General features: G+C 75.6%; 48 protein-coding genes (1 of these 48 cut by a window edge). 21 read left to right on the top strand and 27 right to left on the bottom strand.

Translation table 11 applies throughout. The features are described 5' to 3' along the window. On the top strand, positions 1 to 793 hold the 3' portion of the coding sequence (locus ACFQH9_RS20690) for an HAD family hydrolase (RefSeq protein ID WP_379567933.1). 32 nt of this gene lie to the left of the window's left edge; 793 of the gene's 825 nt are visible here — the last part of the coding sequence; its start codon lies beyond the left edge, outside the window; it ends in the stop codon at positions 791 to 793. Here the strand turns inward: ACFQH9_RS20690 and ACFQH9_RS20685 are convergent. The 9 genes from ACFQH9_RS20685 to ACFQH9_RS20645 form a co-directional block, all read right to left on the bottom strand. Further along, positions 784 to 1,935: an acyl-CoA dehydrogenase family protein gene (locus ACFQH9_RS20685; RefSeq protein WP_379567931.1), complete on the bottom strand. Its 1,152-nt coding sequence runs from the start codon at positions 1,933 to 1,935 to the stop codon at positions 784 to 786. The genes ACFQH9_RS20690 and ACFQH9_RS20685 overlap by 10 nt on opposite strands. A gap of 221 nt (positions 1,936 to 2,156) precedes the next feature. Next, entirely contained in the window at positions 2,157 to 3,035 is an 879-nt protein-coding gene (locus ACFQH9_RS20680; protein ID WP_379567929.1) for a sucrase ferredoxin, read from the bottom strand. A 56-nt stretch (positions 3,036 to 3,091) separates the two neighbouring features. Beyond that, on the bottom strand, positions 3,092 to 4,720 hold the full coding sequence (locus tag ACFQH9_RS20675) for an AMP-binding protein (RefSeq protein ID WP_379567927.1): 1,629 nt from the start codon (positions 4,718 to 4,720) through the stop codon (positions 3,092 to 3,094). Positions 4,721 to 4,808: 88 nt separating this feature from the next. Continuing rightward, positions 4,809 to 6,941, bottom strand: coding sequence for an ArnT family glycosyltransferase (locus ACFQH9_RS20670; protein ID WP_379567925.1), 2,133 nt, complete (start codon positions 6,939 to 6,941; stop codon positions 4,809 to 4,811). Positions 6,942 to 6,967: 26 nt separating this feature from the next. Further along, positions 6,968 to 8,263, bottom strand: coding sequence for a bifunctional glycosyltransferase family 2/GtrA family protein (locus tag ACFQH9_RS20665; RefSeq protein ID WP_379567923.1), 1,296 nt, complete (start codon positions 8,261 to 8,263; stop codon positions 6,968 to 6,970). A gap of 195 nt (positions 8,264 to 8,458) precedes the next feature. Continuing rightward, the gene (locus tag ACFQH9_RS20660) at positions 8,459 to 9,601 is read right to left on the bottom strand and encodes an AMP-binding protein (protein WP_379567921.1); all 1,143 of its coding nucleotides are present in this window, start codon (positions 9,599 to 9,601) and stop codon (positions 8,459 to 8,461) included. Between the two features lie 237 nt (positions 9,602 to 9,838). Beyond that, positions 9,839 to 11,896: an ArnT family glycosyltransferase gene (locus ACFQH9_RS20655; RefSeq protein WP_379567919.1), complete on the bottom strand. Its 2,058-nt coding sequence runs from the start codon at positions 11,894 to 11,896 to the stop codon at positions 9,839 to 9,841. A 273-nt stretch (positions 11,897 to 12,169) separates the two neighbouring features. After that, positions 12,170 to 13,666, bottom strand: a complete 1,497-nt coding sequence (locus tag ACFQH9_RS20650; protein WP_379567917.1) for a sensor histidine kinase — start codon at positions 13,664 to 13,666, stop codon at positions 12,170 to 12,172. A 10-nt stretch (positions 13,667 to 13,676) separates the two neighbouring features. After that, positions 13,677 to 14,414, bottom strand: a complete 738-nt coding sequence (locus ACFQH9_RS20645) for a response regulator transcription factor (RefSeq protein WP_379567915.1) — start codon at positions 14,412 to 14,414, stop codon at positions 13,677 to 13,679. A 401-nt stretch (positions 14,415 to 14,815) separates the two neighbouring features. Here ACFQH9_RS20645 and ACFQH9_RS20640 point away from each other — a divergent pair, with 401 nt between their 5' ends. Next, a complete protein-coding gene (locus ACFQH9_RS20640; protein WP_379567913.1) occupies positions 14,816 to 16,354 on the top strand; it encodes an acetyl-CoA acetyltransferase in 1,539 nt (512 codons plus the stop codon). Here ACFQH9_RS20640 and ACFQH9_RS20635 read toward each other — a convergent pair. Further along, complete coding sequence (locus ACFQH9_RS20635; protein WP_379567911.1) at positions 16,351 to 17,094, bottom strand: siderophore-interacting protein; 744 nt, start codon at positions 17,092 to 17,094, stop codon at positions 16,351 to 16,353. The two genes, ACFQH9_RS20640 and ACFQH9_RS20635, sit on opposite strands and share 4 nt — an antisense overlap. 88 nt (positions 17,095 to 17,182) lie before the next feature. Next, positions 17,183 to 17,809, bottom strand: a complete 627-nt coding sequence (locus ACFQH9_RS20630; protein WP_379567909.1) for a TetR/AcrR family transcriptional regulator — start codon at positions 17,807 to 17,809, stop codon at positions 17,183 to 17,185. Positions 17,810 to 17,883: 74 nt separating this feature from the next. Here ACFQH9_RS20630 and ACFQH9_RS20625 point away from each other — a divergent pair, with 74 nt between their 5' ends. The 7 genes from ACFQH9_RS20625 (at position 17,884) to ACFQH9_RS20595 (ending at position 26,954) form a co-directional block, all read left to right on the top strand. Beyond that, a complete protein-coding gene (locus tag ACFQH9_RS20625; protein WP_379567907.1) occupies positions 17,884 to 19,341 on the top strand; it encodes a flavin-containing monooxygenase in 1,458 nt (485 codons plus the stop codon). 10 nt (positions 19,342 to 19,351) lie between these two features. Further along, a complete protein-coding gene (locus ACFQH9_RS20620) occupies positions 19,352 to 20,299 on the top strand; it encodes an o-succinylbenzoate synthase (protein WP_379567905.1) in 948 nt (315 codons plus the stop codon). A gap of 73 nt (positions 20,300 to 20,372) precedes the next feature. Next, positions 20,373 to 21,314 carry an NAD(P)/FAD-dependent oxidoreductase gene (locus ACFQH9_RS20615; protein ID WP_379567903.1) on the top strand — a complete coding sequence of 314 codons (942 nt, stop codon included), beginning with the start codon at positions 20,373 to 20,375 and terminating at the stop codon, positions 21,312 to 21,314. Positions 21,315 to 21,444: 130 nt separating this feature from the next. Beyond that, entirely contained in the window at positions 21,445 to 22,842 is a 1,398-nt protein-coding gene (locus tag ACFQH9_RS20610) for an FAD-binding oxidoreductase (protein WP_379568040.1), read from the top strand. A 3-nt stretch (positions 22,843 to 22,845) separates the two neighbouring features. Beyond that, the gene (locus tag ACFQH9_RS20605; protein ID WP_379567901.1) at positions 22,846 to 24,294 is read left to right on the top strand and encodes an AMP-binding protein; all 1,449 of its coding nucleotides are present in this window, start codon (positions 22,846 to 22,848) and stop codon (positions 24,292 to 24,294) included. A 76-nt stretch (positions 24,295 to 24,370) separates the two neighbouring features. After that, positions 24,371 to 25,903 carry a CYTH and CHAD domain-containing protein gene (locus ACFQH9_RS20600; protein ID WP_379567899.1) on the top strand — a complete coding sequence of 511 codons (1,533 nt, stop codon included), beginning with the start codon at positions 24,371 to 24,373 and terminating at the stop codon, positions 25,901 to 25,903. Positions 25,904 to 25,934: 31 nt separating this feature from the next. Further along, complete coding sequence (locus ACFQH9_RS20595; RefSeq protein WP_379567897.1) at positions 25,935 to 26,954, top strand: PHP domain-containing protein; 1,020 nt, start codon at positions 25,935 to 25,937, stop codon at positions 26,952 to 26,954. A 2-nt stretch (positions 26,955 to 26,956) separates the two neighbouring features. On the opposite strand, the gene ACFQH9_RS20590 is transcribed toward ACFQH9_RS20595, so the two are convergent. Further along, positions 26,957 to 27,349 (bottom strand): cupin domain-containing protein, encoded by a 393-nt coding sequence (locus tag ACFQH9_RS20590; RefSeq protein ID WP_379567895.1) that lies wholly within the window; start codon positions 27,347 to 27,349, stop codon positions 26,957 to 26,959. 198 nt (positions 27,350 to 27,547) lie between these two features. On the opposite strand from ACFQH9_RS20590, the gene ACFQH9_RS20585 reads away from it, so the two are divergent. Continuing rightward, positions 27,548 to 28,435 carry a glycoside hydrolase family 16 protein gene (locus ACFQH9_RS20585; RefSeq protein WP_379567893.1) on the top strand — a complete coding sequence of 296 codons (888 nt, stop codon included), beginning with the start codon at positions 27,548 to 27,550 and terminating at the stop codon, positions 28,433 to 28,435. A 154-nt stretch (positions 28,436 to 28,589) separates the two neighbouring features. Here the strand turns inward: ACFQH9_RS20585 and ACFQH9_RS20580 are convergent, their stop codons facing one another. Then, positions 28,590 to 29,546 (bottom strand): carbohydrate kinase family protein, encoded by a 957-nt coding sequence (locus ACFQH9_RS20580; protein ID WP_379567891.1) that lies wholly within the window; start codon positions 29,544 to 29,546, stop codon positions 28,590 to 28,592. A 32-nt stretch (positions 29,547 to 29,578) separates the two neighbouring features. Then, entirely contained in the window at positions 29,579 to 30,022 is a 444-nt protein-coding gene (locus ACFQH9_RS20575; RefSeq protein ID WP_379567889.1) for an SRPBCC family protein, read from the bottom strand. 62 nt (positions 30,023 to 30,084) lie between these two features. On the opposite strand from ACFQH9_RS20575, the gene ACFQH9_RS20570 reads away from it, so the two are divergent. Together ACFQH9_RS20570 and ACFQH9_RS20565 are read left to right on the top strand one after the other, a co-directional pair. Next, positions 30,085 to 31,092 (top strand): CobW family GTP-binding protein, encoded by a 1,008-nt coding sequence (locus ACFQH9_RS20570; RefSeq protein WP_379567887.1) that lies wholly within the window; start codon positions 30,085 to 30,087, stop codon positions 31,090 to 31,092. A gap of 50 nt (positions 31,093 to 31,142) precedes the next feature. Next, a complete protein-coding gene (locus tag ACFQH9_RS20565) occupies positions 31,143 to 32,252 on the top strand; it encodes an alpha/beta hydrolase (protein ID WP_379567885.1) in 1,110 nt (369 codons plus the stop codon). A 1-nt stretch (position 32,253) separates the two neighbouring features. Here ACFQH9_RS20565 and ACFQH9_RS20560 read toward each other — a convergent pair whose 3' ends face one another. After that, positions 32,254 to 33,177, bottom strand: coding sequence for an ABC transporter substrate-binding protein (locus tag ACFQH9_RS20560; RefSeq protein WP_379567883.1), 924 nt, complete (start codon positions 33,175 to 33,177; stop codon positions 32,254 to 32,256). A 216-nt stretch (positions 33,178 to 33,393) separates the two neighbouring features. Between ACFQH9_RS20560 and ACFQH9_RS20555 the strand changes: the two genes are divergently transcribed. Beyond that, positions 33,394 to 33,987 carry a hypothetical protein gene (locus ACFQH9_RS20555; protein WP_379567881.1) on the top strand — a complete coding sequence of 198 codons (594 nt, stop codon included), beginning with the start codon at positions 33,394 to 33,396 and terminating at the stop codon, positions 33,985 to 33,987. 558 nt (positions 33,988 to 34,545) lie between these two features. Here ACFQH9_RS20555 and ACFQH9_RS20550 read toward each other — a convergent pair. From ACFQH9_RS20550 to benA, 6 genes are all read right to left on the bottom strand, one after another. Continuing rightward, positions 34,546 to 35,346, bottom strand: a complete 801-nt coding sequence (locus ACFQH9_RS20550; protein WP_379567879.1) for an enoyl-CoA hydratase/isomerase family protein — start codon at positions 35,344 to 35,346, stop codon at positions 34,546 to 34,548. An 82-nt stretch (positions 35,347 to 35,428) separates the two neighbouring features. Further along, entirely contained in the window at positions 35,429 to 36,448 is a 1,020-nt protein-coding gene (locus tag ACFQH9_RS20545) for a cation diffusion facilitator family transporter (RefSeq protein WP_379567877.1), read from the bottom strand. A gap of 49 nt (positions 36,449 to 36,497) precedes the next feature. Further along, positions 36,498 to 39,239, bottom strand: a complete 2,742-nt coding sequence (locus ACFQH9_RS20540) for an ATP-binding protein (protein WP_379567875.1) — start codon at positions 39,237 to 39,239, stop codon at positions 36,498 to 36,500. Between the two features lie 57 nt (positions 39,240 to 39,296). Beyond that, positions 39,297 to 42,065, bottom strand: coding sequence for a benzoate 1,2-dioxygenase electron transfer component BenC (benC, locus tag ACFQH9_RS20535; protein ID WP_379567873.1), 2,769 nt, complete (start codon positions 42,063 to 42,065; stop codon positions 39,297 to 39,299). Between the two features lie 11 nt (positions 42,066 to 42,076). Further along, a complete protein-coding gene (benB, locus tag ACFQH9_RS20530) occupies positions 42,077 to 42,598 on the bottom strand; it encodes a benzoate 1,2-dioxygenase small subunit (RefSeq protein ID WP_379567871.1) in 522 nt (173 codons plus the stop codon). Beyond that, entirely contained in the window at positions 42,595 to 43,965 is a 1,371-nt protein-coding gene (benA, locus tag ACFQH9_RS20525) for a benzoate 1,2-dioxygenase large subunit (protein ID WP_379567869.1), read from the bottom strand. The genes benB and benA overlap by 4 nt, the downstream gene beginning before the upstream one ends. Positions 43,966 to 44,214: 249 nt before the next feature. Between benA and ACFQH9_RS20520 the strand changes: the two genes are divergently transcribed. The 5 genes from ACFQH9_RS20520 to ACFQH9_RS20500 all read left to right on the top strand — a co-directional run bounded on the left by ACFQH9_RS20520 (position 44,215) and on the right by ACFQH9_RS20500 (position 48,980). After that, positions 44,215 to 45,219 (top strand): LysR substrate-binding domain-containing protein, encoded by a 1,005-nt coding sequence (locus ACFQH9_RS20520; protein ID WP_379567867.1) that lies wholly within the window; start codon positions 44,215 to 44,217, stop codon positions 45,217 to 45,219. After that, positions 45,216 to 46,322: a mandelate racemase/muconate lactonizing enzyme family protein gene (locus ACFQH9_RS20515; RefSeq protein ID WP_379567865.1), complete on the top strand. Its 1,107-nt coding sequence runs from the start codon at positions 45,216 to 45,218 to the stop codon at positions 46,320 to 46,322. Before ACFQH9_RS20520 ends, ACFQH9_RS20515 begins: the two co-directional genes overlap by 4 nt. 62 nt (positions 46,323 to 46,384) lie before the next feature. Further along, a complete protein-coding gene (gene catA / locus ACFQH9_RS20510) occupies positions 46,385 to 47,248 on the top strand; it encodes a catechol 1,2-dioxygenase (protein ID WP_379567863.1) in 864 nt (287 codons plus the stop codon). Beyond that, positions 47,245 to 47,565, top strand: a complete 321-nt coding sequence (gene catC / locus ACFQH9_RS20505; protein WP_379567861.1) for a muconolactone Delta-isomerase — start codon at positions 47,245 to 47,247, stop codon at positions 47,563 to 47,565. The genes catA and catC overlap by 4 nt, the downstream gene beginning before the upstream one ends. Positions 47,566 to 47,681: 116 nt before the next feature. Beyond that, the gene (locus tag ACFQH9_RS20500) at positions 47,682 to 48,980 is read left to right on the top strand and encodes a benzoate/H(+) symporter BenE family transporter (RefSeq protein WP_379567859.1); all 1,299 of its coding nucleotides are present in this window, start codon (positions 47,682 to 47,684) and stop codon (positions 48,978 to 48,980) included. A 159-nt stretch (positions 48,981 to 49,139) separates the two neighbouring features. Here the strand turns inward: ACFQH9_RS20500 and ACFQH9_RS20495 are convergent, their stop codons facing one another. The 3 genes from ACFQH9_RS20495 to ACFQH9_RS20485 are packed head-to-tail and all read right to left on the bottom strand — an operon-like array spanning position 49,140 to position 50,688. Continuing rightward, positions 49,140 to 50,036: an NAD(P)-dependent oxidoreductase gene (locus ACFQH9_RS20495; RefSeq protein WP_379567857.1), complete on the bottom strand. Its 897-nt coding sequence runs from the start codon at positions 50,034 to 50,036 to the stop codon at positions 49,140 to 49,142. Then, positions 50,033 to 50,551, bottom strand: a complete 519-nt coding sequence (locus ACFQH9_RS20490) for a hypothetical protein (RefSeq protein ID WP_379567855.1) — start codon at positions 50,549 to 50,551, stop codon at positions 50,033 to 50,035. Before ACFQH9_RS20490 ends, ACFQH9_RS20495 begins: the two co-directional genes overlap by 4 nt. Beyond that, a complete protein-coding gene (locus tag ACFQH9_RS20485) occupies positions 50,548 to 50,688 on the bottom strand; it encodes a hypothetical protein (RefSeq protein ID WP_379567853.1) in 141 nt (46 codons plus the stop codon). The genes ACFQH9_RS20490 and ACFQH9_RS20485 overlap by 4 nt, the downstream gene beginning before the upstream one ends. A 331-nt stretch (positions 50,689 to 51,019) precedes the next feature. On the opposite strand from ACFQH9_RS20485, the gene ACFQH9_RS20480 reads away from it, so the two are divergent. Then, complete coding sequence (locus ACFQH9_RS20480; protein ID WP_379567851.1) at positions 51,020 to 52,954, top strand: AfsR/SARP family transcriptional regulator; 1,935 nt, start codon at positions 51,020 to 51,022, stop codon at positions 52,952 to 52,954. A gap of 5 nt (positions 52,955 to 52,959) precedes the next feature. Here ACFQH9_RS20480 and ACFQH9_RS20475 read toward each other — a convergent pair whose 3' ends face one another. Further along, a complete protein-coding gene (locus ACFQH9_RS20475; RefSeq protein WP_379567849.1) occupies positions 52,960 to 54,108 on the bottom strand; it encodes a carboxylate-amine ligase in 1,149 nt (382 codons plus the stop codon). A gap of 156 nt (positions 54,109 to 54,264) precedes the next feature. Between ACFQH9_RS20475 and ACFQH9_RS20470 the strand changes: the two genes are divergently transcribed. After that, positions 54,265 to 54,981, top strand: coding sequence for an AfsR/SARP family transcriptional regulator (locus ACFQH9_RS20470; protein ID WP_379567847.1), 717 nt, complete (start codon positions 54,265 to 54,267; stop codon positions 54,979 to 54,981). 125 nt (positions 54,982 to 55,106) lie between these two features. Beyond that, positions 55,107 to 55,265 (top strand): hypothetical protein, encoded by a 159-nt coding sequence (locus ACFQH9_RS20465; protein WP_379567845.1) that lies wholly within the window; start codon positions 55,107 to 55,109, stop codon positions 55,263 to 55,265. A gap of 36 nt (positions 55,266 to 55,301) precedes the next feature. Here the strand turns inward: ACFQH9_RS20465 and ACFQH9_RS20460 are convergent, their stop codons facing one another. Together ACFQH9_RS20460 and ACFQH9_RS20455 are read right to left on the bottom strand one after the other, a co-directional pair. Further along, positions 55,302 to 56,474, bottom strand: a complete 1,173-nt coding sequence (locus ACFQH9_RS20460; RefSeq protein WP_379567843.1) for an RtcB family protein — start codon at positions 56,472 to 56,474, stop codon at positions 55,302 to 55,304. A gap of 78 nt (positions 56,475 to 56,552) precedes the next feature. After that, positions 56,553 to 56,913 (bottom strand): glycerate kinase (locus ACFQH9_RS20455; RefSeq protein ID WP_379567841.1); only part of this gene is annotated, 361 nt, incomplete at its 5' end.

The following is a 56,913-nucleotide window of genomic DNA, read 5'->3' as shown; positions in this document are numbered from 1 at the left end:
CGCCCTCGACATCGACGGCACCATCGTCCACGAGAGGAACCCGCCCAGCCCGCGGGTGCTCGCCGCCGTCCGGGAGATCGGGCGGCACGCCGTCGTCACGTTGTGCACCGGGCGGACCGTGCTCGGGGTCGGGCACGTGCTGGACCAGCTCGAGCTGGGCGCCCACCCGCACGCGGACCGCTACTCGGACGTCGAGCACACGACGGTCTGCTCGAACGGCGCCGTCGTGCTCGACACCGGCTCGCGGCAGGTGCGGTACGCGATCCGGTTCGAGCCGGGCCCGGTCGTCGCGGCGGTGCGCGAGGCGCTGCCGGGGGCGGTGTTCGGGTGCGAGGAGGTCGGCGTCGGGCAGCGGGTGGGGGCGCCCTTCCCCGGCGGCATCCTCGCCGGGCGGGTGCGGGTCGTGGACGAGGCGGAGCTGCTCCGCGAGCCGACGCCCAAGGTGGTCGCGTACTGGCCGCACGGCACGCCCGCCGAGGTCGCCGAGCGGATGGCCGGGGTCGCCGTCCCGGGTGCCGAGGTGACCCTGGACCACGAGCTGCCGTGGGTGTCGATGGTGCCGGAGGGGGTGTCGAAGGCGTCGGCGCTGGCCGGCGTCGCGCGGGCGCTCGGGATCGACCGGGCCGACGTCCTCGCGGTGGGCGACGGCGACAACGACCGCGCCATGCTCCGCTGGGCGGGCCTCGGCGTGGCGATGGGCCAGGCCCCCCCGGAGGTGAAGGCCGACGCCGACGAGGTCACCGGCACGGTGCTGGAGGACGGCCTCGCCGCCGTGCTCGAGCGCTACCTCTGACGGTCCGGGTCGCTCCCCCCGGTTCTCCGACGGTCCGGCAGGCGGCCCAGGGCGGCGAACTGGGCCTCGCGCACCGGGGGCGTCTGGGCCTGGACGAGGTGGAAGCTCGCCTCCCGCGCCCACCGCTGCTCCGGGCTGTCGAGCAGCATCGCGGCGCCCGCCCGGGCCGCGACCAGCGCGTTCGCGGCGCGGACGGTGAGCGCGCCCAGCTCGCCGCGCAGGGCCAGCCGTTCCGGGGTCCGGTCCCGCAGCGGGACCTCGATGAGCAGCGCGAGCGCCTCGGCGCGCAGCTCCTCGGCCCGCTCGGACAGCGTCGCGGCGAGCTCCGCGGCGCCGGGCCGGTCGAGCCCGGCCAGCGCGCGCAGGACCCGGCGGAGCAGCCCGGTGGTCGCGGCCGTGGGGTTGGCGGTGCGGGCGGCGTCGAGCTCGCGGTAGGCCGGGCCGTCGGCGAGGCCGAGGACCGCGTCGGGGCGGACGACGAGCCCGTCGATCTCCAGCGCGACGGTCCGGGTCCCGCCCATGACGGCGAGCGGCAGCGGCGACCCGGCCCGCAGCCCGGCGGCCTCGTGCGCCGGGACCAGCGTGAACAGGTACCGGTCGCCGGGCGCGGTGGCCGCGATCATGACGTGGTCGACCAGCCCCCATCCCGTGCACCAGTCGGCGTGGCCGTGCAGCCGCCAGCCGGTGCCGTCGGGTTCGGCGCGGACGGCGGGCGGGCCGGGGCGGCGCAGGTGCGCGATCGCGAGCCCCGCCTGCTCCTCGGCGGAGGACAGCGCGGCGCGGTACCGCGGCCCGGCCTCCCCGGGCGTGAAGTGCGCCGGGTCGAGGCCGGCCACCTCGCCCCGCGCGAGCATCTGCGGCGTGCGGTGCTGGTTGACCACGAACCAGGTCGCGGCGCACGCCCCCGCGAGGACCTCGGTGACCTCGACGTCGGTGCGCGCGTCGGCACCGAGCCCGCCCTCGTCCTCGGGGATCCGCACGCTCAGCAGGCCGGCCTCCGCGAGCGCCCGGGTGTGCTCCCGGCGCACCCCGCGGGCCGGGTCGTCCGCTGCCGCGGCGTGCGGCTCGAGCAGCTCGTCGGCGAGCCGGCGGGCCCGGTCGACGGGATCATCGGCCCAGGTGTCGGGGACGGGAGCGATCACGCCCGGAGACGGTAGGTGGTGGGGGAGTGCGGCGCACCGACAGCTCGGTCACGCGCTGCGGCCCGTGACGCACCCTGAAGATCGCCCGCACACTCATGGGGCCGGCACACCCGATCGGTCGCGGCACAGGCGGTCGACCGGGTGTGCCGCGCTGCGTCCGGGCGTGCCGCGGCACGGGAGGGGGTGTGTCGCGTCTCGTCGGGTGTGCCGGCCCACCCGCCTCACCGCGCCCGGGCGAGCTCCCGGACCTCGGTGGCGATCAGCGGGGCCATACGTTCCAGGGTGCCGCCGCAGGAGGTGGGGCGGGCGGGGCCCGGGGCGGGCTCGACCCGCACCTCCCACGCCGCGCCACCGGGCCCGGTGACGATCACCTCGGAGCCCTCGATCCGGGCGACCACGAGGGCGTCGACGTCCCGCAGGCCGGTCCGCGCGCGCACCGCCAGCTCGGCGACCTGCCCGGCCGGCTCCCACGCGGCGCGCCCCCGGCAGTGGGCGTGCTCCACCTCGCCCTGACCGGCGGCCTTGCGCGCGGCGATCGCGGAGGCGAGGTCGAGGCGGCCGTAGAGGTAGCCGGTCGGCAGCACGAGCGCGGTCGGGGCGAAGCGGTGCCCGCCGAGGTGCGAGCACTCCCACACCCCGTCCGCCTCGGTCTCGGCCAGCCCGCGGGCGAGCGCCAGCCCGTCGACGGCGCAGCACAGGTCACGGGTCCCGTGCGTGCACACCAGCAGCAGCGGCCGCGTGACGGGTTCGCCGGCGCGGGCGTCGTCGAGGGGGACCGAGGCGAGCTCCGACGGCCTGTCGACCACCAGCCGTCCGACGCGGACGGCGCCGGGCCCGGTGTCGGCGAGCAGCACGGTGCGCGGGGAGTCGGGCGGGGGTCGGCGCCCCGGGCGCCGGATCAGCAGCAGCTTCCGGCCGGCCGCGCGGGCCCGCTCGACGAGCCCGGCGACGGCGGGATCGGGGTGCCGGTCGACCGTCCGCGGCCATGCACCCAGCTGCTCGACGCAGACGAGCCGGTCGCCCACGGGGGCGGTCCCCGGGAGCGGCTCGGCGAGCGCCCGCGCGAGTGCGGAGCAGCGCGCGTTCGTCTTCCCGGCCATCCCGGGACCCTACCTTAGGCCACCCTAAATCGCACGGGTGACCTCGTCGGATGCGTTCAGTCCACGACCGGTAACTCTCTGGTGACCACCTTGCCGGTCTGGTTGCGCGGAAGCTCGTCCAGGAAGACCACGTCACGGGGCACGGCGAACCGGGCGGCCTTCCGCCTCACCAGGTCGCGCACGCCCTCCTCGTCCAGGGTCGCCCCGTCGCGCAGCACGACGTACGCCGCGAGCCGCTGGCCGAACTTCTCGTCCGGCACCCCGACGACGGCGACCTCCCGCACCCCGTCGGCGGCCGCGATGAGGTCCTCGACCGGGCCGGGATGGACGTTCTCGCCGCCCGAGACGATCATGTCGTCCGCCCGGCCGGTCAGGAAGAGCCGCCCGGCGTCGTCGAGGTGCCCGACGTCGCCGGTGCCGATCAGCCCGTCCTGCCGCTCGACGTCCTGGCCCTCGCGGGTGTAGCCCTCGAAGGGCAGGTCGTTGCCGACGAAGACCCGGCCGTCCGTGTTCGGCGGGACCGGGCGTCCCTCGTCGTCGAGGATGCGCAGGATCGTGCCGACGGGCGCGCGGCCGGCGGTGCCCGGCGCCTCACGGAGGTCGCGGGGCGAGGCGATGCTGACCCACGAGACCTCGGTGGAGCCGTAGAGGTTGTAGAGGCGGTCGCCGTAGCGGTCCATGAAGTCCTGGGCGAGCCCGGTCGGCAGCGCCGAACCCGACACCGCCACGATCCGCGGCCGGTGGTCGTCCCGCCACGACCGCCCCGTCTCGAACACCCGCTGCACCATCACCGGCACGGCGATCACGACCTGGATCTTCTCGGCCGCGACCGTGTCGAGGAGGTCCTCGGGGTCGAAGCGCCGGCGCAGCACCACGGTGTCCCCGTGCAGCAGCGAGAGCAGCAGCCCGGCGTTGCCCCAGGTGTGGAAGAGCGGCGCGGCGAGCAGCACCCGCTCGCCCGCGCGCAGCGGGATCGCCGAGAGGATCGACGCCGCCGGCGCGAGGTTCGAGATCGGGGGGCGCTGCGCACCCTTCGGGGTGCCGGTGGTGCCGGAGGTCAGCACGATCAGTCGGCCCTCCTCCGTCGGGCGGCCGGGGGGTGGGCCGGGTGTCCCGGTGAGTGCCTCGAGCTCGCCCTCGCCGATCACCGTCAGACCCTCGGGGAGCCGGTCGCGGAACTCCTCGTCCGTGACGACGATCCGCAGCCGCAGCTCCTCGGCGATCTCCGCGAGCTGCCCGGCGGGCAGGCCGGTGTTGAGCAGAACGACGTCCGCGCCCAGCTTCGCGCCCGCCACCATCGCCTCGATGGCGCCACGGTGGTTGCGGCACAGCACACCGACCCTGGTCCGCTCGGTGGCGCCGCGGTCCTCGAGCGCCCGGGCCAGGCCGTCCGTGCGCTGGTGGACCTCGGCGTAGGTGAGCGTGCCGGACTCGTCGACGATCGCGGGCCGGTCGGGGTGCCGGGCGGCGCCGACCGCGTAGCCGCCGGCCAGGGTGAACCGGTACCGGACCAGGCCCACCAGGGTCGCGGCCAGCCGGTCCGGCCGCATCGGCCGGACGACGCCGGAGCGGGTCAGCGCGACCAGCGCCCGGCCCGTGCCGAGGGCGGTGGTGGCCGCGTGGCGGAGGCCGGCGGCGGCCGGGCCGAGGGCGGACGCGGGGGAGGGGGTCCGGCGGTCGGTCACGGCCGCCATTCAACCGTGTCCGCAGCTCCGCTGCCCGTGCGCGGTGGGTGCCGCTCCGGGACCACCCACCGCGCGACGGAGCCGCAGGTCAGCTGGTCGGGACGGTGAGGTCGTAGACCGTGCGGCCGCCGACGGTCGTCGCGGTGTAGTGCTCCTCCACCCAGCTGGTGATCTCCGAGGTCGCGCCGCCGCGACCACCGGGGCCGCCGCCCATGCCGCCGGTGACGAGGTAGTGGATCTCGCCGTCCGCGACGTACTGCTGGAACTGCTGCAGCGTGGGGTAGGGGTCGGAGCCGACGAAGCCGCCCATGGCCATGACCGACGCGCCCGAGGCCAGCTCCATCGACGCCGCGCCCTGGGAGCCGGTGGTCGCCGCGGCCCAGCGGGTGCCGGCGTTCTGCAGCAGCGCGACGAGGTCGGCGTCGACCGACTCCTCACCCGGCCCGCCGCCGAAGCCGCCCGGGCCGCCCGGCGCCGAGTTCCCGGTCCCCGGAGCACCGGACGCGGTGCCTCCCGTGCCCGGGACACCGGGTGCGGTGCCCTGAGCACCGGGAACCGTGCCTCCCGCCGACCGTCCGTCCGTGCGGTCGCCGAACCGGGTGCCGGCCCCGCGCATCCCGCCGGAGCCACCCGCGGCGCCCTCCACCGCGGGACCCGCGGTCGGGATCGACCCGGTGTGCGCGGCGCCCGCGGTGACCGCCGCGGACGCGGTCGGGGCGGCGATGCCGGCGAGCACGGCCGCACCCGCCACCACGACGCCCCAGTGCCGGCGCCCGACCGGGATCAGCGACGCCGCCGCCGCGCCCAGCCCGACGACCAGGACCACCCACCGCAGCCACGGCAGGAAGGTCGGCGACCAGCCCAGCATCACGAACGCCCACACCGCGGTCACCGCCGCCGTCACGGCCAGGGTCGCCCGCCCGGTCCAGGTGGCGCGGGCCCGCCAGGCCTCGCGCCCGCCGAGCGCCACCAGCGCCGCGATGCCCGGGGCCAGCGCCACCGAGTAGTAGGGGTGGATGGTGCCGCTCATGAAGCTGAACACCAGCCCGGTCACGACGGTCCAGCCGCCCCACACGAGCAGCGACCCCCGCATCCGGTCCGTTCGCGGTGCACGCCGCGTGAACCACAGGGCCGCGACCAGCAGGATCAGCGCCGCGGGAAGCAGCCAGGAGATCTGGGTGCCGAACGCCGTGCCGAAGAGCCGGCCGAGACCTGCCTCGCCACCGAACATGCCACCGCCCGGCCCGCCCCCGCCGCCCGGGAACCCGCCCCCGGGGACGCCGCCTGCCGCCTCGGCGCCGCCGGGGAACCCGCCGGTGCCCAACCCGGACGGGCGATCGCCGCCCCCGCCGTTGCCCTCGCCGCCGAAGATCCGGCCGAGGCCGTTGTAGCCGAAGGCGAGCTCGAGCGGGGTGTTGTCCGTGGACCCGCCGATGTAGGGCCGGGCGTCCACCGGCCACAGCGCCACCGCGAGCAGCCACCAGCCGGCGCCGACGACGATGCCGACCCCGGCCACCAGGACGTCCCGGATCCGCCTGCCGACGGTCGTCGGGGCCGCCCACAGGTAGGCGACCGCGAAGCCCGGCACCACGAGGAAGGCCTGCAGCATCTTCGCCAGGAAGGCGAACCCGAGGACCAGCCCGGCGAGCAGCAGCCAGCGCCACGAGGCGTTCTCCAGCGCCCGGACCGTGCAGTACGCCGCGGCGACGAGCAACAGGACGAGGAACGCGTCGGGGTTGTTGAAGCGGAACATCATCACCGCGACCGGCGTGAGCGCCAGGACCAGCCCGGCGAGCAGCCCGGCACCGGGACCGGCGACCCGCTTCACCGCGGCGTACAGCAGCGCGACCGACGCGACCGCCATCAACGCCTGCGGCGCGAGCATGCTCCAGGAGCTGAACCCGAAGAGTCGCCCGGACAGTTCCATGATCCACAACGATGCCGGCGGCTTGTCCACCGTGATCGCGTTGCCGCTGTCCAGCGAGCCGAAGAACAGGGCGGTCCAGTTCTGCGTGCCGGCCTGGACGGCCGCGGCGTAGAACGAGTTCCCCCAGCCCGAGACGGCGATGTTCTGCAGGTACAGCACCGCGGTGCCGACGAGCAGGAGCGCGTACGCCGGGCGGTGCCACCGCCGTCGGGGAGCGACGGCGGTGTGCCGGGGGCCGGAGCCGCCCGCGGAGGGGCGGGCGGCTCCGGTGTCGGTGGGGAGCGTGGTGGTCACGGCTGCCTCTCGGTGCGGGGGGACGGTCAGGCGGCGATCTCGGAGGGCACCTCGGCCGGCGCGGTGGCCGCGGTGCGGGTGCGGCTGCGGAACACCCAGGCCCGGAAGAGGACGAACCGCAGGACGGTCGCGACCAGGTTGGCGACGACGATCGTCGCCACCTCCACGCTCTGGTGGGCGCCCGGCGCCAGCGCGGCGAGCAGGGCGAGCGCCCCCGTGGTCAGGCCCAGGCCGAGGCCGAACACGAGCAGCCCCTGGAACTGGTGCCTGGCCGCGTCCTGCCGCCCGCGGACGCCGAAGGTCAGCCGGCGGTTGGCGGCGGTGTTGGCGATCGTGGTGAGCAGCAGCGCGGCGACGTTCGCCCAGATCGGGCCCAGGACCGTGCGGAACAGCAGGAACAGCACCAGGTTCGCGAGCGTGCTGGCCACGCCGATCGCCGCGAACCGCACCAGCTGGGTCGGCAACCCCCGCGGCACGCCCTCCACGGACGTCTGCAGGGGCGCGCGACCCAGCTGGGCCCGCACCTCGGCGATCGGGAGGGCACCGGTGGCCAGCGCGCGGCCGACCCGCCAGACGCCCTTGAGGTCGGCCGTGGCCGTGGCGACGATGTCCACGGTGGAGTTCGGGTCGTCGACCCAGTCGACCGGCACCTCGTGGATCCGCAGCCCCGCCCGCTCGGCCAGGACCAGCAGTTCGGTGTCGAAGAACCAGCCGGTGTCCTGGACGAGCGGGAGCAGTCGCCGCGCGACGTCGCCGCGGATCGCCTTGAACCCGCACTGTGCGTCGGAGAACCCGGCCTGCAGGGTGCTGCGCAGGATCAGGTTGTAGCAGCGGGAGATGAACTCCCGCTTGGCCCCGCGGACGACCCGGGAGCCGCGGCCGAGCCGGGTGCCGATGGCGAGGTCGGAGTGCCCCGAGATCAGCGGGGCGACGAGCGGGAGGACGGCGTCGAGGTCGGTGGAGAGGTCGACGTCGCAGTAGGCGAGGACGTCCGCATCGGAGCCCGACCAGACGGTGTGCAGGGCCCGTCCGCGGCCCTTCTGCTCCAGCCGGACGAGCCGGACCTCGGGGAGCTCGGCCTGCAGGCGGGCGCCGATCAGCGGGGTCGCGTCGACGCTGGCGTTGTCGGCGACGGTGATGCGGAAGGAGTAGGGGAAGCTGCGCAGGAGGTGCTCGCGCAGCCGCCGGACCGACGGCTCGAGGTCCGTCTCCTCGTTGTGGACGGGGACGACGATGTCCAGCACGGTGCGGGCGCGCCCGCCGCCACGGGCGGCCGTCCCGGGCGCGTTCTCGGTCCTGCTGTCGGCGACTACGGGGCTCATGCCGACGAGGTTCGGGGCCGGGGCTGTCGCGGGTTTGTGGTCGACCTGTGGCTCCGCTGTGGACCGTGCCCGATCCGGTGTCGCGCCGGTCACACGGTCGCGGTCGGTTCGGGGAGCGGGCCTCATGGGCCCCGACGGTCCCGCCGCCGGCTGTCGCGATCGTGTGCCGGAGCTGTGGGCGAGCTGTGTCCTGGCCTACCGGACGGCCTCGCGCCGGACCCGGATCCCGGCCGCCTCGCGGTCCCAGGCGGCCGCGGAGCCCTCGGCCCGCAGCACTGCCTTCTGCACCTTCATCGTGGGCGTGCGCGGCAGCGCGTCGGCGACCCGCACGTAGCGCGGCACCATGTAGTGCGGCATCCGGTCGACGAGGAAGCCCAGCAGCTCGGCCGGGTCGATCTCGGCACCGGGGCGCGGGACCACGACGACCAGCACGTCGTCCTCGCCCAGCTCGCTCGGCACCGCGACCGCGGCGGCCTCGTCGACGGCCGGGTGCGCCTGGACCTCCACCTCGACCTCGTAGGAGGAGATGTTCTCGCCGCGACGCCGGATCGAGTCCTTGACCCGGTCGACGTAGAAGTACTCGCCGGAGGGCCCCTGGCGCAGCGCGTCACCGGTGTGGAACCAGGCGTTGCGCCAGGCCTCGGCCGTGGCCTCCGGGTTGCGGAAGTAGCCGGTGGTCATCACCCACGGGTCGGCGCAGCGCAGCACCAGCTCACCCACCGCACCGGGCGGGACCGGCATGTCGTGCTCGTCGACGAGCCGGGCCTCGACGCCCTCCCGCGGCACCCCGCAGCTGTACGGCGTCCCCGGGTCGAAGCCGGTGCGCAGCGGGACGGAGGTCTCGCTCATGTTGAACACGCTGTAGTAGCGCATCCCGGCCCGCCGGCAGACCGCCATGGCGTCGGGGGTCATCGGGGCGAGCAGCGCCATCCGCAGCGTCGTGTCCCGTTCGGCCGCCGACGGCGGCAGCGCGTTCAGCATGGTCCCGATCGACCCCATCATCACGAGGAAGGTGCCGCGCACCCGCAGCACGTCCTCCCAGAAGGTGGTGGTGCTGTACTTCGTGATCACGCCGAACGAGCCGCCGTGCACCAGTGCCCAGCAGACGGCGGACATGCCGGTGATGTGGAAGAGCGGGGTGAAGATCAGTGCGCGGTCGTCGCGGTGCGTCCCGGGGTAGGAGACGCGGCCCATGGTGGCCAGGTGCATCGCCGAGGACAGCACGGCCTTCGACGGGCCGGTGGTGCCCGAGGTGAACAGCAGCGCGGCGGTGTCCCACGGCTGCAGCGGGCGCTCGAGCGGCTCGAGGTCGTCCGGCCCGTCGAGCAGGTCCTCCACCGGCCGGACGTCGAGGTCCGCGGGCCCCGGCCGGCCGCCCTCGGTGAAGACCGGCGCCGGTGTCGAGCACGGCCACGACGCGGTCCGGAGTCTCGGCCGCCCAGCGGTCGATCAGGTCGCGGAACACGACCTCCTGCATGCGGCCTCCCGGTGACGGCGGTGTCCCCTCGCTGAACGCGCGTTCAGTCTGCGGGGGGAGGGTGGGTCCCGCAAGGAATCCCGCCCCCGGCTCCGGGATCAGGCCGGGGCACCGCCCGTGAGGTCGTAGAGCGTGACGCCGTCGACGGTCTGCGCGACGAAGTGCTGCTGCACCCACGCCGCGATCTCCGCGGCCGCGTTGCTGCCGCCCGTGTCCGAGCCGTGGGCGTCCGACCCCGCGCCGTCGACGAACCAGTGGACCTTCCCCTCGGCCACGTCCTGCTGGAACTGCGCGAGCGTCGGGGCGGGGTCGGTGCCGTTGAAGCCGCCCACCGCCATGACCGGCGCCTCGGCCGCGAGCTGGTAGCCCGCGGCGGCGTTGGAGCCGACGGCGGCCGCGACCCAGGTGTAGTCGGACGCGTTCTCCTGCAGCAGCGTGGTCACCGCGGCGGACGGGGTGGTGGTACCGAGGAGGGAGCCGAAGCCGCCCATGCCGCCACCCATGCCGCCGCGCATCCCGCCGAAGCCGGTGCCGCCGGTCCCGGTCGTGCCCGGGGAGATGCCGGGTGCCGTGGTGCCACCGGGAGCGCCGGGGACCCCGGCCTGCCCGCCCGGCGCCTGCCCGACGCGGGACCCGCCGCCCGTGCCTGCGCCGCCGAAGCCGCCCGGCCCGCCCGAGCCGCCCGGCCCCCGCCCGACGCCCGACGGCCCGGATCTCGGGATCGCGCCGCTGTGCGGCTGGCTGGCGGTTGCCACCGACCACGCGGCCGTCCCGCCCACCGAGGCCAGCACCGCCGCCGTCACGACACCGGCGGAGAGCAGCCGCGGGAACCGGTGCACCCCGAGCAGCGCCCCGGCCGCGACCACGCCGAGCGCGAGGACCGTCCACCGCAGCCAGGGCAGCCACGAGCCCAGCAGCACGAAGGCCCAGACCGCGCTCGCCGCGACGGCGAGGCCCAGGTGGGCCCGCGCCGTCGCGGTGGAGCGGAGGCGCCACAGCTCGGCCGCGCCCATCCCGGCGAGCGCGCCGATCGCCGGGGCCAGGGCGACGGTGTAGTAGGGGTGGATGATGCCGGCCATGAAGCTGAACACCAGCCCGGTGACCAGTAGCCAGCCGCCCCAGACGAGCGCCGCGGCCCGCACCCGGTCGGTGCGCGGGCGGCGGGCGGTCAGCCACAGCAGCCCCATCAGCAGGATCAGCGCCGCCGGGAGCAGCCAGGACGCCTCCGACCCCATCTCGGACCCGAAGAGCCGGCCGAGGCCCGTCCGGCCCCAGCCGCCGCCCGCGCCGCCGCCGACGCTGCCGGTCTCGTCCCCGGTGAGCCGGCCGACGCCGTTGTAGCCCAGCACCAGCTCCATCACCGAGTTGTGCTGCGAGCCGCCGATGTAGGGCCGGGACGCGGCCGGCCACAGCTCCACCACCAGCACCCACCAGCCCGCACCGACGGCGAGGGCGACGCCCGCCAGCAGCAGGTCCCGGATCCGTCGTCCGATCCCCGTCGGCGCCGCGACGAGCCACACCGCCGCGAGCGCCGGCACGATCAGGAAGGCCTGCAGCATCTTGGTGAGGAAGCCCAGGCCGAGGAACACACCGGCGAGCACGAGCCAGCGCCCGTGCCCGCGCTCCAGCCCGCGCAGTGTGGCCCACACCGCCGCGACCAGCAGCAACACCAGGAGCGCGTCGGGGTTGTCGAAGCGGAACATCAGCGTGGCGACGGGCGTCAGCGCGAGCACCGCGCCTGCGAGCAGCCCGGCGGCGTGCCCGGAGGTCCGGCGCACGATGGCGTACAGCAGCCCGACGGCCGCGATGCCCATCAGCGCCTGCGGGACGAGGATGCTCTCGCTGCTCAGCCCGAAGAGCCGCACCGACAGCCCGGTCACCCACAGCGCCGCGGGCGTCTTGTCCACGGTGATCGCGTTGGCGGCGTCGGACGAGCCGAAGAACCACGCCTCCCAGCTCTCCCCGCCGGCCTGCGCGGCGGCCGAGTAGAAGGCGTTGGCCCAGCCGGAGGCCGAGAGGTTCCACAGGTAGAGGAAGCCTGTCCCGACCAGCAGGACCGCGAGCGAGGCGCGCTCCACCAGCGCCCGCCGCCGGCGCGGGGGCGGGCCCTCGGCCACGGGGGGATCGGCGGGGCGTGCGGTCAGGGTGCTCGTCACGCTGCCCGAGGCTGGTCGGGTCCGCTGTGCCGCCCCGGTGCCGCACCTGTGCGCCGCCTGTGAGCGCCCCCGCCGAGGCGATCAGGGGCGACCAGCGCAGGAAGCGCCCGCGGGAGCGGTCCTTGATCACGGTGACCGTCACGTGGTCACGGTGGCGCCGCAGTCACGTGCCGTTCAGAAAGATCTTGGTCGATTGTCGCCGCGCGAGCGCCACGGTAGGGCTGTGGGCCCAGCGCTCCCGTGACTCCCGGAACGATCTTCGCTGGAGGCCCCTCAGACCCGCGCGGGCGCCTCGGCGGGAACGGCTGCGGGGGTGAGGGGGAGGGTCACCCGGAACTCCGTGCGCCCCGGCACGCTCTGCAGCTCCACCCGGCCGCCGTGCGCGGCGACGACCGCGTCGACGATGGCCAGGCCGAGCCCGGTGCTGGCGGTGTCGTTGACCGCGCGGGCGCGGCCGGCGGAGCCGCGGGCGAACCGCTCGAACACGTGCGGCTGCAGCTCCGCGGGGATGCCCGGGCCGGTGTCGACCACGCTGAGCAGCGCGGCGTCGTCGTCCACCCCGAGGCCGACGGTGACCAGGGTGCCCGTCGGGGTGTGGGTGCGGGCGTTGGCCAGCAGGTTGGTGAGGACCTGGGTGAGCCGCGAGGCGTCGCCGGGCACCGTGACCGGTTCCTCGGGCAGGTCGAGCTGCCAGCGGTGGCCGGGACCGGCGGCGTGGGCGTCCGAGACGGCGTCGAGCACCAGCCGGGTGAGGTCGACGGGGGCGCGCTCGAGCGGACGGCCGGCGTCGAGCCGGGCGAGCAGCAGCAGGTCCTCGACCAGCGTGGACATCCGCTCGGCCTGGGACGAGATGCGGGTCAGCGCGTGCGCCGTGCCCTCCGGCAGCGCGGCGCCGTCCCGTCGGGTCAGCTCGGCGTAGCCGCGGATCGCGGCGAGCGGGGTGCGCAGCTCGTGGCTGGCGTCGGCGACGAACCGGCGCAGCCGGGTCTCGCTGTCCTGGCGGGCCTCGAGGGCGCCCTCGACGTTGTCCAGCATCCGGTTCAGCGCGGCGCCGACCTGCCCGACCTCGGTCCGCTCGTCGGGCCCGGGCACGCGGGTGGCCAGCTCGACCTCGCCCCGGTCCAGCGGCATCGCGGACACCTTCGCCGCGATGCCCGCGACCTCCTCGAGGGGCCGCAGCTCGCGCCGCACCAGCACCGTCGCCGCGCCCCCGGCGCCGCCGAGCGCCGCCCCGATCACGATCAGCTCGATCACGACCAGCCCGTCGACGACGTCCGCGACCTCCTGCGCGGGCTGGCCCAGCACGAGGACGGCGCCGTCCGGCGCGGGCACGGCGACGGCGCGGTACTCGCCGAGCGAGAGCGACACCGTGCGCGGATGGCCGCCGGGCCGCAGCGACGACGCGAGCAGCGTGACGTCGGACGCCGGGACGGGGCTGGACGAGCCCCGCCGGTCCGTGACCGCCGCCCCCTGGACGACGCCGTCGCGGACGACCGCGCCGAGGGTCCCGGGCTTCTGCGCGGGTCCGAGGAAGGAGTCGCCCCGCGGCAGGTTCGGCGGCGCGGGCTCGGACCGGGAGAACTGGAAGCGGCCGGCGGCTCCGAGGACGTCCTCGTCGAGCCGGTGGTAGAGGAAGCTGCGCAGCGCGATCGCCGTCGCGACCCCGATGACCGCGCAGGCCAGGGCGATCAGCAGCAGCACGGTGACGACGAGCCGGGCGCGCAACGTCCGGCTGCGCGCCACGACCCGGTCGGTCATCCGTGCGGCCATGCGCCCGTCCTCAGCCGGCGGCGGGCTTGAGCACGTACCCGGCCCCGCGCACGGTGTGGATCATCGGTGCGCGCCCGGCGTCGATCTTCTTGCGCAGGTAGGAGACGTACAGCTCCACCACGTTGGACTGGCCGCCGAAGTCGTAGTGCCACACCCGGTCGAGGATCTGCGCCTTGGACAGCACCCGCTTCGGGTTGCGCATGAGGAACCGCAGCAGCTCGAACTCGGTGGCGGTGAGCTCGACGTCGGTGTCGCCGCGGCGCACCTCGTGGCTGTCCTCGTCGAGCACCAGGTCGCCGACGACGAGCTCGGAGCCCTGCCGCGCCGCCGTCATCCCGGCCCGGCGAAGCAGCCCGCGCAGCCGGGCGACCAGCTCCTCGAGGCTGAACGGCTTGGTGACGTAGTCGTCGCCGCCCGCGGTCAGCCCGGCGACCCGGTCCTCCACGGCGTCCTTCGCGGTCAGGAACAGGACCGGCACCTCCGGGCTGTCCGCGCGCAGCCGACGGAGCACCTCGAGCCCGTCGAGGTCCGGCAGCATGATGTCGAGGACCACGGCGTCGGGCTTGAAGTCGCGCGCGGTCCGGACCGCGGTGAGCCCGTCGCCCGCGGTGCGCACCTCCCAGCCCTCGTACCGCAGCGCCATCGAGAGCAGGTCCGAGAGGGTGGCCTCGTCGTCGACCACCAGGACGCGGACGGGGCTGCCGTCGGCGCGGCGGAGTGGCGCGGACTGCTCGGTCACCTCGGTCATGGTAGGAGAGCCTCGCTGCCGCGGCTGTGTCGCGGGTGGGCGCTCCCTGTGCAGCGGCTGTGCGGGCCCGCCGCACACGTCCCGCAGGCCCGCCGCACAGCGGACGGACAGGTTCCGTCAGCACGGTGGGCGCCGGTCGCGGACCTTCGCCCGGAGGCCGGCGGCACCCCGCCGAGCGGGTGCCCCGCAGGCCGGCAGCACCCCGCCGCAGGGCGGCGACGGCACGATGCAGGCCCCGCCCGGCGTCGACCCGACCACCCGGACGACGGCCATGGACGCGTGCGCCGACCTCGCGCCGAACCCGGCCGCCGCGGCGACGACCGGCTGACGACCCGGGCACGGTTCGATCACGGGGCGGTCCCCGCCCGACCGGCCGGGCCGCCCTGTACTAGTTTTCGCCGGTGCACGCGGAGAGATCGCCGGTCCTGGTCGGCGTCGGGCAGGTCCTGGCCAACCGGGACCGGACCGTGGCCGGGGCCCGCGAGCCGCTGCGCCTGGTCGCCGACGCCGTGCACGCCGCCGCCGCGGACGCGTGCGGCGCGGGCACCCGGCTGCTCCGGGAGGTCGACGCGATCACCGTCCCGCATGTCGCCAGCTGGGCCTACGCCGACCTGCCCGCCCGGCTCGCCGAACGGCTCGCGGCGGCCCCGGTGCGCACCTTCTCGGCGCCGGTGGGCGGGCAGTGGCCGGCCGCACTGGTCGACGCGGCCGCGGCGCGGATCGCGGCGGGGGAGTCCCGCATCGAGCTGGTCGCCGGGGGCGAGGCCTCGGCGTCGCTCGGCGTCCTGCAGCGGGCGGGCGTCGAGCCCGGCACCGACCTCGGCTGGACGACCGATCCCGGCGGGGTCGCCCCGATCGGGGCGGACGACCTGGGCAGCCCCGCCATGCAGGCCGCCGGCCTGGTGCTGCCCACCCGGGTCTACCCGATGGTGGACACCGCGTTCGGGCACTCGCTCGGCGAGACGCCGGCGGAGACGATGGCCTCCGGCGCGGCGGTGTTCGCGGCGCTCAGCGAGGTCGCCGCGAAGAACCCGGTCGCGTGGAACCCGACCGCCAGGGACGCCTCCGACATCCTGCGCGTCGGACCGGACAACCGGATGATCTGCGAGCCCTACCCGCTCGCGGTCAACGCGATGCCACTGGTCGACCAGGCCGCGGCGCTGCTGCTCACCTCCCGCGAGATCGCCCTGGAGCACGGCGTGCCGGAGGAGCGGCTGGTGCACGTCTGGGGTGGGGCCGGGGCCGCCGACGCCGCCGACGTCCTCGCCCGGCCCTCGCTGACCGGCTCGCCGGCGCTGTGCTCGGCGCTGCACCGCGCGCTCGCCGCGGCCGGGCTGGCCGCCGACGCGGTCGACGTCGTCGACGTCTACTCGTGCTTCCCCGTGGTGCCCCGGCTCGCGAGCCGCTACCTCGGGCTGCCGGCCACGGCCCTCGCCGGCGCGACCGGCGGGCACTCGGCCTTCGGCGGCCCGCTGTCCACCTACACGCTGCACTCGCTCGCGGCCTGCGCCGAGCGCATCCGCGCCGGTGCGCGCACCGCCCTGGTGCACGCGAACGGCGGGTACCTGACCCGCCAGCACGCCGTCGTCCTCGGGCGGGAGCCGCACGCCGACGGGTACATCGGCGACCCGGACCCGCACGCCACGGCCGAACCCGGCCCGCCGCCGTGCCCCCTCGCGGAGGTGCCCGACGAGCCGGTGCGGGTCGAGGCCGCCACCGTCGAGTACGACCGGGACGGCCACCCGGCGCAGGGGTTCCTGGTCGCCCGGACCGCCGACGGCCGCCGCCTCGCGGGCTGCACCGCCGAGGGCGACGCCGCCAGCGCGCGCACGCTCACCGTGTTCCCCGAGGGGTCGGTGCAGCCGGCGGGCCCGGCCGTCGTCGGGCGCGAGGTGCGGGTGCGCGCCGTCGGGGACCGGATCCAGGTGGACCCCGTCTAACGGGCGCGCCAGTATCCGGTGGCGTAGACCGCGCGGCGGTTCAGCTTCCGGTCCGTGAGCAGGTGCCCGCGGATCTCCTTGACCGCCGCGGACTCGCCGGCGAGCCAGGCCTGCCCCTCGCCCCCCGGGAAGTCCGCTGCCCGCACCGCCGCGACCAGCGGCTCCCCGGCGGGCGCCGCGCCGCGGTGCACCCAGGTGACCGCGGCGTGCCCCGGCAGCTCCTGCTCCTCGGCGGGGTCGGCGACCTCGAGGATCGCCAGCGCGGGCACCTCGGCCGGGAGGGCCTCCAGCACCGTCGCGACGGCGGGCAGCGCGGACTCGTCGCCGATCACCACGTGGAAGTCCGACGCGGGATCCGGGACCCAGCGCCCGCCCGGCTCCGAGACCCCCACCCAGGCCCCGGGCTCGGCGGCCTGCGCCCAGGCCGCGGCCGGGCCGTACCCGTCGTGGAGCACGAAGTCGACGTCGAGCTCGGGGGCGGCCGGGTCGAAGCGGCGGACGGTGTAGGTCCGGATCGTGGGCCGCGGCTCGCCCGCCGGCCAGACGGGACCGCCGGTGCTCGCCCGGGGCACGGCCGGCCGGTCCTGCCCCTCGACCGGGAAGAACATCTTGATCCGCCGGTCCGGCCCCTCGCCCGGGAACCCCGCCAGCTCCTCGCCGGTCAGGGTCACGCGGATCATCTTCGGGGTCACCCGGGTGCTGCGGCTGACCTGCAGCAGCCGGGGGGCGGTCGTGGTCACGGCGCACCATGGAACCACAACGCGCATCGGCGCCCGACCCGACCGCAGTATGGATCCACAACGCGCTCGAGGCCGCGCTCCGATCGCGTCATGGATCCCGACTGCGGTCGGTCCGGCCTGCCAGCCCGCTCCACGCCAGGTCCATCAGGTACTCCGTGGCCTGCTCGGCGGTGACCCGGGGATCGCGCTTGCGCCACACCGCGAGCCGCTCGCACGCCCCGACGATCACCTGCGCCCAGCCCTGCAGCCGCAGCGGATCGGCCGCGGGCGCGGCCACGCCGAGCAGCCCGGCGATGAAGTCCGTCTGCTGCGCGCGGATGGCCTCGACCGCCTCCGCGGCGATGCTCGCCTCCGAGTAGAGCAGCGTGAAGGCCGGGGCGCGCTCGTCGAGGAAGCGGAAGAACGCCAGCGTGCCGCGGCGCAGCATGTCCTCGGGGCCCTCGGCGGCGAACGCGGCCTCGGAGGTCACCTCGAGCAGCTCGGTGCGCGCCCGCGACACGCACGCCAGCAGCAGGCCCTCCTTGGAGCCGAAGTGCGTGTACAGCACCGGCTTCGTGACCCCCACCCGCTCGGCCACCGCGTCCATCGACGCGTTGGCGTAGCCGCGCTCGGCGAAGACCGCGACCGCGGCGTCGAGGATCTGCCGCTCGCGCTCGGCCCGGGACACCCGCCGCCGGGGGGACGAGGCAGGGGTGGAGGCCGCGCTCGTTCCCATGCGCCAGACCCTACCCGGCGTCAAGTTACCCGTGGTAAGTTACCAGCGGTAACACCCACCGGAGGGGAGCGGAGATGCTGGACACCCTGATCGTCGGCAGCGGGTTCGCCGGCCTGGGCGCCGCCGTGAAGCTGGACGAGGCGGGTCGCCGGGACTTCCTGATCCTGGAGAAGGGCGAGACCCTCGGCGGCACCTGGCGGGACAACGTCTACCCCGGTTGCGCCTGCGACGTGGAGTCGCACCTCTACTCCTTCTCGTTCTTCCCGAACCCCGAGTGGACGCGCACCTTCGCGCGCCAGCCCGAGATCCGCGCGTACCTGGAGGCCACGGCCGACCGGTACCGGCTGCGCGACCGCATCCGGTTCGGCGTGCACGTCACCGGCGCGGAGTGGGACGGCGGCGCGTGGGACGTGCGCACCAGCGACGGCGAGACGATCCGCGCCCGGTACGTGCTCTTCGGCACCGGCGCGCTGCACGATCCCGCGGTGCCCGAGATCGAGGGCCTGGACCGCTTCCGCGGCACCGCCTTCCACTCCGCGCAGTGGGACCACACCCACGACCTCACCGGCAGGCGGGTCGCCGTGATCGGCACCGGCGCCAGCGCGATCCAGTTCGTGCCGGCGATCGCGCCGCAGGTCGGGCACCTCACGCTCTTCCAGCGCACCGCGCCGTGGGTGCTGCCCAAGCCGGACCGGCCCATCCCGGAGCGCACCCGCCGCGCGTTCCGCCGCTTCCCCCTGCTGCAGCGGTTGCAGCGGCTCTCGCTGTACTGGCGGCACGAGGCGCTGGTCCTCGGCTTCCTGCACCCGACGGTGATGAAGGTGGTGCAGCGGCTCGGCCTCGCCTACCTCCGCAGGGTCTTCGCCGGCGACCCCGCGCTGCGGAAGAAGGTCACCCCGACCTTCACCATGGGCTGCAAGCGCATCCTGATGAGCAACGACTACTACCCGGCCCTGCGCCGGGACAACGTGGCCGTGGAGACGGACCGGATCGTCCGCGTCACCGAGACGGGCGTCGTCACCGTCGACGCCGGGGGCCGGGAGACCGAGCACGAGGTCGACACCATCGTCTTCGGCACCGGCTTCAAGGTCGCCGACGGCCTGGCCCGGATGAACGTCACCGGGCGGGACGGCGTCAAGCTGGCCGACGCCTGGGCCGAGGGCCCGGAGGCCCTGCTCGGCACCATGGTGGCGGGGTTCCCGAACCTGTTCACGATCGTCGGGCCGAACACCGGGCTGGGGCACAGCTCGATGGTCTTCATGGTCGAGTCCCAGCTGAACTACGTGCTCGACGCCATGCGGACCGTCGACCGGCACCGCGCGGTCGCGATCGACACCCGCGCCGAGTCCCAGGCCGAGTTCAACGCCGAGATCCAGCGCAGGCTGGGCAGGGCGGTGTGGGCGAGGGGTGGCTGCGCGAGCTGGTACCTCGACGAGCACGGCCGCAACCGCACGCTCTGGCCCGGGTACACCTTCGACTTCCGCCGCCGCACCCGCAGGCTCGACCCCGGGCACCACGAGCTCGTCGCGTAGCGTCCGCCGCATGGAGCCCGCCGCGGTCTACGCGATCCCGATGACCACCCGGTTCCGCGGGATCACGGTGCGGGAGGGGATGCTCCTGTCCGGACCGGCGGGCTGGGGCGAGTTCTGTCCCTTCCCGGAGTACGCGGACGCCGAGGCCGCGGCCTGGTTCGCCGCGGCCCGCGAGGCGGCGGAGGAGGGCTGGCCGGAACCGGTGCGCGACACCGTGCCGGTGAACTGCATCGTCCCCGCCGTGGGACCGGACGAGGCCGCGGAGATGGTGCGCGCCTCGGGCTGCGGGACGGCCAAGGTGAAGGTGGCCGACCACCCGGACTCGGCGCGCGAGGACCTCGAGCGGGTCGCGGCGGTGCGGGACGCGCTGGGGCCCGCCGGGCACGTCCGCGTCGACGCCAACGCCCGCTGGGATGTCGACACCGCCGTCCGCGAGGTCCGCGCGCTCGACGAGGCCGCGGGCGGCCTGCAGTACGTCGAGCAGCCGTGCCCGACGGTGGAGGAGCTGGCGGCGGTGCGCCGGCGCGTCGACGTCCGGATCGCCGCCGACGAGTCGATCCGCCGCGCCGAGGACCCGCTGCGGGTGGCCGTGGCCGGGGCCGCCGACGTCGCCATCCTCAAGTGCCTGCCGCTCGGCGGGGTGCGCCGGGCGCTGCGGGTCGCCGAGGCGTGCGGGCTGCCGTGCGTGGTCTCGTCGGCGCTGGAGTCGAGCGTCGGGCTCGCCGCCGAGATCGCGCTGGCCGCGGCCCTGCCCGAGCTGGAGTTCGCCTGCGGGCTCGGCACCGGCCGGCTGTTCACCGCGGACGTCGTGGCCGAGGCCGACCGGCTGGTCCCGCGGGACGGGGTGCTGCCGGTGCTGCGCACCGCGCCCGAGCCGGTGCGCCGCGCCGAGGTCGCCGCCGATCCCGGGCGGGAGGCGTGGTGGCGGGCCCGCGCCGAGCGGGTCGCGCTCCTGTGAGGACGGTCGTACCCGGACGTGTCCGCGGACGACGGCGGCGGCCGGTCGGGCACCGCTCTACGCTGGCCGCGTCATGAGCGTCGTCGTGGTCGGGGCCGGGCTCTCGGGGGTGGCGTGCGCCCGTGAGGTGGCGCGCGCCGGGCTGCCGGTGAAGGTCCTCGACCGCGCGCACACCGTGGGCGGCCGGATGGCCAGCTCCCCGCACGACGGGCGTCCGGTCGACATGGGTGCGGCCTACTTCACCGTGCGGGACCCGGAGTTCGCCGAGGTCGTCGCGGGCTGGCGCAGCGCCGGGCTCGCGCGGCCGTGGACGGCCGAGATGGCGGTGCTGGCGCACGGCGACCGCTCGCGGTCGGCGGGCCCCATGCGCTGGGCGGCGCCCCGGGGGCTGCGCAGCCTCGTGGCCGCGCTCGCCGAGGACCTCGACGTCGAGCTGGACCACGAGGTGAAGCGGGTCGAGGAGGGGCCGCGGGTCGACGGCGAGCCGGCCGACGTGGTCGTCCTCGCGATGCCGGACCCGCAGGCGCTGCGGGTGCTGGCGCCGGGCCTCGGCGCCGTCGCGCTCACCTCCGGCCGGCCCTGGCGCCCGGTGCTCACCGTCGCGGCCGGCTTCCCCACCCGGGAGTGGCCGGAGCTCTCGGCCGCGTTCGTCAACGACCACCCGGTGCTCACCCTGGTCGCCGACGACGGCGCCCGGCGCGGCGACGGCGTCCCGGTCCTGGTCGCGCACACCACCTCCGCGGTCGCGCGGGCCCACGACGCCGACCCGGCCGGCGCGATCCCGACGGTGGTCGAGGCGGTGTGCGCGCTGCTCGGGCTCTCCGAGGAGCCGGTGTGGACGGACGCGCACCGCTGGCGGTTCGCCGCCCCCGAGCTGGACCGTGCCGAGCCCTTCCACCTCGGGGAGGACGGCATCGGGCTGGCCGGCGACGGCTGGGGCAGCTCCCGGATCGAGACGGCCTGGCGCTCCGGCACGCTGCTCGGCCGCGAGATCGTGAAGCGGCTGCAGCGGTAGCGCTCTCGTTGGCGATCGCGGCGCGCCAGGACGTAGCGTCTCCCGCATGAGCGAGACCCGGACCGCGACCCCGCAGACCCCCACCCCCGAACGGCCCTTCGGCTGGGACCGGGGCAGCGGCGCGGCCCGGATGGCCGAGCCGGGCGCGGCCGGCCGCGCGGTGCTCGCGGAGCTGGCCGCCGCCCTGCCCGCGGACCGGGTGCTCACCGATCCGGACACCGTCCGCCCCTACGTGCACGACGAGGCGGAGTGGGCCGAGTACGGCGCGCCGCTCGCCGTCGTCCGGCCGCGGTCCACCGCCGAGGTCGCCGAGGTCGTGCGGGCGGCGGCCCGGCACCGCGTCCCGGTCGTGCCGCGCGGGGCCGGCACGGGCCTGTCCGGCGGGGCGAACGCCGTCGACGGCGGGCTGGTGCTGTCCCTGGAGCGGATGCGGGACATCGTGGAGATCGACGCGGGGGAGCGGCTCGCGGTCGTCCAGCCCGGGGTGGTGAACGACGACCTGCGCGCGGCCGCCGCGAAGGAGGGCCTCTGGTACCCGCCGGACCCGGCCAGCGCGCCCTGGTCGACGATCGGCGGGAACGTCGCCACCAACGCCGGCGGGCTGTGCTGCGTGAAGTACGGCGTGACCCGCGACTACGTGCTCGCGCTGGAGATCGTCACGGCCGGGGGCGAGATCGTGCGGGTGGGTCGGCGCACCGCGAAGGGCGTGGCCGGTTACGACCTCGCCGGGCTGCTGGTGGGCTCCGAGGGCACCCTCGGCGTGATCACCGAGATCACCGTGCGGCTGCGGCCCACGCGGACCGCGCCGCCGCGCACCGTCGTCGGCTTCTTCGACACGCTGGCCGCCTGCGGCGCCGCCGTGGCCGCGGTGACCGCCGCCGGGCTGCAGCCCGCGATCTTCGAGCTGGTCGACCGGCACTGCCTCAAGGCCGTCAACGACTGGAAGCACATGGGCCTGCCCGAGGACGCCGCGGCGCTCCTGCTGGCCCAGACCGACCTCCCCGAGCCGGCCGCCACCGCCGAGGCCGAGGGGATCCTCGCCGCGTTCGAGGCCAACGGCGCCCGGGACGCCCTCGTCTCGACCGACCCCGTCGAGGCCGACGCCCTCTTCGCCGCCCGCCGGCTCGCCTACCCGGCCTTCGAGCAGCGCGGTGACGCCCAGCTCACCGAGGACGTCTGCCTGCCGCGCAACCGGCTCGCGCCGATGCTGGAGCGGATCGAGGAGATCTCCGCCCGGAACGAGACGTTCATCGGCACGGTCGCGCACGCGGGCGACGGCAACCTGCACCCGCTGATCATGGTGCCGCCGAGCGACCCGGAGGCGAAGGCGCGGGCCCAGCAGGCGTTCGACGAGATCGTCGACGCCGCGATCGCGCTGGGCGGCACCGTGACCGGCGAGCACGGCGTGGGCCTGCTCAAGCGCGCCGGCATGCGCCGCGAGCTCGACCCCGGCTCGCTCGCGATGCAGGAGGCGATCAAGAAGGCGTTGGATCCGCACGGGATCCTCAACCCCGGCAAGGTGCTGTAGATCATGGACCGCTTGCTCCCCGCCCTCGTCGAGCCGACCGACGAGCCGGCGCTGCGCTTCCCCGACGGAGCCGTCACCTATCGCGAGCTCGCCGCGCTGACCTCCGACCTGGGCGCCCGGATCGCCGGCCGCTCCCGCGTCGCCGTCTGGGCCACCCCGACGCTCGCCGCCGCCACCGGGATCACCGCCGGGCTGCTCGCGGGGGTGCCGGTGGTGCCGGTGAACCCCAAGGCCGGCGAACGGGAGCTCGCGCACATCGTCGCGAACTCCGCGCCCGAGGTGGTGCTGACCGCGCCCGGCGTCGAGCTGCCCGCCGCGATCGCCGGGCTGCCCCGCATCGAGGTCGACGTCAGCGCCCGTCCCCACCCGGTGGACCTGCCGCCCGAGCCGCCCGCGGACGCCCCGGCGCTCGTCGTCTACACCTCCGGCACCACCGGACCGCCCAAGGGCGCCGTGCTCTCCCGGGGCGCGGTCGCCGCGGACCTCGACGCCCTGGCCGACGCCTGGGCCTGGACCGGGGCGGACCGGCTCGCCCACGCGCTGCCGATCTTCCACGTGCACGGGCTGGTGCTCGGCACGATCGGCCCGCTGCGGCGCGGGGGCTCGCTGCACCACCTCGGCGCGATCGACGGGCGGAAGCTCGCCGCCGCCGTCGACGAGGGCGCCACCATGGTCTTCGGCGTGCCCACCCACTACCACCGGCTCGCCGCGGACTTCGAGGCCGACCCCGAGACGGGCCGCACGGTCGGCCGGGCCCGGCTGCTGATCTCCGGCTCGGCCGCGCTCACCGCCGTCGACCACGCCCGGATCGAGAAGGCGACGGGGCTCGCGGTCCGCGAGCGCTACGGGCTCACCGAGACGCTGATCCTCACCGCCGCCCGCGCCGACGAGGAGCCCGAGGTCGGCACGGTCGGGCGGCCGCTGGCGAACACGGAGGTGCGGCTCGCGCCGCTGCCCGCGGCGGAGGGCGAGCAGCCCGACGGTGCCGACGGTGCCGACAGCGGTCTGGGCGCCGTCGAGGTCCGCGGCCCGCAGCTGTTCTCCGGCTACCTCGACCTGCCGGAGGCCACCGCCGCCTCCCGCACGGACGACGGCTGGTTCCGCACCGGCGACATCGGCCGCTGGACCGAGTCCGGGCTGCTGGCGCTGGTCGGCCGGCAGGCCACGGACTTGATCAAGTCCGGCGGCTACAAGATCGGCGCCGGCGAGATCGAGAACGCGCTGCTGGAACACCCGGCGGTGGCCGAGGTGGCCGTCGTCGGCGTGCCGGACCCGGACCTGGGGGAGCGGATCGTCGCGCACGTGGTGCCGGCGGGCGAGGCACCGGAGGCGCGGGAGCTCGTCGACCACGTCGCTGCCCTGCTGGCGCCGCACAAGCGGCCCCGCGAGGTCCGCTTCGTGGAGTCGCTGCCGCGCAACGCGATGGGGAAGGTGCAGAAGAAGCTGCTGTGACCAGGGGCCGAACGGCGCCCGACGGACGGTCCCCCGACACGTTTGAGTGATCAGCCCGTTCGGGCATTCTCGTTCCATGGCTACCGGCACCCCGACGACGAAGAACACCCGGACGTCCGGCCGCCCGACGGCGACCTACCGCGGCCCGGCCGCGGCCGGCGCGCCGAACCTGGCGGGCGTCGAGGGGGTGCGCTCGACCGTCGCCGGTGCCCCGGTCGTGCTGGAGTTCGAGCGGTACGACTCGCCGGACCTGCGCCTGGCCACCTCCGGGATCGTGCTGGCGATCCACCGCACGGACGACCCGGCGCACCCCGAGGCGTTCTGGCGCCTCGACCTGCCGGACGCGGTGGAGGGCGAGCAGCTCCGCATCCCGGCGACCCCGCCGGACGTGGAGGGCGTCGATCCCGACGTCCCCGCCGAGCTGCGGGAACTGGTGCAGGGCGTGCTGCGCGGCGCGGACCTCGCCCCCGTCGGCCGGATCCGCCGGGTCCGCACCGTCGAGTCGCTGCGCGACGGCCGGCGCCGGGAGATCGCCGAGATCCGCCGGGACGAGGTCCAGCTCGCGACGTTCGGGTCCGAGACGACCCTGGAGAACTGGACCGAGGAGGCGGTGACCGTGTCGGGCGGCCCCGCCGGGCTCCTCGACGCGCTGGCCGAGCGGCTCGCGGCCACCGGCGCCGCGCCGGCGGAGGCCACCGCCGAGGCCGAGCTCGACCGGCTCCTGCGCGAGGCCGCCCCGCCGCCCCCGGCCCGGTGGACGGGCAAGCAGGGCAGCGCGGGCGCCGCCGTGCTGGCCTACCTCGCCGAGCACGCGGACCGGCTCGCCGCCGAGGACCTGCGGGCCCGCCGGGACGAGGAGGACGCGGTCCACCAGCTGCGGGTCGCCGCCCGGCGGATGCGCAGCGCCCTGCAGGCCTTCTCCTCGCTGTTCGAGGGCCCGCGCGCGGAGGCGCTGATCGAGGAGCTGCGCTGGCTGGGCCGCGCCCTCGCCCCCGCGCGGGACCTCGAGGTCCAGGAGGAGCGGATCACCGCCGCGGTGCACGCGCTGCCGCCGGAGCTGGTCCTCGGGCCGGTGCAGGCGCAGATCACCCGGCACTTCGCGCGGTCGCAGGCGGAGGCCAAGGCCGCGGCGATCGCCGCCCTCGACGGCGAGCGCTACGCCGCGCTGCGCGGCGCGATCGAGCGCTTCCTGCAGGACCCGCCGCTCGCGAAGGCGGCCTCGTCGAAGAAGGGGCTCTCGGCGGCGCTGAAGAAGGCCGACAAGCGCTTCGACAAGCGGGTCGTCGCCGCGCTCGACGCCCTGGCCTCGGGCGAGGACGCGGGGGGCGACCCCGACACCGCGATCCACGACGCCCGCAAGGCCGGCAAGCGGCTGCGCTACGCCACCGAGCTGGCCGGCAGCCCGAAGCAGGCCAAGCGGCTCAAGGCGATCACCAAGGCGCTCGGCGAGCACCAGGACGTCGTCGTCGGGCGGCAGCTGCTGCGGGAGCTGGGCGCCCAGGCGCACGCGGAGGGCGAGAACGGCTTCACCTTCGGCCTGCTCTACGGCCGCGCACAGGTCGAGGCCGAGCGGATCGAGGAGCAGCTTCCCGAGCTGCGGCAGAGGTGAGCCCGCCGACCGGGCCGGCAGGATCGCGGCCGTGAGCGACGCCCGGGACCCGGTGGCCGACCTGCGCCGGATCGCGTTCCTGCTCGAACGCGCGCACGAGTCGACCTATCGGGTCCGCGCCTTCCGCACCGCCGCAGCGGCGCTGCGCGGCAAGGACCCCGAGCAGCTCGCCGCGCTGGAACGCTCCGGTGAGCTGCGCAAGCTGAAGGGCGTCGGCGACGTCACCGCGCGGTGCGTCGCCGAGTCCCTGCGCGGCGAGGTGCCCGTCTACCTGCGTCGGCTGGAGGCCACCGAGGGCGTCGAGCTGGACACGGCGGCCGCGGACCTGCGCGAGGCGCTGCGGGGCGACTGCCACAGCCACACCGACCAGTCGGACGGCGGCTCCCCGCTGTGGGAGATGGTCGAGACGGCGATCACCCTCGGGCACGACTACCTCGTCGTCACCGACCACTCGCCCCGGCTGACCGTGGCGAACGGGCTGTCCCCGGAGCGGCTGCGGCGCCAGCTGGAGCAGATCGCCGAGCTCAACGCGGGCCTCTCCGGGTTCCGCGTGCTCACCGGCATCGAGGTCGACATCCTCGAGGACGGCGCGCTCGACCAGGAGGAGGAGCTGCTCGGTCGGCTCGACGTCGTCGTCGCGAGCGTGCACTCGAAGCTCCGGATGCCGCGGGACGAGATGACCGAGCGGATGCTCACCGCGGTCGCGAACCCGCACGTCGACGTCCTGGGGCACTGCACGGGCCGGATGGTCACCGGGAACCGCAAGCGACCGGAGTCCGAGTTCGACGCCGACGCGGTGTTCGCCGCCTGCGCGGAGCACGGCGTCGCCGTGGAGATCAACTCGCGCCCCGAGCGGCTGGACCCGCCGAAGCGGCTGCTGCGGCTGGCGGTCGAGGCCGGGTGCGAGTTCACGATCGACACCGACGCGCACGCCCCCGGCCAGCTCGACTGGCTCGACTACGGCTGCACGCGCGCCGTGCAGTGCGGGGTGCCGACCGAGCGGATCCGCAACACCTGGGAGCTGCCGGAGCTGCTGGCCGCCCGGTCCTGAGGTCAGGCCAGCTCGAAGTCGGCGAAGTCGAAGCCCGGGGAGACCACGCACGAGACGAGCGCCGGCGCCTCGCCGAGCAGGCGCGCGGACTGCCACGCGTTCGCCGGCACCAGCTGCTGCGGCTCGCCCGCCTGGAGGGTCGACGACGTCCCGACGCCCGGTTCGGAGCCGATCCGGAGGTCGACGGCGGAGCCCGAGTGCCACAGCCAGAGCTCGCCCGAGCGCACCCGGTGCCACCGTGACTCCTCGTCGAGCAGGTAGAGGATCGCCGTGGCCGTCGGTCGCGGACCGTGCTCGGTCTCGACGGTCACCGGTGAGGTCCAGGTGCGGCGGAACCAGCCGCCCTCCGGATGCGGAGCCAGGTCGAGGGCGGTGGCGAGGGCGGGCGGCGGCACACCCCGAGTCTCGCGGCCGCCGGCGGTCCTGTCACGTCTCGTGATCATCGTTCGTCACCGGCCGTGACCGTGCCCGCGGCGTCGTCGCCGTGCGTGCACGAACGGGGGGTACTCGACCGGGTGGCAGGGCTCGCGTTGCTCACGATCTGCGGTGAAATGGGCGCAGTTCTGAGGCAGGAGTGACGAGAGGTGCGGACGATGCGGACGACCGGTCTGGCGCGAACCCTGGCCGTCGCGGTGAGCGGAGGGGTGCTGCTGGCGCTCACGGCCTGCCCCGCGAACGCGGCCCAGGGCGGTGCCCAGGCCCCGTCGGCCCCGTCCCCGCCCGCACCCTCGGCGTCGCACTGCCCGCGGACCGCGGCCGACACCCTGGGCTGGGGCACCCCGACCCGGCAGTCGGACTTCGAGGGCACCGCGCTGCCGCCGGACTGGCACCCGTATGGCCCCGAGCCCGGCCACGACAAGAAGGGGACCCGGACGCCCGACGCGATCACCGTGGCGGACGGCCAGGTGACCCTCGGCGGCGACGAGCGGGGCACCACCGGTGCGATGAGCTGGCACCCCGGCCAGCGCTACGGCCGCTGGGAGGCGTGCGTGAAGTCCGACCCGGGCTCCGGCGGCTACCACCCGGTGCTGCTGCTGTGGCCGGTGAAGGAGGACTGGCCGGTGGGCGGCGAGATCGACTGGATGGAGATCAGCGCCGACGACCGGCAGAGCACGGACTTCTTCCTGCACTACGGCCGCGACAACTCCCAGGAGAGCGGCTCGGTGCGGCACGACGCCACCGAGTGGACCGCCTACGCCCTGGAGTGGACGCCGCAGCGGATGACCGCCTACCTCGACGGGAAGGAGTGGTTCTCCACCACGCAGACCGGCCACTTCCCGCCCGGCGCCATGAACATGACGGTGCAGCTCGACTACTTCCCGCCCAGCTTCGGCCGCACCGCGATGCACCTGGACTGGGCGAAGCAGTGGGCGCTGCCGGAGAGCGAGCCGGCGGAGCTGTCGCTGGCGCCGGGCGCGCCCGCCACCGGCCAGCCCGACCTGCACCCCGACCGCACCCCGAAGGCCCGGCCGAGCGGCTGACCCCCGGACTCGTGGGTGGCGGGGCGAAAGGAACTGGGGCCGTCCCGCCACCTGCGGCCTCGTGGACGGCGGCGGTGCTGGGGAGCCCTCGCCGCCGTCCACGCTGGACAGCGCGGCCCTGCTCGCGGCAGCCCCGCTCGCGGCGCGGCCCGGGTCAGTGCAGGGCGGCCCGCAGCTCGTCGGCCGTCGGCGGCCGGGCGCCCCGCCGGGAACAGGTGAGCGCGGCCGCGGTCACGCACTCCTCGAGCACCTCGTCGAGCCGTAGCGCGGGGATCCCGCGCAGGGCCTCCCGCCGGGCCGGCCCGAGCAGGTCCCGCGCGTGCAGCGCGGCCAGCAGGGCCGCGGAGAAGCTGTCCCCGGCGCCCACCGTGTCGACGACGTCGACGGCCCGGCCCGGCATGGACGTCCGGATGCCCTCGGCCGTCGCCGCCAGCACGCCGTCGCCGCCGAGGGTCACGGCGACCAGCGCCGGCCCGCGCCCCGCCCAGTCGTCGAGCACCTCGCCGGGCGGGACGCCGGGCAGCAGCCAGCGCAGGTCCTCGTCGCTGACCTTGACGACGTCCGCGACCGCCAGCATCTCGTGCACCCCGCGCAGCACCTCGGCGGGATCGCCCATGAGCCGCGGCCGGCAGTTCGGGTCGTAGCTCACGGTCGCCGAGCCCGCGGCCTTGACCATCAGCTCGCGCAGCACCGCGGCGCCGGGCTCGACGGTCAGCGCCAGCGAGCCCGAGTGCAGCGCGACGATCCCGTCGAGCGCGCCGGTCAGCTCGTCCGGCGTCCACTGCCAGTCCGCCGTGCCGCTGATGCGGAAGTCGTAGTCCGCCACGCCGTCCGGCCCGACCTCGACCAGGGCCAGCGAGGACTGCTCGGGCGCGTCGACGACGTGGGACAGGTCGACGCCGTTGCCCTCCAGGTGCGCGCGCAGCCGGCGGCCCAGGAAGTCCCGGCCGAGCCGGGCCAGCATCCTGGCGGGCACGCCGAGCCGGGCCAGACCGACCGCGACGTTCGCGGGGCTGCCGCCGGGCGCGAACTCGAAGTACCCCTCGGCGGGGGCGGGGACGACGTCGACCAGCGCCTCGCCCGCCACCGCGATCACACCGTTGTCAGCCACGCGGACAGCGTGCCAGAGGAGGGCCCTTCCGCTCAGCTCCCGACGCGGTCGGCCAGCTTGGCCAGCACACCGTCGTAGATCCGGGTCAGACCCTTGGGGGCGAAGGTCCGCTCGAAGAACCCGCCGATGCCGCCGGCGCCGTTCCAGGTCGTGGTGATCGTGACGAGGCTGGCGCCCTCGCCCGCCGGCGCGACCCGCCAGGTCGTGACCAGGGAGGAGTTCGCGTCCTTCTCCACCACCGTGTCCGGCGTCGGCTGGGAGACGTCCGCCTTGACGTGCCGCACGCGCTTCTTCGTGGCGTGCAGCTTCCAGGTGGCGGAGGTCCCGTCGCCCCGGCCGCCGGTGAGCACGGCGTAGTCGGTGAACTGCTCGGTCAGGATCGCCGGCCGGGTCTCCGTGTAGTCGGCGACGGCCGCCCGGACGGTCTCGACGGGGGCGGGGACGGTTCGCTCCGCGGTCGCGGTCACCTGTGCCATGCGCCCATCCTGCCCCGGACCCGGGGGACGGCGCCGCAGGGGCGCCTGGTACCTCTTCCGGGATGCGGAGGATTCCGGTCGTGGTCGTCGCCGGCTTCCTCGGCGCGGGCAAGACCACCCTGCTCAACCACCTGCTCGCGCACTCGCTCGACGCCCGGATCGGCGTGGTGGTCAACGACTTCGGTGCCGTCGGGATCGACGCGATGCTCGTCGGCGGCGCGGACGCGATGGTCGCCCTCGGCAACGGCTGCCTGTGCTGCGCGGTGGGGGAGGAGGGCGTCGGGCCGCTGCTCGACCGGCTGACCCGGCGGCGGGACGAGATCGACGTGATCGTGATCGAGGCCAGCGGCATCGCCGAGCCCGGCACCCTGGTGCGGCTGATCCTCGAGGCGGCGAACCCGCACCTGGTGTTCGGCGGGCTGGTCGAGGTGGTCGACGCCGTCGAGTTCGAGGCGACGCGGCAGCGGCACCCCCAGGTCGACACGCACGTCGGGCTCGCGGACCTGCTGGTGCTCAACAAGGTCGACCGGGTCGACCCGGGCAAGGTGTGGCGGGTCCGGCGGCTGCTCCGCGAGGCCAACGGGCTGGCCCCGATCGTCCCGGCCGAGCACGGCGTCGTCGACCCGCGCCTGCTGTTCGACATCGAGGTGGTGCCCGGCCGGCAGCTGCTGCTCGGCGAGCAGGTGGGCGACCACGCCGACCACTCCGGTCACCTCCATGCGGCGTACGACAGCGTCTCCTTCACCTCCGACGCCCCGATGGACCCGCAACGGCTGCGGGACCTGCTCGACCGGCGGCCGGCCGGCGTCTACCGGATCAAGGGGTTCGTCGCGTTCGGCGTGCCCGGGCACCGGCAGAAGTACGTGCTGCACACGGTCGGCCGGTACGTCCGGTTCCGCCGCGCCCGGTGGGAGCCCGGCGAGCCGCGCCGCACGAGCCTCGTCCTGATCGGCGCCGGGATCGACACGGCCGCCGTCGAGGCCGAGCTGGCCGCCTGCGTGGCCGACGACTCCTCGCGCACGGATCCCGACGCCATGCTGCCGGTGCTGCGCTACACCTTCGGGGCGTGAGCGCCGCTCCGCTCCGGCAGCGGCAGGCTACTCGGGCGTAACCTGGAGGGGTGATCGCGCGCTCCCTGCGGGTCCTCGGTCTGCGACTCGCGTTCCGGGCACTGTTCGGACTCCCGCGACCGCTGAAGCGGCTGCTCGCCGGGCCCGAGGTGCGGCTCGAGGGGCAGGTCCTCGATCTCGACCTGCAGCTGCTCAACCGGACGGGGGAGCGGATCGCGCGGCTCACCGCGGCGCGCGGGCAGCTGGGCGCGCCGGCCCTCGCCGAGCAGCGCCGGCAGGCCGCCGAGGCCGCCGAGCTCGCCGCCGAGGGGCCGTTCGACGACGTCGTGACCCGGGACCTGGAGGTCGCCGGCGCCGAGGGGGCGATCCCGGCCCGGCTCTACACACCGCCGGGGCCGCACGGTCCCGCGGGGCGCTCCGGCCTGCTCGTCTACTTCCACGGCGGCGGGTTCGTGCTGGGCAGCATCGCCTCCGCCGACCCGCTCTGCCGGCTGCTCGCCGCGCAGGCCGGCGTCCGGGTGCTGTCCGTCGAGTACCGGCTCGCGCCCGAGCACCCCTATCCGGCCGCGCTCGACGACGCCCTCGCCGCCTACCGCCACGCCGTCGCCCACGCCGAGGACCTGGACGCGGAGAAGTCGCTGGTCGCGGTGGGCGGCGACAGCGCGGGCGCGAACCTGGCGCTGGTCGTGGCGCACGAGCAGGCGGTGCGGTCGGAGCCCGTGCCGGCGTTCGTCCTGGCCCTCTACCCGGCCACGGACGCCGACCGGACCGGCGGCTCGCGCGTCGCGTTCGGCTCCGGGTTCGGGATCAGCGCCGAGGTCCTCGCGGCGATGGAGCAGATGTACCTGCCCGACGGGGTGCCCCCGGACGACGCGCGCGGCGCCATCCTCCGCGCCGACGACCTCTCCGGCATGCCGCCGGTCTACCTCGCGACCGCGGGGTTCGACCCGCTGCGCGACGAGGGGGAGGAGCTGGTCGAACGGCTGCGCGAGGCCGGGGTCCCGGTCGTCGCGCGCCGGTTCCCCGGCATGGTCCACGGCTACGCCAGCCTGACCGCGATCAGCCGGGCCGCCCACGACGCCACCTTCGACGCCGCCAGCGCCCTGCGGGCCGGGCTCGCGCTGGCCGGCCGCGAGCCCGCCCCGCTGCGCGCGCCGTGAGCTACGCCTGGGCGTGCGTGCCCAGCTCGTCGAGCACCTTGTCGGCAGCGATCGGCCCGATGCCGGAGTACCAGAGGTCGTCGGACACCTCGTGCGCCCGGCCCTGTGCGACCGCCGGGATCGCCGGCCACAGCGGGCCGCCGAGCACGCTCGCCTCGTCGGCGCCGCCCGCCTCGCCGTACGAGGCGTAGAAGAGCCGGTCGCCGTCCGCCTGCCCGATCTGCTCGGGGGAGACCTCGGCGAAGGTCGTCGACACGCGCTGGCTCGCGGGCCGGGCCAGGCCGGCGTCGGCCAGGATCGTGCCGATGAAGGAACCCTCGCCGTAGAGCCGGACCGACCCGCCGGTGAAGCGGACCATGCTGATCGTGGTCCCGGGCGCGAACTTCGCGCCCGTCTCCTTCGCCTTGGTCCGGTACTCGGCCAGGATCCGCTCGGCCTCGGCCTCCCGACCGAGCGCCCGGGCCGCGACCTGCAGGTTCTCCCGCCACGCCACGCCCACGCGCTCCGCGAACACGGTCGGCGCGATCGCGCTGAGCTGCGGGTAGATCGGCTCGTGCCGGACCTTGTTGGACAGGATGAGGTCGGGGCGCAGCCCGGCGAGCGCCTCCAGGTTCAGGTCCGACTGGGTCCCGAGGTTCGTCACGCCGGCGGTCCGGTCCGTGAGGTAGGTCGGCAGCGGGCCGTTCGCGACGGGCGAGGTCGCGCCCACCGGCGTGACGCCGAGGGCGAGGACGCTGTCCAGCTCGCCGGTGTCGAGCACCACGACGCGCTGCGGGTTCGCGGGCACCTCGGTCGTGCCCATCGCGTGGGCGACGCCGCGCGTCGCAGGGGCCGCGGACGACCCCGCGGTCCCGTCGGAGGATCCGCACGCGGCGAGCGAGGTGGCCAGGACGAGCCCGGCCAGGACGGACAGGAGGCGACGCAACGACAACTCCTTCGTGTTGTTAAGGTTGCCTGACCTTACCGGACCATCGGGACATTCCTCGCTGTGATCGCCCACGCGCACGTTCCGGTGAGGGGTCCGTCACGTTGCAGCGTCGTAACACGGTTCTCGTCAGTTTCGATGATGTGGACGGCGGCGCCCTCCCCGGCGCGGTCACGCACACTCCTCCCCCGGTGCGACCAGCAAGAGCAAGAGGCAATGAGCACGTTCCCCGGCGACGCGAGCGTCGACTTCGTCAAGCAGACCCCGCCCGACCGTCTGCCCACCTTGATCCGCACCCGATCGGGTTATCGCGTGTTCGATCCCGCGCTGATCGCCGGCACCCACTACCAGATCGACGACTCCGGCACCCTCGTGTGGACCCGGCTGCCGGCGGGCTCCACGGCGCTCGCGGTCCTCGCCGTCGGCGCCGTGTCCGGGCTCCTGCTCGGCGACGGCTGGTTCCTCACGCTGCTGTGGTTCGCCGCCGGGCTCGTGGTCGCCACCGGGCTCGCCGGCCTCGGGCTCACGATCGTGCACGCGATCGACGACCCCGAGCGCCGGTACCGCAACCGCACCGGCGGTGCCCCGTACTCCGTGGACGTCACCGACCGCGGCTCCCGCGCCTGGGAGTTGTGCGTGCAGGCCGAGCGCCTGGCAGCCACGAAGTCCTGGGTCACGGGGCGGGTCGACCGCGAGCGCCAACTGCCCGAGCTGCTCTGGGCGGGCGTCCTCGGGTCCGGCTGGGCGGCCGAGCAGATCGGCCGCCTGGTCAACCCCTCCACCGGCCCGGACCTGCGCGCCCCGGCCTGATCACGACCACGGGGTGACGGAAGGCTCCTGCCGCGGCCCGTCGACGACGTCGACCCGTTCGGTGAAGAAGCAGACGAGGTCGCGCTGTCGTCGGGCACCCCGACGACACCGCAGGCGCCCGACCGACGCCGAGCGGAGAAGGCTCGCAGACCGGCGTCGGCAGCGGTGGCCAGCACGTCCGCCCAGCAAGGTGCCCCGGGCAGCGGCGTGGTGGGAAACCCTCGGAAGGGCGGCGGCTCGTCGAGGTCGGCGGCCGGCGGTGGTGGGGCCCGGGTCCTCGGGGCTCGCCTCCCGCTGCGCATCCTCTACCGATGCGGTGCGGGTGCCGGCAGCGCGCGCGGCCCCTCCGCCGGAGGTGCTCCCTCTACCGCCGGGGGTTCCGACCGGCGCGGCCGTGGCGCCGTCCGGACGGCCCACCGAGCTGCTCGGAGCGGTGCCGGCGGTCGGCCGTCCGCTCGCGGCTGATCGTGGCGGTGCCGTCCTCCGTGACGTAGGCGCCCACGCCGCGGCGGGCGTGGGCGCGGCCACGCCCCGTCGCACCTGCCGGACCTCCGCCGCTCAGTGCCGCTGGTACACCGGCGGGCGCTTCTCGAGGAAGGCGCGGGTGGCCTCGTCCCGGTCCTCGGTGAGGGCGGTGAGGATCTGCTGGCGGTTCTCGAACTCGACCGCGTTGACGAACGTGGGGTTCTCGACCGACGCCCACATCCCCTGCTTGGTCAGCTCGACCGAGAAGGGCGGGTTGAGCATGATCTCGGCGGCCTCGGCATAGGCGGCCTCCAGCAGCTCGGCGGGGTCGACCAGGTGTGTGACCAGGCCGATCCGGTAGGCCTCCTCGGCCGAGCAGCGGCGGCCGGTCAGCATCAGCTCGTGGGCCCGTCCGGTGCCCACGATCCGGGGGAGCAGCCAGGACAGCCCGATGTCGCACGCCGAGAAGCCCGCCCGGATGAACCCGACGGCGAACAGCGCGGAGGTCGACGCCATCCGGATGTCGCTGGCCAGCGCGAGGGCGAGCCCGCCGCCGGCGGCCGGGCCGTTGATCGCCGCGATGACCGGCTGGGGCAGCTGGTGCAGGGCCACGGCGAGGTGCGCGATCTGGCGCTGCCGGGTCAGCCCGTCGATCGGGTGCCGCTCCCGCGCCGGCGGGTGCTGGTCGTCGTAGTGGTTGAGGTCGAGACCGGCGCAGAAGCCCCGGCCCGCCCCGGTCAGGATCACCACCCGGCAGGTGCTGTCCGCGCCGATGTCGGCGAGCGCGGCGGTGAGCTTCGCGACCGTGTCGGCGTCGAGCGCGTTGAGCTGGTCGGGGCGGTTGAGCGTGAGCTGGACGACGCCCTCCCGCGGGCGGTCGATCTCCACCGGCATGCGGTCCTCCTCGCGGCCTGAACGAACGAACGTTAAACGATCGTGCGCCCCGGGGAGAAGGGCGTTCCCGCACACACCTCCCTCAGGGCGCCGGCTGCCCCTTGATCGCCCCGGCGGATCCCGCCGGCCCGTCCGGGCCCGCCGACCCGCCCGCGAGCAGCGGACCGGGGAGGTGCACGGGCCCGTGGGGGTCGGCGCAGTGGTCGGCCCCGTCGGCCGGGAGGGCGACGTCCTCGTGGTGGTCCACCTGCAGCGTCGTGTGCTCCAGGCCGTGCTCGCCGCGCAGCACTGCCTCGATGGCCCGCTGCACCTCGTGGCAGTCCGCCTCCGGGCGGACGAGGACGTGCGCCGACAGCGCCGGCTTCCCCGAGGTGATCTCCCAGACGTGCAGGTCGTGGACCTCGGCGACGCCCGCGACCCCGGCCAGGCGGGCGCCGAGCGCGTCGGGGTCGACGTCCCGCGGCGCGGCCTCGAGGAAGATCCGGCCGGACTCGCGCACCAGGCCCCACCCCGCCTTGACCATCAGCGCGGCCACCACGAGCGCCGCGATCGCGTCGGCCCGGTCGAACCCCGTGAGGACGACGACGAGCCCGGCCACCGCCGTCGCGACGAACGCGAACAGGTCGTTGAGGATGTGCTGGAACGCGCCCTCGACGTTGAGGCTCGACCGGTCGGCGCGGCTGATGCACCAGGTCGCCGCCAGGTTGACGACGATCCCGACGAGCGCCGTCACCAGCACGAGCAGGCCCGCGACCTCCGGCGGCGCGAGCAACCGCTCGACTCCCTCGTACACGAACCACACCGCGAGCAGCAGCAAGGTGATCCCGTTGGCCTGCGCCGAGAGGATCTCCGCACGGAGCAGCCCGTAGGTGTAGCCGCCACGGGCGGGACGGGCGGCGAGCCGGATCGCGACCAGCGCGAGCACGAGCGAGGCGGCGTCGGTCAGCATGTGCGCCGAGTCCGAGATCAGCGCCAGCGAGCCGGCGAGCAGGCCGACGACGAACTCGCCGACCATGAACGTCAGGATCAGACCCAGTGCCGCGCCCAGCCAGCGCCGGTCGGTACCGACGCCCACGCCGTGCCCGTGCCCGTGCGCTCCCACCCGCGCACCGTAGGACCGCGCCGCCCGGCCGGGCAACGAGCGGCGCCGATCAGCCCGTGGCCCGCGGGAAGTGCGCGGCGAGCTCGGACCGCGACCGCACCCCGAGCTTCGCGTAGGTCCGGGTCAGGTGGAACTGCACGGTCTTGACCGACAGCAGCATCTCGGCGGCGACCTCCTTGTTGGTCATGCCGCCCGCGACCAGCCCCGCGACCGTCCGCTCCTGCTCGGTGAGGGCGTCGAGGTCCTTGTCGTGCAGCCGGGACCCGGGCCGGCCGGTCTTGAGCTCCCGGTCGCACCGCTCCACGTAGACCCGCGCGCCCAGCGCCGCGAACCGCTGCCGGGCGGCGGCGAGGAGGGCGCTCGCGTCCCGCCGCCGGCCGGCCCGCCGCAGGGTCAGGCCGTGGGCGAAGTCGACGCGCGCCTTCTCGTAGGGCAGTGGCAGGCCCTCGAGCCGGGCCCGGGCGGCGACGAACTCCGCCTCGGCCGCGGCCGTGTCGCCGCGCGCGCCGAGCAGCCGGCCCCGGACGTACCCGAGCCGGGCCGCGGCGGACCGGTGTCCCCGCCGCCGGACGATCTCCTCGAGCGGCCGCAGGAACCGGTCGGCCTCGCCGAGCCGGTCGGTCACGACCAGGGCGTTGGCGTAGAGGTCGTGCCAGGCCCAGAAGCCCGGTTCGTCGAGCCCGCCGCGCGGGGTGCGGGTGGCCAGCGGCGCGAGGTGCCGGACGACGGCGTCGTAGTCCGAGGCCGCCTCGGCCACGTGCGCGCGGGCCAGCAGGGCCGGCACGGTCATCACGACGTAGTCGTGCTCGGTGGCCGTGCCGAGCTCGACGTGCCGGGCGGCCTCCTCGGGCTCGCCGCGCAGCGCGTGGACCTGCGCGCCGGTCCAGTGCACCAGCGGCCGGAGGAGCTCCAGGTCCGTGGCCCCGAGCAGCAGCCGCGCCTGGTCGACGTTCTGCAGCGCGCCGGACCAGTCGCCGAGCGCGAAGCGGGTGCGGGCCAGCCAGCACAGCGCCCACAGCAGGATCCGGTTGGAGCCGCCCTGCCGGACGCCGGAGACCGCGTACTCCAGCTCCCGCCGGGCGGCCTCGGGCTCGTCCTGGGCCAGCAGCAGCCAGCCCAGCCCCATCCGGGCCCGCTGGTGCTGCGGCCCGGACGGGCTCTCCCGCGTCGCGGCCCGGTAGGCGGTGAACGCCTCCTCGATCTCGCCGCGGGCGGCGTGCCCGAGCCCCACGATCGCGCGCGTCTCCACCGCCGCCGGGGCACCGGGCTCGGCGTGCTCGATCGCGCGCCCGGCCCACCGGACCAGCTGCTCGCCGTCCCAGTCGGCGAGGGCGTGCAGCACGTGCCGCTGGCAGACCTGCGCCGCGGTGTCGCGGTCGGCACCGCGGCCGCGCCAGGCACTGTCGAGATAGGAGGTCGCCTCGGCCCGCCGGCCCCGCTGGATGGCGACGTAGGCGAGGACGGCGTCCCGGCGGGGACCGGGCGGGAGCGCCTCGACGTCGGGCAACGCGTCGACGGCCTGCCCGAGCAGCCCGGCCCCGGCGAGCGCGTCGACGGCCTGGAGCAGCCGGTCCTCCCGGTCGGCGCGGCGCGGGCTGATCCGGCTGGCGTCGATCAGCGCCCCGGCGACGACCGCCCAGGCGCCCTGGTCCGCCTTGCGCCGGGCCAGGTCGAGCAGCTCGCCGGCCAGCGCGGCGTCGGGCAGCGGGGTGGCCTCGACCCGGTGCCGGAGCCGCTCGGTCTCGTCGCGGACGACGGCGGCGGCGCGCCGGTGCAGGTCGTGCCGGCGGCCGGGGGCGAGCGTGGCGTGCACGGCCCCGCGCACGAACCGCCCGGGGAAGGTCAGCGTGTCCAGCCCGTGCCCGGCGGCGGGGGAGAGGAGCCCGGCGGCGAAGGCCTCGTCGAGTGCGGCGATGGGGTCCGCGACGCCGCCCAGCTCGGCGGCCTCGGCCAGGATCGGGCTGTTGCCGAGGACGGCGGCGGCCTCGACCAGTGCGCGGGCCGGTGGGGAGACGGCGTCGAGGGCGGTCTCGACCCGCTGCCGGACCGAGGTGGGCGCGGGCAGCCGCGTCTGCCAGTCCGACCAGCGCGCCGGCGGGCTGTCCCGCAGGATCTCCAGCAGGTAGCGGGGGACGCCGCCGGTGTGCTCGCGCAGCCGGCGCGCCACCGGGATCGGCAGGTCGATGCCGGCGGCCCGGGCGGCCAGCAGCCGGGTCTGCTCGGGCGTCAGCGGCGCGACCGGGATCCGGTGCGCGGGCAGCCGGTCGAGGACGTCCCGGGTGTCGGGATGGGCCCGGGCGTCCGGCCCGGTGCGGGCCGCGAGCACGACCAGCAACCGCGCGTCGCGCACCCGGACCACGGCCGAGGCGACGGCCTGCAGCGAGGCCGGGTCGGCGGCGTGCGCGTCGTCGACGACGACGGCGAGGGGCTCCTCGGCGGACCGCGCCCGCCAGCAGGCGGCGAGCGCCTCGCCCCAGGCGCCCGGATCGACGGGCCCCTCGCACCGCCGCGCGTCCAGCCGCCGGACCAGCGCGCCCGGCCGGCCCGCCTCCCACGCCAGGCCCTCGGCCTGCACGGCCGCGAGGGCGGGCCGGCGGGCGAGGAACCGCCGGAGCAGCGTGGTCTTGCCGACCCCGGGCACGCCCTCCAGGACCACGACGGCCGGGGTGCCCGCGGCGGCGCCGGCGAGCGCCGCGTCGAGCTGGGCGGCCTCCGCCTCCTGCCCGACGACGTGGGTGGGCTCCCCGCCGGCGCCGTCGGCACCCGCGACGCCGCCGTCGAGCCTGCTCATGCCGTCACCGTAGAGAAGACGGGCCGGGCGGGGAGGTGCGCTCCCCGCCCGTCGCCCTCACCCCAGGTCCCCGCCGGCGACCGGCAGCACCGACCCGGTGATGTACGACGCCTCGTCCGACGCGAGGAACAGGATCGCCGCGGCCTGCTCGTCGAGCGTGCCGTAGCGGCCCAGGAACGACGAGGAGAGCGTCTGGTCGATGTGCGCCTGGAACCAGGCCTTCTCCTGGTCCGTCCGGGCCTGCGGGGTGCCCCGCGAGATCCGGCGCGGCGGAGCCTCCGTACCGCCCGGCGCGGTCGCGACGACCCGCACGCCCCGGTCCGCGTACTCGAACGCCAGCGACGCGGTGAGCGCGTTGATGCCGCCCTTGGCCGCGGAGTAGGGAATCCGGTGGATGCCCCGGGTGGCCGCGGACGAGACGTTGACGATCACCCCGCCGCCGCGTTCCACCATGGACGGCAGGACAGCCCGGCAGCAGTACAGCGTCGGCATCAGCGACCGGCGGATCTCCGCGGCGATCTCGGCCTCGGTGAACTCGGTGAACGGCTTGAAGTTGATCGCACCGCCGACGTTGTTCACCAGCACGTCGACCTGGCCCTGCCAGCTCGCCGCCTCGCGCAGCGCGGCCTCGGCGGAGGCGTAGTCCTCCAGGTCGGCCTCGAGCGCCAGGGCCTTCGCGCCGTCGGCGAGCAGGCCGTCGGCGACCTCGTGGACCAGCGGGGACCGGTCGAGCAGCACGAGCTGCCCGCCCTCGGCGGCGGCGCGTTCGGCGACCGCCCGGCCGATGCCCTGCGCGGCCCCGGTCACCACCACGACCTTGCGGTCGAAGCGGCCCGGCGTGACGAAGCGCGGGCGGCGGGCGGCGGCGTTGTCGGCCATGGCCCGCCGCGTCGTCTCCTTGGACCGGTCCGCGTGCTCGCCGATCAGCCGGCGGGCGCGCTCGCGGTCCCCGGCCGCGATCGCCTCGACGATGTCCAGGTGGTCCTGGGTGCAGCGCGGGTGGCACCAGGTGGCGGTGCGCAGCGACTGCTCCATGTGCCCCTTCACCCCGAGCGCGGTGTAGGCCTGGGAGAGGTGCTCGTTGCCGGTGAGCGTGAACAGGTAGTCGTGGAAGGCGGCGTTGGCCTCGGTGTAGCCGGCCGCGTCGACGAACCGGTCGCCCTCGACGTAGGGCAGCGTCGCCTCGGCGAGCACCCGGTACCCGGTGACCTGCTGCGAGGTCAGCCGCCCGACGACGAGCTCGAGCGCGCCGAGCTCCAGGGCGCGGCGGGCGTCGAAGATCGCGTCGGACTCGTGGACGGACGGGTGCTCCTCGCCGATCTCGTACCCGTCCTCGCCGACTGCGGCGGGCGGGAGGGACGCGGGCGCCGGCGCGGGCCCGTGCAGCGGCGCGAGGTCGGCGGCCGGGAAGATCTCCTGACCGGCCGTCCCCCGGTCGCCGGCGACGAGCAGGGAGTCGTCCGGGTCGAGCGGGCGCTGCTCGCCGTCGAGCAGGTCGACCGCGAACAGCTCCTGTCCGCAGACCTTGCGGCCGTGGTCGGCCGAGACCTCGGGACGGGAGCTCAGGGTCTCCGGCTCGCCGAAGCGCGGCAGCTCCTGACCGACGACTGCGCGCCCCTCACCGCCGAGGACCAGCAACCCGTCGCCGTCCTCGACCGGCGCGACGACCGCGACGGCGGCGCTCTTCGGCGCCTCCTCGGTGATCTCGTCCACCTCGGTGTCCTCGGCGGGGTGCTCCTCCCCGGCCTCCGCGGCGACCGGCTCGGCGGCCTTCGCGGCCCCGGCCGCTCCGGCGAGGGCGAACTTCTCGTAGTAGAACCCGGCGGGCCGGATGCCCTGGTCGGCGAAGTGCCCCCGCACCGCGTCGACCATCGCCGGCGGCCCGCACAGGTAGACGGCGGTGGCGCCGTCGTGCAGGTGCCCGGGCTCGATCAGCGAGGTGACGTAGCCCTGGTTCTTCGCCGCGGTGTCCTTGTCCGCGACGCAGTAGTCCCAGGTCAGGTTGTCGACCGACGCGGCGAGGCGGGCGAGGGTGTCCAGCTCGACGACGTCGGCGTCGGTCGTCGCGCCGTACAGCAGGTGCACCGGCCGGGAGCTGCGCAGCGCCTCGAGTGTGCGCAGGATCGACAGGATCGGCGCGAGCCCGGTCCCGCCCGCGAGCAGCAGCAGCGGCTCCGCGGAGTCCCTGCCGGGCGCCGAGTCGCGCAGGAAGAAGCTGCCGTGCGGGCCGGTGAAGGAGATGTCGTCGCCGACCTGCGCCCGGTCGGTGAGCCAGGTCGACATGACCCCGCCCGGCGTGAGCTTGACCAGGAAGGTCAGCGCCTCGTCGTCGGGTGCGTTGCTGAAGGAGTAGGAGCGGGACTCGTCCGTGCCCGGCACCGCGATGTTGACGTACTGGCCGGGCAGGAAGGCGAGCTTCTCCCGATCGGTGATCTCGATCGTCAGGGCGACCGTGGTCGGCGAGAGCCGCTCCAGCCCGGTGACCGTGCCCCGGTGGGTGGCGGCGCTGGTCCTGGCCACCGCCGACGTCGAGGCGATCTGCAGGACCAGCTCCGACCGGGGCCTCATCTGGCAGGTCAGGACGTAGCCCTGCTCCTCCTCGTCGGGCGACAGGGCGTCCGGGAGGTGGCTGCCGCCGTCGAACTCGCCGGACTCGCAGAAGGCCTTGCAGGTGCCGCAGACGCCGTCGCGGCAGTCCATCGGGATGTTGATCCGGGACCGGTAGGAGGCGTCGGCGACGGTCTGGTCCTCGGCGCAGGTGATGAACCGGGTGACGCCGTCCTCGAAGGCCAGGGCGACCCGGTGCGTGCTCGCGGCGGCACTCATGGTGCCCCTCCTCAGAAGTGGTAGACGTCGACCACGTGGTGGATGTAGTCGTTCTTGAGCACCACGGTCTTGCGGCGGATCAGCGGGGACTCGCCGGAGAAGTCGATCGTGTAGAACGACGTGCCGTAGTACGGGTCGACGGTCTTGTACCGGAAGTACATGGTGTGCCAGTTGAAGCGCACGTCCACCAGGTCGCCGCGGCGCTCGATGACCTCGACGTTGCTGATGTTGTGACTGGTCCGCGGCTCGGGCAGCGAGGTGGCGCTGGAGCGCTCGGTGCGGATCCGGAAGACCCGGTCCTCGAGCCCGCCCTTGTTGTCGTAGTAGACCAGCGAGATGTCGCGCTGCGGGTCCTCGGTGAGCCTGTCGTCGTCGCCCCAGGAGGGCATCCAGTAGACGACGTCGTCGGCGTAGCACTCGAGCCACTTCTCGAACTCGCGGTCGTCGAGGTAGCGGGCCTCGCGGTAGAGGAACTGCTCGATCATGTTCTGGGTGATCAGCCGGGGCGCCGTGCCGATCTCCGGGGTGGTCATGCCTGCTCCTCCTCCTTCGCGAGGGCGGCGAGCATGGTCTGCCGCCAGTAGCCGTGCTGGACGGGGTAGAGGCCCTCGTCCTCGTTGCGCATGCCCGCGGAGATCACCCCGTCCATGCCGAGGGAGGTGGCGACCTCGTCCGGGCCGGAGAGCCAGTGCTCCGCGCCGCGGCTCATGTCGTTCCACGGGGCGGCGGTGGCGCGGAAGGTGAGCTGGCAGGAGCGGAACTCCTCCAGGTCGTCGGGGGTGGCCATGCCCGAGGCGTTGAAGAAGTCCTCGTACTGGCGGATCCGGTGGGCGCGGGCCTCGGCGCTCTCGCCCTTCGGGGCGATGCAGTAGATGGTGACCTCGGTCTTGTCCGGCGCGAGGGGCCGGAAGTGCCGGATCTGGGTGGAGAACTGGTCCATCAGGTAGACGTTCGGGTAGAGGCAGAGGTTGCGGCTGCCCTTGACCATGAACTCGCCCTTGGCCGCGCCGAACTGCTCCTTGAGCTCGTCCATGCGGTTCCACAGGGGCCGGTCCTGCGGGTTCGCCGCCCAGGTCCACAGGCACAGGTGGCCGTTCGGGTAGGACCAGTAGCCGCCGCCGGACTTGCCCCAGCCGCCGGCGTCGAGCGCCTTGGTGGAGTTCGTCGACTCGCCGGTGCCGCGCCGCGAGGTGGTGGCGGCGTAGTTCCAGTGCGTGGCCGAGACGTGGTAGCCGTCGGCGCCGTTCTCCGCCTGGACCTTCCAGTTGCCGTCGTAGGTGTAGGTGGAGCTGCCGCGCAGCACCTCCAGGCCCTCCGGCGACTGGTCGACGAGCATGTCGATGACCTTGACGGTGTCGCCGAGGTGCTCGGAGAGCGGCACGACGTCGGGGTTGAGGCTGCCGAACAGGAAGCCGCGGTAGGAGTCGAAACGGGCGACCTCGACCAGGTCGTGCGAGCCGTCGACGTCGAAGGTGGGCGGGTAGCCGGCGCCCTCCGGGTCCTTGACCTTGAGGAGCTTGCCGTCGTTGCGGAAGGTCCAGCCGTGGAACGGGCAGGTCAGGGTCATCCGGTTGTCGGTCTTGCGTCGGCAGAGCATGGCGCCGCGGTGCGCGCAGGCGTTGATCAGGCAGTGCAGCTCGCCGTCCTTGCCGCGGGTGATCACCACGGGCTGGCGGCCGATGAAGGTGGTGAAGTAGTCCCCGGGGTTCGGGATCTGGCTCTCGTGCGCCAGGTAGATCCAGTTGCCCTCGAAGATGTGCCGCATCTCCAGCTCGAAGATCTCCTCGTCGGTGAAGATGCGGCGGTTGGCGCGGTAGACGCCGGCGGCGGGGTCCTCGACGACGGCGGTGTCGACGACGGCGCGCACCCGGGAGTGGGACACGTCGGCGGTGGCGGTCATGGGGCAGGGCCTCCCGGTCGAGTCGGCGGTGAGTCGAGCTGGTCAGTCGGGCGACTGCCGTCCGACCATCCCGGCCGACCGGACGGCTTCGCGTCAGCACTCTGCCTAGTTCTGACCCAGCACTTTCTCAGATGTCAGATGTCTCAATGAAGCTGTACTAGGTCTTTGTGTGTGCAGGGTCGGAGGTCCTACCGTGGAGACCCGGCACCGGAGAGAGTCCGGTCGATCACCCGACGGAGGGAGAGCAGCATGGAGATCCGCCAGCTGCGCTACTTCGTCACCGTCGCGGAGACCCGGCACTTCGGCCAGGCCGCCGAGCGCCTGCACATGGCCCAGTCGCCGCTCTCGCAGGCGATCCGCCAGCTCGAGGCGCAGGTCGGCGCCACGCTGTTCAACCGCACCACCCGCCGCGTCGACCTCACCCCCGCCGGCGAGGCCTTCCTGCGCGACGCCGTGCGCATCCTCGACTCGGTCGAGGCGGCCCGGGAGCGCGTGCAGCGCATCGGCGACGGGCACAGCGGCCTGCTCCGGGTGGGCTGCACCGGCCTCGCGGCCTACAAGCAGCTGCCGCAGCTCGCCCGGATCGCCGCCCGCGAACTGCCCGGACTGATCCTGCGGTACGTCCCCGACCTGCTCACGCCGGCGCAGGAGGAGGCGCTCGCGGAGGACCGCATCGACCTGGCGGTCCTGCGCCCGCCGCTGCGCCGCGCGGGGCTGACCTCCCGACCCGTCGCCCGCGAGCGGCTGACGCTCGCCGTGCCGGCCGGGCACCGGTTGGCCGGCGACGAGCCCGTCGGCCTGTACGAGCTGCGCGACGAGGACTTCGTCGTCTACGGCGCCCGGGACTCGGTCGTCGACGCGGCCGTCACCCAGGCCTGCCTCGGCGCGGGGTTCCTGCCGCGCCGCGCCCACGAGGTCGCCGAGACCTCCGTCATGCTCACCCTGGTCGCCGCCGGGCTCGGCGTCGCGCTCCTGCCCGAGTCCGCGCTCGCCCTGCGCGTCGACGGCGTGCGGTACGTCCCGCTCGCCGACGGGGCCCACGGATCCGCCCACGGAACGGTCGGTGCCCACGGAGCCGACGGCGCTCCCGGGGCACCGCACGTCGACCTCGCGCTCGCCTGGCGGGCCGACGAGGTGAACCCCGCCCTCGCGCGGCTGGTGGAGGTGCTGGAGGCCAACGGCTTCGTGCCGCCGGAGCCCCCTGCCGCCCCGTTCGCCGGCCGCGTGCCCGCACACCCCGGAGAGGCCCGATGAAGATCGCGCACGTCGAGGCGATCCCCTTCGCGATCCCGTACCGCAAACCGCTGCGTTTCGCCTCCGGCGAGGTGCACGCCGCCGAGCACGTGCTGGTGCGGGTGCACACCGACGACGGGGTCGTCGGGGTGGCCGAGGCGCCGCCGCGCCCGTTCACCTACGGCGAGACCCAGCAGTCGATCGTCGCGGTGATCGACCGGATCTTCGCCCCCGAGGTCGTGGGTCTCTCGCTGCTCGAGCGCGAGGTCATGCACGCGCGGCTGGAGCGCACCGTCGGCAACCCGGCGGCCAAGGCCGCGCTGGACATGGCCTGCTGGGACGCGCTCGGCCGGACCCTGGACCTGCCGGTCACCCAGATGCTGGGCGGGTACACCGACCGGATGCGCGTGTCGCACATGGTCGGGTTCGCCTCCGACGAGGCGATGGTCGCCGACGCCGAGCGCGTGCGCGACACCTACGGCATCACCGTGTTCAAGGTGAAGGTGGGCCGCCGTCCCGTCTCCCTCGACGTCGGGGCGTGCCGGGCGCTGCGCGCCGCGCTGGGCCCGGAGGTGGAGCTCTACGTCGACGGCAACCGGGGCTGGACGCCGTCGGAGGCGGCCCGCGCGCTGCACGCCATGGAGGACCTGGACCTCACGCTGTCGGAGGAGCTCTGCCCGGCCGACGACGTGCTGGGCCGGCGCTGGTTGACGGCCCGGACCTCGATCCCGACGGTGGCCGACGAGAGCGCCACCACCCCGGGCGAGGTCACCCGCGAGCTGCTCGGCGGCTCCGCGACGATGATCAGCATCAAGACCGCCCGGACCGGGTTCCACACCTCGGCACGCATCCTCCACCAGTGCGAGGGGATGGGCGTCGAGGTCGTGATGGGCAACCAGGTCGACGGCCAGGTCGGCACCGCGTGCACCGTCGCCTTCGGTGCCGCGCACCGGCACAGCTCCCGCCGGGCCGGGGAGCTGTCGAACTTCCTGGACATGAGCGACGACCTGCTCACCGAGCCGCTGGAGATCAGCGGCGGGGAGCTGGCCGTGCGCCCCGGACCGGGACTGGGGATCGAGATCGACCCCGACAAGCTCGCGCACTACCGCACCGACCGGTCCTGAAGATCGCCTCTTCTCCGACCGCACCACTTCCGAACCGCACCGACGCGTCAGGAGACACCACCATGACATCCACCGAGATCAACCCCACGGAGCACAACCCCACGGCTGCCGGGTCGGGGCGCAACGCCACCGCCGCGTTCGCGGCCAAGGAGCGCGCCTCCGGGCCGGTCGACCACGCGCGCGTCTCGGCGATCGCCACCGACGCCATCGCCGCCCTGCACGAGGTGGTCCGCCGCCACCAGGTCACCTACGCCGAGTACGACGCGCTGAAGGCGTGGCTGATCAGTGTGGGCGAGACCGGGGAGTGGCCGCTGTTCCTCGACGTGTGGGTCGAGCACGTCGTCGAGGAGGTCGCCAACGCCGACCGCAAGGGCGCCGTCGGCACCATCGAGGGCCCGTACTACATCCCGGGCGCGCCGGAGTTCGCCTCCGAGGCCACGCTGCCGATGCGCGAGGACGAGAAGGGCACCCCGCTGCTGTTCCAGGGCACGGTGACCGACCTGGACGGGAAGCCGGTCGACGGCGCGCTGGTGGAGCTGTGGCACGCCGACGACGACGGCTACTACTCGCAGTTCGCCCCGGGTATCCCGGAGTGGAACCTGCGCGGGCAGATCCGCGTCGGGGCCGACGGGCACTTCGCGTTCCACACCATCCAGCCCGCCCCATACCAGATCCCGACCGACGGCTCCTGCGGCAAGCTGATCGCCGCGGCCGGCTGGCACCCGTGGCGCCCGGCGCACCTGCACCTGAAGGTGTCGGCCCCGGGCAAGCAGCTGGTCACCACCCAGCTGTACTTCGACGGTGGCGAGTGGGTCGACAACGACGTGGCCCAGGCCGTGAAGCCGGAGCTGATCCTGCGTCCGACCCCGGCCGCGTCGGGTGAGGGCAACGAGGTCACCTACGACTTCGCCCTGGACCCCGCGTGAGCGAGCCCGCGAGCGACCCCTCGGCTCGGAGCCAGCTCTTCGCCGTCCGCATGGACGTCGCGCTGCCGCCGGACATGGACCCGGCGGCCCGCGCCGACCTCCTCGCCCGGGAGAAGGCCTACTCGCAGGAGTGGCAGCGCTCCGGGCACTGGCGCAACATCTGGCGGTGCGTGGGGGAGTACGCCAACCTCTCGATCTTCGAGGTCGAGAGCAACGAGCAGCTCCACCAGATCCTCTGGGGCCTGCCGCTCTTCCCCTACATGACGATGACGGTCACGCCGCTCGCCGGCCACCCGTCGGACGTCAACCTCGGCTGACCGGGCCGACCCTCCCGGTCGATCCCTCCGGCCGACCTCCCGGCCGATGCGCCGGCGGGGCCGCCGCGCGGCGGCCCCGCCGGGGAGCACGACCGTACGACCCGCACGGAGGCACCGTGGCCACGCCCGACGTCCGACACCCGTCCACCGAGCCGTCGACGGGGGCGACCCCGCCCGCGCCGCCCCGCTTCGAGCGGCCCCCGGGGCCGCCGACCACCCCGCGGCGGTTCCTCCGCGACCTCGGCCCGCAGTACGTCGCGAACGGGCTCATCGGGCTGGTCTTCGCCGCGACCGGGCCGGTCGCCGTCATCCTCGCGGTGGGCGTGCAGGGCGGGCTCTCCGAGCGCGAGCTGGCGTCGTGGCTGTTCGGGGTGTTCTTCCTCAACGGGATCCTCACCGCCCTCGCGTGCTGGCTGTACCGCCAGCCGCTCGCGTTCTTCTGGACGATCCCGGGCACCGTGCTCGTCGGCCCCGCGCTCGGGCACCTGACCTTCCCGCAGGTCGTCGGGGCGTACTTCGCGACCGGGCTGGTGATGCTGCTGCTCGGGCTGTCCGGATGGGTGCGGCGGGCGATGGCGGCCCTGCCGATGCCGATCGTGATGGGGATGGTCGCGGGCGTCTTCCTGAGCTTCGGCACCGGGCTGGTGAGGTCCGTGGCGGGCGACGTGCTGGTCGCGGCACCCATGGTCGCGGCGTTCCTGCTTCTCAGCGCGTGGGGTGCCGCCGGGCGGAAGGTGCCGCCGATCCTCGGGGCACTCGTCGTCGGGGTGGTCGCGGTCGCGGTGTCCGGCCGCTTCCGGCCCGCCGGGGACGCCTCGGGCTGGCTGGCCGCCCCGGTCCTCGTCGCCCCGCAGTGGTCGTGGCAGGCGATGCTCGAGCTGGTGCTGCCGCTGGCCGTCACCGTGCTGGTGGTGCAGAACGGCCAGGGCGTCGCCGTGCTGCGCACCGCCGGGCACGAGCCGCCGGTGAACGTCGCGACGATCGCCTGCGGCGCCTGGTCGCTGCTCACCGCGGGCGTCGGCGCCGTGTCGACCTGCCTCACCGGGCCCACCAACGCGCTGCTCGCCGCTTCGGGCGAGCGGCACCGGCACTACGTCGCCGGGATCTCCTGCGGCCTGCTCGCGATGGTCTTCGGCCTGTTCGCGCCGCTGTTCACCCGGCTGATGCTGGCCGCGCCGCCGGCCTTCGTGGCCACCCTCGGCGGCCTCGCGATGCTGCGGGTGCTGCAGGCCTCGTTCACGACCGCCTTCGGGTCGCGCTGCACCTTCGGGGCGTTGGTGACCTTCGTCGTGACGGTCTCGGACGTCACCGTGCTGAACATCGGGGGCGCCTTCTGGGGCCTGGTCGCCGGGTTCGGGGTCTCCTGGCTGCTCGAACGCCGCGACCTCCGGGACCTGCGCGAGGCCCGCGCCTGACCCCTACCGGCCCCGCGGGCCGGGCCGCCCCGACCACGACGAGCAGGCCGGGGTCCCGGTCGGCCGCGGCGCGTTCCGTCGCCCACGAGGCGGCCAGCCCGGCGGCCGCGAGGACGAGCAGGGCGAGCGCGGGGAGGAGCCGGCGGAACCGGCCCCCGGTCACCGGGACCCTCCGGCGCGCGCGGCCCGCTCCCGCCCGTCGGCCCGCACGACCGCGACCATGTCCTCGGCCCCGAGGCCGAGATCGGCGGCGGTCGCGAAGAGCTGCAGGCAGGCGTCCATCAGCGGGGCCGCGGCACCCGCCTCCCGGGCCGAGTCCCGGATGAGGCCGCAGTTCTTGAGGACGTCGTCGATCGCGGCCTGGGCGGAGAAGTCGCCGGTCAGCAGCTTGCCGATCTTGACCCGCGACACGGCCGACGCCATCGGGCCCGCATCGAGCACCTCGGCGAACAGGTGCGGATCCAGGCCGTGCGCGGCGGCCAGCCGCCAGGCCTCCGCGAGCCCGGAGACCAGCGTGATCAGCACGGTGTTCACGGCGAACTTCATCCACAGCGCGGAGGGGACCGGCCCGCACCCCACCGTGCGCGCGCAGAGCGGCGCCAGCAGCGGCCGGACCCGGGCGACGTCGGCGGGGTCGCCGGCCAGCATCGCGACGAGCGTCCCCTCCTCGGCCGGTGTCCGGGAGCCGGACACGGGCGCCTCGACGTAGCGGCCACCGGCGGCCCGGAGATCGGCCTCCAGCGCGGCGGACCAGGCCGCGGACACCGTTCCGGTGTGGACGATCGTGCGTCCGGCGACGAGGCGGGCGAACGCGGGCGTGCCCCGGCCCAGCACCGCGTCCACGGCGGCCTCGTCGGCCAGCATCACCACGACGACCTCGGCCGCGGCGAGGACCTCGGCCGGGGTCGTGGCCGGGCGCGCGCCCGCGGCCACCACCGGCGCCGCGCGGGCCGGCGTCCGGTTCCAGACGACGAGGTCGTGCCCCGCGCGCGCGAGCCGCACCGCCATCGGCAGGCCCATGAGGCCGAGGCCGAGGAACCCGAGCGGAGCGGTCACGCCGACCCCCGCGGGTGCAGGACGTACTCCACGCCGTCGGCGAACAGGTGGCGCGTCACGGGCGCCTGCCGCGCGGCCGCGCGGACGAGCCCGTGAGCCGCGAGGTTGCCGTGCCCCACCACGGCGTGCAGGGTCCAGGCCCGGTAGCGGGGCGCGGCCAGCACGGCGGCGAGCAGCGCCGCACCGACCCCCCGCCCCTGGTGCCCGTCCGCGACGAGCGCGCACAGCTCGGCCCGCCGCGCGCCGTCGGGATGCACCCCGAACAGGCCCACCGGCGCCGGCCCGGACACCGGCCCGGACACCGGCGCCGACACGGACGCGACGAGGGTGACGCCCTCGTCGAACGTGCGCGCCAACCGGGCCAGCACCTCGGCCCGTGGGGGCGCGACGGCCCCGAGGAACCGCGCCGCGAGGGCCTGCGGGCCGCAGAGATCGACGACCGCGACGATCTCGGCCCAGCTCGCCGCGGTGATCCGGAGGCCGGCCTGCGGGGGTCGCACGTCGACGGTGGTCACGGGAGCCACGTGGGGTCGAGCAGGCGGGCGAGCAGCTCGCCGACCCGGGCGCAGTGTCGGCGCAGCGCGATCATCCCGGCCCCCGCGCGGTGCGGGGGCCGGGGGACCGGGCGGTCGCCGGGTAGCAGGACCGGCATGGCGGGAACTCCCTTCGGGCGGGGCCGACCCGCTCATGTCAGGACCGGCACCCCGCGGCGGGCAACGCCGTACGGTCGCCGCGTCAGCCGGGCGTCAGGCACCCGCGGATCCCGCTGACGTGGCGCTGACGTCGGGCGACCCGGCCCCTTGCCCCGGGCGGCGTCCCCGCCCTACCTCTGGCTCATGGACGGGACGGCGCGGGAGCAGGTGACCGGGACGGTGCCCCCGGGCCGGGCCGGAACCGGCCGACGCCCCCGCCCGGCTGTGGCACGCTGCGACGGTGCTGCGCGAGTCGGACGCGACGGGGGTTCGGGTACCGGCGGCGCTCCCGTGACCCCGCGGTTCCTCGTGCTCGGCCCGCCCGCGGTCCGGACCGTCGACGGGCGGGCGGTCACCCTGACCGGCCGCCGGGACCGGGCGATCCTGGCGGCCCTGCTCGCCCGGCGGAACCGCACGGTGCCGGTCGACGTGCTCGCCGAGGCCGGCTGGGGAGCCGACGACGGCTGGACGCCGAACGCCCTCCAGGCCCGGATCTCGCACCTGCGCCGGCTCGTCGGCGCGGACCGGATCGTCCGCGAGGGCCGGCACTACCTGCTGCGGACCGGCTCTGGCGAGGGCGACGACGACGTGCTCCGCGAGGCGCTCGACCGCGCCCGCGGCCAGCTCGCCGCGAACGCACCGAAGGAGGCCGTGGCCGCGCTGGAGGAGGGGCTGGCCCTCGTCCGCGGCGAGCCGTACGAGGGCGTGGCCGCCTGCGCCGCGGTCGCGCCCGCCGCGGCCCGGCTGCGGGAGCTGCTGGTCACGGCCCGGGAGGTGCACGCCCGCGCGGTCCTCGAGGCCGGTGACGCGGGCGGTGCCGTCGACCTCGCCGCGGCCCTGGTCGCCGAGGACCCGCTGCGCCAGCACGCCCAGGCCGTGCTGGTCGAGGCGCTCGACCGGGACGGCCGCCGGGCCGAGGCGCTGGCCGGCTACGAGCGGGCGCGCCGCGTGCTGGCCGGGTCCGCCGGGCTCGAACCCGCGCCGGAGCTGCGCGCCGTGCAGGCGCGGATCCTGGCCGACGAGCGGTCGTCGGCGCGGCCGGAGGCGGCCGGGCCGGGCGTCCTGCAGCCACCGGACATGATCCGCTGGCTCGCCCGGCACGGGCACCGGCAGGCCGCCGTCGACCTCGCCGTGCGGTGCGCCTGGGGCTGGTGGCTGGCCGGGGACCGCGGCCGGGGCCGCCGGTTGCTGCTCGACCTGCTCGACGACCGGCCCGGCTCGCTGACCGCGCGTCTCTGGGCGGCCGCGCTCGCCGCGCACGACCGGGACGAGCCCGCGGCGCTCGCCGAGGTCCGCACCCTGCTCGACGGGCACCTGGCCGGCGGGGAACGCATCGCGAGCTCCCACGACGGGCTGGCCCTGCTGGTCCTGGCCGACCGGCACGCGGAGCGCGGCGAGCCCGACCGGGCCACCGCCCTGCTCGCCGCCGCGCGGCCCGCGGTGGAGGCGGTCGACGACCCGTGGGGCACCGCGCTCGACGATCTCGTGCACGCACGGGTGCGCCTCGCCGCCGGCCGCGCCGACGAGGCGCAGTCCCGGGCGGCGGCCGCGCTGGCGGTGTTCGAGTCGCTGCCCGACGCGGCCGGGCGGATGCGCGCGCTGGAGGTGCTCGGCTACCTCGACGAGGTGGCCGGCGACCTGGGCCGGGCGGCCCGGCGCTACGGCGACGCGCTGCTGCTGGCCGTGCAGGGCGGCTGGCCGCACGCCCAGTGCCACCTCTCGGTGCGCCTCGGCAGCGTCGCCGACCTGCTCGGCGACCACGCCGGCGGCCGGCAGCGGCTGGCCGAGGCGACCGCGCTCGCCCGGCGGGTCGGGTCGCCGTCGCTGCTCGCGTGGGCGGTCAACACCGTGGCGCTGGCCGACGCACGGGCCGGCGACCACCCGGCGGCGGAGCGGGGGCACCGGCAGGCGCTGGGCTGGTACCGGTACGCCGGCTCGGTGGCCGGGGTCGCGATGACGGCCGCCGCGCTGGCCCGGGTCTCGGCGCCGGCCCGGGCGGAGGTCCTGCTCGACCAGGCGGAACGCGCGGCGGTGGCGACCCGGGACCCGCGGGCCGTCGCGTACGTCGTCGAGGGGCGGGCGCTGGTCGCGCGCACGGACGAGCGGGCCCGCCACTTCCTCGCGTTGGCCCGGCGGCTGCGCGCCGAGGCGGGCCGGCCGCGGGTGGTCGAAGAGCAGCCGGCCCTGGATCGTCTGGAGCAGCGCCTCGGCGTGGCAGGCGGGTGAGGGGGTCAGCCCGCGGCCGCGTTCGGCGGCCCCGCCGGCAGCGCGTCGAGCACCACCGCCCGCAGGTCACCACCGCTCGCGCGGAAGACCGCCCGCTGCCGCTCGGCCCCCGTGCCCCGGCGCAGCACGGCGTCGAGCAGGTCCGGGACGAGCCCGAGGTCGCCCGCGTCGTCGAGGGCCTCGCGGACGTGCGCGAGGAACCGGTCGAGCACCGTCCGCGCCGGGGCGGGCCGCCAGGTGAGCGGGTCGACGAGGTCCGCGGCGACGCCGGAGCGCGCCGCCCGCCAGGACGCGAGCCGGAGCACCTCGGTGCGGACGGGATCGGGGCCGATCCCCGCACGCCACTCGCGGACCGCGGTCTCGACCAGGGCCCGCGCGAGCGCCGCGACCAGCACGGCGTCGTCGGGCTCGCGGCAGACGTCCGCGACGCGGATCTCGACGGTCGGGTGGTGCGCCGACACGCGGGCGTCGAAGTAGAGCATGCCCGGGTCGAGCAGGGTGCCGGTGCCGAGCATGGTGTCGGTGAGGGCCCGGTACCCGGCCGCCGAGCCGAACGGCCCGTACGGGCCGGCCGAGGGCCAGCGCGGCCAGACCTGCGCCCGGTAGCCGGCGTAGCCGGTGTCGGTGCCGTCCCAGAAGGGCGAGTTGGTCGACAGCGCCAGCAGCGGGGCCAGCCAGGGGCGGATCCGGTCGAGCGCGGCGACGGCCTCCTCGTCGTCCGCGACGCCCACGTGCACGTGGCAGCCGCAGGTCAGCTGCTCGCGGCCGATCAGGCCGAACCGGTCGACCATCCGCCGGGCCCGCTCGTTGGGCGACGTCGTGGGTTCGACGTCGAGGGGATAGGTGGCCAGCGGCACCACGCCGACCCCGGTCGCCTCGGCCGCGGCCTGCGCGGCGGCACGTGTGCGGCGGATCTCGGCCGCGAGGTCGGTGAGGTCCCGGCAGACCTCGGTGCCGGTCTCGAGCTGCTCGCGCTGCAGCTCGGCACAGAGATCGGAGGTGTCCGCGGCCGAGCGCAGGATGCTGGTCGCGACCGCCCGTGCCCGCCCGGTCACCGGGTCGACGAGCAGGAACTCCTCCTCCACACCGACCGTCCGCGGCCCGCTCGCCCGCGTGGTCCTCGTCGCGGTGCGGGTCTCCGCCGGGTACGCCATCCGTCCGCCCTCCGTCGTCCCGGCGACGCAGGCACCGGACCGGCGTCGCCCCACTGCAACGGCTGGTCCCTCAACCGTTCTCGGGCGTACCCACCTCGGCTGCGCGGCAATCGGGAACCGCTGACAGCGGGCCGTCGGGGTGCCAGGCTCGTCGGTGTGGTCCGGATCCAGCTGCACGGCCGGTTCGTGGTGTTGGTCGAGGGGGGGTCGGTGGAGCACCTCCTCCCCGGGCGGCGGGGCCGGGCGCTGGTGGCGTACCTGGCCTGCCGCCGCGGTGCGGTCGACCGTTGCGAGCTGGCCGACGCGCTCCGCTCCTCCGGCACCGGGCTGACGGCGCTGCTGTCGAAGGTCCGCTCGGTCCTCGCGCCCGTGGAGATCGTCGGCCGGCAGAGCGTGCAGCTCGTGCTGCCGGAGGGCGGGCTGGTCGACGCGGCGGTCGCCGCGGAGGCCGCGCACCGGGCCGACGCCGCGGCCTCCCGCCGGGACTGGCCGGAGGCCTGGACGCACGCGTTGAGCACGCTGTTCGTGACCCAGCGCCCGTTCCTGCCGGACCTGGACGACCCGTGGGTGGGTGAGCACCGCGAGGAGGTCGGGCGGCTGCACCGGCGGGCGCTGACCTGCTACGCCGAGGCCTGCCTGGCCCTGGCCACGCCGACCGAGCTCGCGAGCGCCGAGCGCAGCGCCCGGGAGCTGGTCCGCGCCGCACCGCTCGACGAGAAGGGGCACCGGCTGCTGATGCGGGCCCTGGCCGCGCGCGGCGACCGGGCCGAGGCGCTGCGGGTCTACGAGCGGCTGCGCCGCATGCTGCTCGACGAGCTCGGGGTCGGCCCCGGCCCGGAGACGCGGGCGCTGCACGGGGAGATCCTGCGGTAGCAGGCCGTTGCGCCGTCCGGAGCAGTCGCGGCGGCAGGATTCCGGCAAGGTCGCGGTGATCCGGGCGCGGATACTCGTGTGACCCGCCGGGGGCAGGCCCCGGCCCTCGACGAGGAGGGATCGCCATGAAGCAGGTCAGTTGCGAGTGCGGCTACTCCACCCGGTCCGAGAGCGAGGAGCAGATCGTCAGCACGGTCCTGCAGCACGTGGCGATCGACCATCCCGACCTCGCGCCGTCCGTCACCCCGGACGTGGTGCGGGGCTGGATCGAGATCGTCCCCTGAGCCGCCGGGCGGGCCGCGGAGGGGGCGGCCCGCCGGTCACTCGCCCTTGACGTTCACCAGCTGGCGCAGCGTGTGGCGGACCTCGACGAGGTCCGCGGCGTCGGCCATCACGACGTCGATGTCCTTGTAGGCGGCCGGGATCTCGTCGAGGAACGCGGCGTCGCGGCGGTACTCGATCCCGGCCATCGCCTCGTCCATGTCCTCGAGCGTGAATCTCCGCCGGGCAGCTCGGCGGGCGTACGCGCGCCCGGCGCCGTGCGGGCTGCTCTCGAAGCTGTCGGGGTCGCCCTTGCCGACCACGACGTAGCTCGCCGTGCCCATCGAGCCGGGGATGAGACCGGGGCGGCCCGCGTCCGCGCGTATCGCACCCTTGCGGGAGAGCCAGACGTCGCGGCCGTGGTGGTGCTCGCGGGCGGTGAAGTTGTGATGGCAGTTGATCCGCTCCCGCTCCTCCACCTCCCCGCCGAGGAACCGGCCGAGGAGCTCGAGGAACCGGTCCATCATCTCCTCGCGGTTGGCCAGCGCGAAGTGCTGCGCCCACTCCAGGTCGCGGAGGTAGGCGTCGAACTCGCGCGTGCCCTCGCTGAGGTGGGCGAGGTCCCGGTCCGGCAGGTCGACGCCCTGTTCGCGGCAGCGCTCCTGCGCGATCCGGATGTGGTGGCTCGCGATCGCGTTGCCGATCCCGCGCGAGCCGGAGTGCAGGAAGAGCCAGAGCACGCCCTCCTCGTCCGCGGTGAGCTCGAGGAAGTGGTTGCCGCTGCCGAGGCTGCCCAGCTGGAGGTCCCAGCCGACCCGGGTGAGCCCTTCGTAGAAGGGCAGCCGGTCACCGGCCTCCTCGGCCAGCGCCGCGACCCGCGGGGCCGCGGTGTCGCTGATCCTCCGGTTGTAGCGGCCCGCGCCGAGCGGGATCCGCTTCTCCACCGACCGGCGCAGCTCGGCGAGCGGCCGGCCGGCCACGTCGTCGCGCGTGGACCGGGTGCGGACGGCGATCATGCCGCAGCCGATGTCCACGCCCACCGCGGCGGGCATGATCGCCTCGACGGTCGGGATCACCGAGCCGACGGTGGCGCCGGCGCCCAGGTGCGCGTCGGGCATCAGGGCCAGGTGCGGCTGCACGAACGGCATCGCCGCGGTCCGTTCGGCCTGCGCCCGTGTCCCGGGTTCGAGCAGCGAGGCCCAGCTGTAGAGCTTGTCGTTGATCTTCTGCACGGGCGTCCTCCCGCGGGCGTCCTCGCACGGGCCCGGCCATGGTCGTCGTCCGGTGGCGTTCCCCGTACGGTCCGGGATTCACACGAGCCCGGCACCGATCCCGCGCAGCAGCGCGCCCGCCTCGGCGAGGCACCGCGCCGGGTCGGGCTCCCGGTCGAGGAGGGCGTGCACCTCCCGGATCCCGGCGGCGGCGAGCTCCGCCCGTGACACCTCGCACCGCCCGCAGACGGCGACGACCGGCACCCCGGCCGCCCGGGCGGCGGCGGCGACGCCCGCGGGCGCCTTGCCGTGCAGGGTCTGCGCGTCGAGCGCCCCCTCCCCGGTGACGACGAGGGCGGCCCCGGCGAGGTGGTCGGCGAACCCGACGAGCTCCAGCACCACCTCGATCCCGGGCCGGCGGCGGGCACCGAGGACGGTGAGCGCGGCGAACCCGACGCCG

Origin of the sequence: Pseudonocardia lutea (assembly GCF_042658055.1) — a bacterium.
GTDB classification, from domain to species: Bacteria; Actinomycetota; Actinomycetes; order Mycobacteriales; family Pseudonocardiaceae; genus Pseudonocardia; species Pseudonocardia lutea.
This window is presented reverse-complemented; position numbering and strand designations above follow the sequence as displayed.

What these genes read in the sequence shown, in the direction of transcription:
- ACFQH9_RS20680 (WP_379567929.1), bottom strand. Translation starts at nt 3,035, where the DNA reads ATGGCCGGGAAGACGAACGCGCGCTGCTCCGCACTCGCGCGGGCGCTC.
- ACFQH9_RS20665 (WP_379567923.1), bottom strand. Translation starts at nt 8,263, where the DNA reads ATGAGCCCCGTAGTCGCCGACAGCAGGACCGAGAACGCGCCCGGGACG.
- ACFQH9_RS20650 (WP_379567917.1), bottom strand. Translation starts at nt 13,666, where the DNA reads ATGGCCGCACGGATGACCGACCGGGTCGTGGCGCGCAGCCGGACGTTG.
- ACFQH9_RS20645 (WP_379567915.1), bottom strand. Translation starts at nt 14,414, where the DNA reads ATGACCGAGGTGACCGAGCAGTCCGCGCCACTCCGCCGCGCCGACGGC.
- ACFQH9_RS20630 (WP_379567909.1), bottom strand. Translation starts at nt 17,809, where the DNA reads ATGGGAACGAGCGCGGCCTCCACCCCTGCCTCGTCCCCCCGGCGGCGG.
- ACFQH9_RS20625 (WP_379567907.1), top strand. Translation starts at nt 17,884, where the DNA reads ATGCTGGACACCCTGATCGTCGGCAGCGGGTTCGCCGGCCTGGGCGCC.
- ACFQH9_RS20620 (WP_379567905.1), top strand. Translation starts at nt 19,352, where the DNA reads ATGGAGCCCGCCGCGGTCTACGCGATCCCGATGACCACCCGGTTCCGC.
- ACFQH9_RS20615 (WP_379567903.1), top strand. Translation starts at nt 20,373, where the DNA reads ATGAGCGTCGTCGTGGTCGGGGCCGGGCTCTCGGGGGTGGCGTGCGCC.
- ACFQH9_RS20610 (WP_379568040.1), top strand. Translation starts at nt 21,445, where the DNA reads ATGGCCGAGCCGGGCGCGGCCGGCCGCGCGGTGCTCGCGGAGCTGGCC.
- ACFQH9_RS20605 (WP_379567901.1), top strand. Translation starts at nt 22,846, where the DNA reads ATGGACCGCTTGCTCCCCGCCCTCGTCGAGCCGACCGACGAGCCGGCG.
- ACFQH9_RS20600 (WP_379567899.1), top strand. Translation starts at nt 24,371, where the DNA reads ATGGCTACCGGCACCCCGACGACGAAGAACACCCGGACGTCCGGCCGC.
- ACFQH9_RS20585 (WP_379567893.1), top strand. Translation starts at nt 27,548, where the DNA reads ATGCGGACGACCGGTCTGGCGCGAACCCTGGCCGTCGCGGTGAGCGGA.
- ACFQH9_RS20575 (WP_379567889.1), bottom strand. Translation starts at nt 30,022, where the DNA reads ATGGCACAGGTGACCGCGACCGCGGAGCGAACCGTCCCCGCCCCCGTC.
- ACFQH9_RS20570 (WP_379567887.1), top strand. Translation starts at nt 30,085, where the DNA reads ATGCGGAGGATTCCGGTCGTGGTCGTCGCCGGCTTCCTCGGCGCGGGC.
- ACFQH9_RS20555 (WP_379567881.1), top strand. Translation starts at nt 33,394, where the DNA reads ATGAGCACGTTCCCCGGCGACGCGAGCGTCGACTTCGTCAAGCAGACC.
- ACFQH9_RS20550 (WP_379567879.1), bottom strand. Translation starts at nt 35,346, where the DNA reads ATGCCGGTGGAGATCGACCGCCCGCGGGAGGGCGTCGTCCAGCTCACG.
- ACFQH9_RS20540 (WP_379567875.1), bottom strand. Translation starts at nt 39,239, where the DNA reads ATGAGCAGGCTCGACGGCGGCGTCGCGGGTGCCGACGGCGCCGGCGGG.
- benC (WP_379567873.1), bottom strand. Translation starts at nt 42,065, where the DNA reads ATGAGTGCCGCCGCGAGCACGCACCGGGTCGCCCTGGCCTTCGAGGAC.
- benB (WP_379567871.1), bottom strand. Translation starts at nt 42,598, where the DNA reads ATGACCACCCCGGAGATCGGCACGGCGCCCCGGCTGATCACCCAGAAC.
- benA (WP_379567869.1), bottom strand. Translation starts at nt 43,965, where the DNA reads ATGACCGCCACCGCCGACGTGTCCCACTCCCGGGTGCGCGCCGTCGTC.
- ACFQH9_RS20520 (WP_379567867.1), top strand. Translation starts at nt 44,215, where the DNA reads ATGGAGATCCGCCAGCTGCGCTACTTCGTCACCGTCGCGGAGACCCGG.
- ACFQH9_RS20515 (WP_379567865.1), top strand. Translation starts at nt 45,216, where the DNA reads ATGAAGATCGCGCACGTCGAGGCGATCCCCTTCGCGATCCCGTACCGC.
- catA (WP_379567863.1), top strand. Translation starts at nt 46,385, where the DNA reads ATGACATCCACCGAGATCAACCCCACGGAGCACAACCCCACGGCTGCC.
- ACFQH9_RS20485 (WP_379567853.1), bottom strand. Translation starts at nt 50,688, where the DNA reads ATGCCGGTCCTGCTACCCGGCGACCGCCCGGTCCCCCGGCCCCCGCAC.
- ACFQH9_RS20475 (WP_379567849.1), bottom strand. Translation starts at nt 54,108, where the DNA reads ATGGCGTACCCGGCGGAGACCCGCACCGCGACGAGGACCACGCGGGCG.
- ACFQH9_RS20465 (WP_379567845.1), top strand. Translation starts at nt 55,107, where the DNA reads ATGAAGCAGGTCAGTTGCGAGTGCGGCTACTCCACCCGGTCCGAGAGC.